53 protein-coding genes (1 of these 53 running past the window's edge) are annotated in these 57,671 nt (G+C 43.5%); 24 read left to right on the top strand and 29 right to left on the bottom strand.

From position 1 onward, the window contains the following. Positions 1-278: 278 nt before the first annotated feature. From LEP1GSC194_RS06855 to LEP1GSC194_RS06835, 5 genes are all read left to right on the top strand, one after another. Positions 279-1,091 carry a hypothetical protein gene (locus LEP1GSC194_RS06855; RefSeq protein WP_017809914.1) on the top strand — a complete coding sequence of 271 codons (813 nt, stop codon included), beginning with the start codon at positions 279-281 and terminating at the stop codon, positions 1,089-1,091. A 221-nt stretch (positions 1,092-1,312) separates the two neighbouring features. After that, positions 1,313-2,413 carry a recombinase RecA gene (recA, locus tag LEP1GSC194_RS06850; protein ID WP_020772841.1) on the top strand — a complete coding sequence of 367 codons (1,101 nt, stop codon included), beginning with the start codon at positions 1,313-1,315 and terminating at the stop codon, positions 2,411-2,413. Positions 2,414-2,623: 210 nt separating this feature from the next. Beyond that, positions 2,624-3,640, top strand: a complete 1,017-nt coding sequence (argC, locus tag LEP1GSC194_RS06845; RefSeq protein WP_020772747.1) for an N-acetyl-gamma-glutamyl-phosphate reductase — start codon at positions 2,624-2,626, stop codon at positions 3,638-3,640. A gap of 11 nt (positions 3,641-3,651) precedes the next feature. Continuing rightward, positions 3,652-5,589: a long-chain fatty acid--CoA ligase gene (locus tag LEP1GSC194_RS06840; protein ID WP_020772913.1), complete on the top strand. Its 1,938-nt coding sequence runs from the start codon at positions 3,652-3,654 to the stop codon at positions 5,587-5,589. Next, complete coding sequence (locus LEP1GSC194_RS06835) at positions 5,579-6,217, top strand: nucleoside phosphorylase-I family protein (protein WP_020772870.1); 639 nt, start codon at positions 5,579-5,581, stop codon at positions 6,215-6,217. Before LEP1GSC194_RS06840 ends, LEP1GSC194_RS06835 begins: the two co-directional genes overlap by 11 nt. On the opposite strand, the gene LEP1GSC194_RS06830 is transcribed toward LEP1GSC194_RS06835, so the two are convergent. Continuing rightward, positions 6,200-7,972 (bottom strand): patatin-like phospholipase family protein, encoded by a 1,773-nt coding sequence (locus tag LEP1GSC194_RS06830; RefSeq protein ID WP_020772920.1) that lies wholly within the window; start codon positions 7,970-7,972, stop codon positions 6,200-6,202. The genes LEP1GSC194_RS06835 and LEP1GSC194_RS06830 overlap by 18 nt on opposite strands. Positions 7,973-8,098: 126 nt before the next feature. Here LEP1GSC194_RS06830 and LEP1GSC194_RS06825 point away from each other — a divergent pair, with 126 nt between their 5' ends. After that, positions 8,099-8,701 (top strand): DUF4254 domain-containing protein, encoded by a 603-nt coding sequence (locus tag LEP1GSC194_RS06825; RefSeq protein ID WP_020772840.1) that lies wholly within the window; start codon positions 8,099-8,101, stop codon positions 8,699-8,701. Continuing rightward, on the top strand, positions 8,698-9,759 hold the full coding sequence (locus tag LEP1GSC194_RS06820; protein WP_086005159.1) for a glycosyltransferase family 9 protein: 1,062 nt from the start codon (positions 8,698-8,700) through the stop codon (positions 9,757-9,759). The genes LEP1GSC194_RS06825 and LEP1GSC194_RS06820 overlap by 4 nt, the downstream gene beginning before the upstream one ends. 181 nt (positions 9,760-9,940) lie before the next feature. Here LEP1GSC194_RS06820 and LEP1GSC194_RS06815 read toward each other — a convergent pair whose 3' ends face one another. Next, positions 9,941-11,251, bottom strand: a complete 1,311-nt coding sequence (locus LEP1GSC194_RS06815) for a glycosyltransferase (RefSeq protein ID WP_020772781.1) — start codon at positions 11,249-11,251, stop codon at positions 9,941-9,943. A 61-nt stretch (positions 11,252-11,312) separates the two neighbouring features. Further along, positions 11,313-11,519, bottom strand: a complete 207-nt coding sequence (locus LEP1GSC194_RS23400) for a hypothetical protein (protein WP_331272586.1) — start codon at positions 11,517-11,519, stop codon at positions 11,313-11,315. Between LEP1GSC194_RS23400 and LEP1GSC194_RS06810 the strand changes: the two genes are divergently transcribed. Continuing rightward, entirely contained in the window at positions 11,419-12,675 is a 1,257-nt protein-coding gene (locus LEP1GSC194_RS06810; protein WP_331272587.1) for an O-antigen ligase family protein, read from the top strand. The genes LEP1GSC194_RS23400 and LEP1GSC194_RS06810 overlap by 101 nt on opposite strands. A 60-nt stretch (positions 12,676-12,735) precedes the next feature. Here the strand turns inward: LEP1GSC194_RS06810 and LEP1GSC194_RS06805 are convergent, their stop codons facing one another. From LEP1GSC194_RS06805 to rpmB, 8 genes are all read right to left on the bottom strand, one after another. Beyond that, a complete protein-coding gene (locus tag LEP1GSC194_RS06805) occupies positions 12,736-14,547 on the bottom strand; it encodes a phospholipase D-like domain-containing protein (protein WP_020772805.1) in 1,812 nt (603 codons plus the stop codon). Further along, positions 14,544-15,980, bottom strand: coding sequence for an LA_2168 family protein (locus LEP1GSC194_RS06800; protein WP_020772857.1), 1,437 nt, complete (start codon positions 15,978-15,980; stop codon positions 14,544-14,546). The genes LEP1GSC194_RS06805 and LEP1GSC194_RS06800 overlap by 4 nt, the downstream gene beginning before the upstream one ends. After that, complete coding sequence (locus LEP1GSC194_RS06795) at positions 15,977-19,006, bottom strand: LIC11755 family lipoprotein (RefSeq protein WP_173644586.1); 3,030 nt, start codon at positions 19,004-19,006, stop codon at positions 15,977-15,979. The genes LEP1GSC194_RS06800 and LEP1GSC194_RS06795 overlap by 4 nt, the downstream gene beginning before the upstream one ends. A gap of 50 nt (positions 19,007-19,056) precedes the next feature. Then, the gene (gene uvrC / locus LEP1GSC194_RS06790) at positions 19,057-20,886 is read right to left on the bottom strand and encodes an excinuclease ABC subunit UvrC (RefSeq protein ID WP_020772813.1); all 1,830 of its coding nucleotides are present in this window, start codon (positions 20,884-20,886) and stop codon (positions 19,057-19,059) included. A gap of 149 nt (positions 20,887-21,035) precedes the next feature. Then, a complete protein-coding gene (locus LEP1GSC194_RS06785) occupies positions 21,036-21,485 on the bottom strand; it encodes a peptide chain release factor family protein (RefSeq protein WP_020772904.1) in 450 nt (149 codons plus the stop codon). Between the two features lie 5 nt (positions 21,486-21,490). Further along, positions 21,491-21,913 carry an acyl-CoA thioesterase gene (locus LEP1GSC194_RS06780; protein ID WP_020772855.1) on the bottom strand — a complete coding sequence of 141 codons (423 nt, stop codon included), beginning with the start codon at positions 21,911-21,913 and terminating at the stop codon, positions 21,491-21,493. Between the two features lie 6 nt (positions 21,914-21,919). Then, the gene (locus LEP1GSC194_RS06775; protein ID WP_036041608.1) at positions 21,920-22,618 is read right to left on the bottom strand and encodes an endonuclease III domain-containing protein; all 699 of its coding nucleotides are present in this window, start codon (positions 22,616-22,618) and stop codon (positions 21,920-21,922) included. Further along, positions 22,566-22,850 (bottom strand): 50S ribosomal protein L28, encoded by a 285-nt coding sequence (gene rpmB / locus LEP1GSC194_RS06770; protein WP_017809470.1) that lies wholly within the window; start codon positions 22,848-22,850, stop codon positions 22,566-22,568. The genes LEP1GSC194_RS06775 and rpmB overlap by 53 nt, the downstream gene beginning before the upstream one ends. A 126-nt stretch (positions 22,851-22,976) precedes the next feature. Here rpmB and LEP1GSC194_RS06765 point away from each other — a divergent pair, with 126 nt between their 5' ends. Further along, on the top strand, positions 22,977-24,020 hold the full coding sequence (locus LEP1GSC194_RS06765) for a hypothetical protein (RefSeq protein ID WP_020772734.1): 1,044 nt from the start codon (positions 22,977-22,979) through the stop codon (positions 24,018-24,020). Between the two features lie 134 nt (positions 24,021-24,154). Here LEP1GSC194_RS06765 and LEP1GSC194_RS06760 read toward each other — a convergent pair whose 3' ends face one another. Continuing rightward, positions 24,155-25,270 carry a pyridoxal phosphate-dependent aminotransferase gene (locus LEP1GSC194_RS06760; RefSeq protein ID WP_020772802.1) on the bottom strand — a complete coding sequence of 372 codons (1,116 nt, stop codon included), beginning with the start codon at positions 25,268-25,270 and terminating at the stop codon, positions 24,155-24,157. Then, positions 25,270-25,635, bottom strand: a complete 366-nt coding sequence (locus LEP1GSC194_RS06755) for a hypothetical protein (RefSeq protein WP_020772862.1) — start codon at positions 25,633-25,635, stop codon at positions 25,270-25,272. The genes LEP1GSC194_RS06760 and LEP1GSC194_RS06755 overlap by 1 nt, the downstream gene beginning before the upstream one ends. A 92-nt stretch (positions 25,636-25,727) precedes the next feature. On the opposite strand from LEP1GSC194_RS06755, the gene LEP1GSC194_RS06750 reads away from it, so the two are divergent. The 4 genes from LEP1GSC194_RS06750 to LEP1GSC194_RS06735 are packed head-to-tail and all read left to right on the top strand — an operon-like array spanning position 25,728 to position 30,225. Further along, the gene (locus tag LEP1GSC194_RS06750; RefSeq protein ID WP_036041651.1) at positions 25,728-27,491 is read left to right on the top strand and encodes a phospho-sugar mutase; all 1,764 of its coding nucleotides are present in this window, start codon (positions 25,728-25,730) and stop codon (positions 27,489-27,491) included. Beyond that, the gene (locus LEP1GSC194_RS06745) at positions 27,488-28,708 is read left to right on the top strand and encodes an aspartate aminotransferase family protein (protein WP_020772788.1); all 1,221 of its coding nucleotides are present in this window, start codon (positions 27,488-27,490) and stop codon (positions 28,706-28,708) included. The genes LEP1GSC194_RS06750 and LEP1GSC194_RS06745 overlap by 4 nt, the downstream gene beginning before the upstream one ends. A gap of 16 nt (positions 28,709-28,724) precedes the next feature. Further along, positions 28,725-29,801 carry a 3-isopropylmalate dehydrogenase gene (leuB, locus tag LEP1GSC194_RS06740; protein ID WP_017808702.1) on the top strand — a complete coding sequence of 359 codons (1,077 nt, stop codon included), beginning with the start codon at positions 28,725-28,727 and terminating at the stop codon, positions 29,799-29,801. Between the two features lie 16 nt (positions 29,802-29,817). After that, positions 29,818-30,225, top strand: coding sequence for a response regulator (locus LEP1GSC194_RS06735; RefSeq protein ID WP_017808703.1), 408 nt, complete (start codon positions 29,818-29,820; stop codon positions 30,223-30,225). Here the strand turns inward: LEP1GSC194_RS06735 and LEP1GSC194_RS06730 are convergent. Beyond that, positions 30,222-30,923: a polyphenol oxidase family protein gene (locus LEP1GSC194_RS06730; RefSeq protein WP_020772844.1), complete on the bottom strand. Its 702-nt coding sequence runs from the start codon at positions 30,921-30,923 to the stop codon at positions 30,222-30,224. The two genes, LEP1GSC194_RS06735 and LEP1GSC194_RS06730, sit on opposite strands and share 4 nt — an antisense overlap. A 102-nt stretch (positions 30,924-31,025) precedes the next feature. On the opposite strand from LEP1GSC194_RS06730, the gene LEP1GSC194_RS06725 reads away from it, so the two are divergent. Together LEP1GSC194_RS06725 and mutS are read left to right on the top strand one after the other, a co-directional pair. After that, positions 31,026-31,676 (top strand): phosphoribosylanthranilate isomerase, encoded by a 651-nt coding sequence (locus LEP1GSC194_RS06725; protein ID WP_020772744.1) that lies wholly within the window; start codon positions 31,026-31,028, stop codon positions 31,674-31,676. Next, positions 31,673-34,219 (top strand): DNA mismatch repair protein MutS, encoded by a 2,547-nt coding sequence (gene mutS, locus LEP1GSC194_RS06720; RefSeq protein ID WP_020772767.1) that lies wholly within the window; start codon positions 31,673-31,675, stop codon positions 34,217-34,219. Before LEP1GSC194_RS06725 ends, mutS begins: the two co-directional genes overlap by 4 nt. Here the strand turns inward: mutS and serB are convergent. From serB to LEP1GSC194_RS06675, 9 genes are all read right to left on the bottom strand, one after another. Then, positions 34,202-35,083: a phosphoserine phosphatase SerB gene (gene serB / locus LEP1GSC194_RS06715; RefSeq protein ID WP_020772902.1), complete on the bottom strand. Its 882-nt coding sequence runs from the start codon at positions 35,081-35,083 to the stop codon at positions 34,202-34,204. The genes mutS and serB overlap by 18 nt on opposite strands. A 10-nt stretch (positions 35,084-35,093) precedes the next feature. After that, positions 35,094-35,840: a GDSL-type esterase/lipase family protein gene (locus tag LEP1GSC194_RS06710; RefSeq protein WP_020772749.1), complete on the bottom strand. Its 747-nt coding sequence runs from the start codon at positions 35,838-35,840 to the stop codon at positions 35,094-35,096. A gap of 7 nt (positions 35,841-35,847) precedes the next feature. Next, entirely contained in the window at positions 35,848-36,024 is a 177-nt protein-coding gene (locus tag LEP1GSC194_RS22560) for a hypothetical protein (protein WP_000875511.1), read from the bottom strand. A gap of 394 nt (positions 36,025-36,418) precedes the next feature. Beyond that, the gene (bioB, locus tag LEP1GSC194_RS06700; protein ID WP_020772905.1) at positions 36,419-37,483 is read right to left on the bottom strand and encodes a biotin synthase BioB; all 1,065 of its coding nucleotides are present in this window, start codon (positions 37,481-37,483) and stop codon (positions 36,419-36,421) included. Positions 37,484-37,523: 40 nt separating this feature from the next. Next, a complete protein-coding gene (gene bioA, locus LEP1GSC194_RS06695; RefSeq protein ID WP_036041649.1) occupies positions 37,524-38,825 on the bottom strand; it encodes an adenosylmethionine--8-amino-7-oxononanoate transaminase in 1,302 nt (433 codons plus the stop codon). Then, positions 38,822-39,487, bottom strand: a complete 666-nt coding sequence (gene bioD / locus LEP1GSC194_RS06690) for a dethiobiotin synthase (protein WP_020772847.1) — start codon at positions 39,485-39,487, stop codon at positions 38,822-38,824. The genes bioA and bioD overlap by 4 nt, the downstream gene beginning before the upstream one ends. After that, on the bottom strand, positions 39,487-40,617 hold the full coding sequence (locus LEP1GSC194_RS06685; protein WP_017807739.1) for an aminotransferase class I/II-fold pyridoxal phosphate-dependent enzyme: 1,131 nt from the start codon (positions 40,615-40,617) through the stop codon (positions 39,487-39,489). The genes bioD and LEP1GSC194_RS06685 overlap by 1 nt, the downstream gene beginning before the upstream one ends. Before the next feature lie 18 nt (positions 40,618-40,635). Continuing rightward, a complete protein-coding gene (locus LEP1GSC194_RS06680) occupies positions 40,636-41,616 on the bottom strand; it encodes a malate dehydrogenase (protein ID WP_020772761.1) in 981 nt (326 codons plus the stop codon). 27 nt (positions 41,617-41,643) lie between these two features. Next, on the bottom strand, positions 41,644-42,690 hold the full coding sequence (locus tag LEP1GSC194_RS06675) for a DsbA family protein (protein ID WP_020772877.1): 1,047 nt from the start codon (positions 42,688-42,690) through the stop codon (positions 41,644-41,646). 280 nt (positions 42,691-42,970) lie between these two features. Here LEP1GSC194_RS06675 and LEP1GSC194_RS22180 point away from each other — a divergent pair, with 280 nt between their 5' ends. Beyond that, a complete protein-coding gene (locus tag LEP1GSC194_RS22180) occupies positions 42,971-43,270 on the top strand; it encodes a hypothetical protein (RefSeq protein ID WP_017808039.1) in 300 nt (99 codons plus the stop codon). A 9-nt stretch (positions 43,271-43,279) separates the two neighbouring features. After that, positions 43,280-43,927, top strand: coding sequence for a hypothetical protein (locus LEP1GSC194_RS06665; RefSeq protein WP_020772801.1), 648 nt, complete (start codon positions 43,280-43,282; stop codon positions 43,925-43,927). A 1-nt stretch (position 43,928) separates the two neighbouring features. On the opposite strand, the gene thrB is transcribed toward LEP1GSC194_RS06665, so the two are convergent. Further along, positions 43,929-44,894, bottom strand: coding sequence for a homoserine kinase (gene thrB, locus LEP1GSC194_RS06660; RefSeq protein ID WP_017809271.1), 966 nt, complete (start codon positions 44,892-44,894; stop codon positions 43,929-43,931). Positions 44,895-45,197: 303 nt separating this feature from the next. Here thrB and LEP1GSC194_RS06655 point away from each other — a divergent pair, with 303 nt between their 5' ends. Continuing rightward, positions 45,198-46,676 carry a sodium:solute symporter family transporter gene (locus tag LEP1GSC194_RS06655; RefSeq protein ID WP_020772888.1) on the top strand — a complete coding sequence of 493 codons (1,479 nt, stop codon included), beginning with the start codon at positions 45,198-45,200 and terminating at the stop codon, positions 46,674-46,676. Here LEP1GSC194_RS06655 and LEP1GSC194_RS06650 read toward each other — a convergent pair. The 5 genes from LEP1GSC194_RS06650 to LEP1GSC194_RS06630 all read right to left on the bottom strand — a co-directional run bounded on the left by LEP1GSC194_RS06650 (position 46,633) and on the right by LEP1GSC194_RS06630 (position 52,483). Continuing rightward, complete coding sequence (locus tag LEP1GSC194_RS06650) at positions 46,633-47,463, bottom strand: alpha/beta fold hydrolase (RefSeq protein ID WP_017809269.1); 831 nt, start codon at positions 47,461-47,463, stop codon at positions 46,633-46,635. The two genes, LEP1GSC194_RS06655 and LEP1GSC194_RS06650, sit on opposite strands and share 44 nt — an antisense overlap. Continuing rightward, positions 47,451-48,380 (bottom strand): hypothetical protein, encoded by a 930-nt coding sequence (locus LEP1GSC194_RS06645; protein WP_020772836.1) that lies wholly within the window; start codon positions 48,378-48,380, stop codon positions 47,451-47,453. Before LEP1GSC194_RS06645 ends, LEP1GSC194_RS06650 begins: the two co-directional genes overlap by 13 nt. Before the next feature lie 3 nt (positions 48,381-48,383). Further along, positions 48,384-49,601: a pyridoxal phosphate-dependent aminotransferase gene (locus tag LEP1GSC194_RS06640; protein WP_020772765.1), complete on the bottom strand. Its 1,218-nt coding sequence runs from the start codon at positions 49,599-49,601 to the stop codon at positions 48,384-48,386. A 67-nt stretch (positions 49,602-49,668) separates the two neighbouring features. Then, entirely contained in the window at positions 49,669-51,378 is a 1,710-nt protein-coding gene (locus LEP1GSC194_RS06635; protein ID WP_020772934.1) for a DNA repair helicase XPB, read from the bottom strand. Between the two features lie 199 nt (positions 51,379-51,577). Beyond that, positions 51,578-52,483 (bottom strand): aldose 1-epimerase, encoded by a 906-nt coding sequence (locus LEP1GSC194_RS06630; RefSeq protein ID WP_017808959.1) that lies wholly within the window; start codon positions 52,481-52,483, stop codon positions 51,578-51,580. 318 nt (positions 52,484-52,801) lie between these two features. Here LEP1GSC194_RS06630 and sppA point away from each other — a divergent pair, with 318 nt between their 5' ends. The 6 genes from sppA to LEP1GSC194_RS06600 form a co-directional block, all read left to right on the top strand. Continuing rightward, a complete protein-coding gene (gene sppA / locus LEP1GSC194_RS06625; RefSeq protein ID WP_020772897.1) occupies positions 52,802-53,791 on the top strand; it encodes a signal peptide peptidase SppA in 990 nt (329 codons plus the stop codon). Between the two features lie 39 nt (positions 53,792-53,830). Then, positions 53,831-55,246, top strand: a complete 1,416-nt coding sequence (locus LEP1GSC194_RS06620) for an MBOAT family O-acyltransferase (RefSeq protein WP_020772926.1) — start codon at positions 53,831-53,833, stop codon at positions 55,244-55,246. Positions 55,247-55,334: 88 nt separating this feature from the next. Further along, positions 55,335-55,913 carry a hypothetical protein gene (locus tag LEP1GSC194_RS06615; RefSeq protein ID WP_086005163.1) on the top strand — a complete coding sequence of 193 codons (579 nt, stop codon included), beginning with the start codon at positions 55,335-55,337 and terminating at the stop codon, positions 55,911-55,913. Beyond that, positions 55,910-56,890, top strand: coding sequence for a PP2C family protein-serine/threonine phosphatase (locus LEP1GSC194_RS06610; protein WP_020772810.1), 981 nt, complete (start codon positions 55,910-55,912; stop codon positions 56,888-56,890). The genes LEP1GSC194_RS06615 and LEP1GSC194_RS06610 overlap by 4 nt, the downstream gene beginning before the upstream one ends. Before the next feature lies 1 nt (position 56,891). Next, complete coding sequence (locus tag LEP1GSC194_RS06605; RefSeq protein ID WP_017807709.1) at positions 56,892-57,185, top strand: hypothetical protein; 294 nt, start codon at positions 56,892-56,894, stop codon at positions 57,183-57,185. A gap of 82 nt (positions 57,186-57,267) precedes the next feature. Continuing rightward, a protein-coding gene (locus LEP1GSC194_RS06600) for a hypothetical protein (protein WP_020772778.1) crosses the window boundary here: on the top strand, positions 57,268-57,671 show its 5' end (the start). The gene runs 892 nt beyond the window's last position; only the first 404 of its 1,296 coding nucleotides appear in the window; it begins with the start codon at positions 57,268-57,270; its stop codon lies off the right edge, out of view.

Genomic DNA, 57,671 nt, shown 5'->3' with positions numbered 1-57,671 from the left:
GTGGGAACTCCTACGTTTTTAAACGATGATAAGCTGGATCTCTTCCGGGCCGTTATGGATAAAATCGAAAAAATTTTAACCCTGACATCTGATCCCTAATCGCTGACATCTAATACGTGGGAACTCCAGCAAATTTCCTTCGAGGTTTTGGGACAATCTCTTGAAACAAAGCTTTAATGGTCGGCAATATAAACCTATCGAAATCGTTTTAATACAAACGGGAATTTTCGGTTTCGAGCTTTTAGATAATAATTAAACTTATGTAATATGAGGACTTTATGAAACGTCTTTTTTTCGTCTTCGCTCTTCTTTTATTTTGGAATCAATCCGTAGTCGCGGAAACGACGACTCTTGCGGACGGACTCGCAGTTATAAAAAGATTTTTAGGAGATCCGGCAACCGTGGAAAAATCCTGGCTTGTCGAGTCGATCCCCGTTTGGAAAAAAGAGGAAGAATCCAGACTGGAAGCCTATTTGAAAAAAATCCTATCTTCCCGACTTAAAAATTCTTCTTTTCCGTCGAAAGACGTTCTTAAAAAAGAACTGGAAAAAATTCCGAACTTAGGCGGAATCCGAATCCGAAATCAAAAGTCCACACTGTTTCATCGGGTATCAACCGGAAATGAATTTCCGAATCTTTCTCAGATTCGAAGTTTTACAATCAAAGACTATTATGTTGATTTTTATCTCGGAAGACAAACCGGAATCGCATCCGTTGAATTCCTAAAAACCGGATTAGCGGCTGCATTTTATTATTTTTCCGAGGATGAAACCCTTCTCTACTCTCAAGAAACTTCCGAATGGAAAATCGCCGTAGGAGAACTGAATTCCTTTTTTAAAACGCGAAATACAAATTGCCAAGGTTGTGAAAAGATTCGATTGAACGACGGCACGTTGTTTTTCTTTCCTTCTCAATCGGGGATTTCCTTTTGGCTCCGTCTCACAATCAGCGTCCTTCTTTTCGTCTGCGCTCTGGTTCTTACGATTTTTTTCTTTCGAAGTTTTTGGATTCGAAACAGAGAAACCCTTCGAAAAGCGATTCAAGCTCAGAAGACTTTGGATCAGGAAAAAAAATCGATTCTTTCTCAATAATACTCAAATTTTTGCTATACAAATACTTACATATATTTTAAATTTGCTCCCAGAAAACCGGGTGACATAAACCCGAGTTTTTGAAAAAAATCGAAACTGATTCGTTTTTTAGGTCCGCAAATCCTATTTTTGTCCGGATTGGGAATTATACTTAAAAAAGGGTTGCCGCTGATGCGACACGGATCTCCTTCCGGGAACCGTAAAGGAAGGAGGCAAAAAACATGGGAGAAGGTATCATGAAGAAAAGTAAAGAGGAAGCTCAGAACGTAGACGATTCCAAAAAGTTAGCGATCGAGCAAGCGATGAGCCAAATTGAAAAACAATTTGGAAAAGGTGCGATCATGAAATTGGGGTCGGACGCTGCGAAACAGGCGGTTCAGGTCATTCCTTCCGGTTCTCTGGATTTGGACGTCGCGCTTGGCATTGGCGGTTACCCGATTGGAAGAATTGTGGAAATCTACGGACCTGAATCTTCGGGAAAAACAACCCTTACTCTTTCGGCGATCGCGGAAGCTCAGAAAAGAGGCGGTGTGGCGGCTTTTATCGACGCAGAACATGCGTTGGATCCTTCCTACGCGAAAAAACTCGGCGTCAATATCGATGAGCTTTTGGTTTCTCAACCGGATAATGGGGAAGAAGCCTTAGAAATCTGCGAATCCTTGGTACGAAGCAATGCAATCGATATGATCGTGATCGACTCCGTGGCCGCGCTTGTTCCCAAGGCCGAAATCGAAGGGGATATGGGAGATTCTCACATGGGTTTACAAGCAAGACTCATGTCCCAGGCTCTTAGAAAACTCACCGGAACGATTGCAAAATCCAAAACCGTTGTCGTTTTTATCAATCAGATCCGGATGAAAATCGGTGTAATGTTCGGTTCTCCGGAAACGACCACAGGCGGAAACGCTCTGAAATTCTACTGCTCGGTTCGTCTGGACATCCGAAAGATCGAAACGATTAAGGAAAAGGAAGAATCGATTGGAAATAGAGTGCGAGTCAAAGTCGTTAAAAATAAGTGTGCGCCTCCGTTTAAACAGGCGGAATTTGATATAATCTTCAACGCGGGAATCAGTAGAGAGGGTTCTCTGGTTGACCTCGGTGTAAAGCATGATATCATTCATAAGGCCGGAGCCTGGTATTCTTACAATACGGAGAAAATCGGGCAGGGAAAAGACGCGGCTAAGGAATATCTCAAAAACAACCCGGAAATCGCCTTTACCGTTGAAAATATGATCAGAGATCTAAACGGCCTCCCTTTGTTACAAGCGCAGGAAAATAAAAAACCGCGCAAAGAGGAAAAATTAGAACAGGCCGCCGGCTAAACAAACTGGCTTTCTTTTTAGGAACCCTTGACCGCCGAATGAGAAATCATTCGGCGTTTTTTTTTAGTTACAGTATCTTCCCCAAATTAAAATCTTTCTTAAGAAACCAAGAGCTTGTCCCAAATTCTCCAAGAACCTGTGGGAGTTCCCACATTTTTCGGAAGAGCTAGGACCTTTTAGGACAGGTTTCCAAAAAAAAGTTGGAATTTAATGGCAGAGATCAGCATTTTAGGAGCCGGCGGTTTAACCGGTAAAGAACTACTTTCTCTTCTTTCCCGCCAAAAAGAACACGACGTGGTTCATATCACGAGCGATAAACTTGCGGGTAAAACAATCGCCGAAGTTTTTCCCGAAATCCCTTTTCCAAAAAATCTCACCTTTTGCAAACACGAAGACCAAGTTCCGAAAAGATCCTTAGTCGTCCTCGCCGTACCGAACGAAGTATCGATCGAAGCGGCTCCTAAATTTTTGGACGCAGGTCATAAGGTTATCGATCTTTCCGGGGTTTATAGACTTCACAATCAAGAAATATTAGAAAAATATTATAAACTAAAACACACCCGTTTTTCCTACGTCGATAAGGCGGTCTTCGGAATCCCTGAAATTTTTAGGGATAAACTGAAAGGTGCGGACTTTGTTTCCAATCCGGGTTGTTTTTCCACTTCCGTAATTCTTCCCGTATTTTTGTTAGGCGAACTTAAGAAAAATCTAAGGCCTCGGATCGTAGCCGATTCCAAGTCTGGCGTTTCCGGCGCGGGCGGTAGAACGGAAGACGCGGGTTATTCCTTTACGGGAGTGTATGAAAATTTTCGAGCCTATAAGATTCTCTCTCACCAACACGAACCCGAAATACAGGAATACATTTACGCTCAATCGGGACTTCCCGAGCCGGAAGTCGTTTTTACTCCGCATTTGCTTCCGGTTTTTAGAGGAATTCTTTCGACAATCGTACTGGAGTTCAATTCGGAATCCTCCGTCGATCCGATTTCCGTCTTGCAAAATTCCTCCAAAGACGAACCCTTCATCCGAATCCTAAAAACGCCGGAAGAGGTCGAACTGAGAAAAATACAACACACGAACTTTTTGGACATCGCACTTCGTAGAAGAGGAAACACGTTAGTCATCGTTGCAGCTCTGGACAACCTCTTAAAAGGAGCGGCGGGTCAGGCACTGCAAAACATCAATCTGATGACCGGAGTCAGGGAAACACTGGGCTTACTCCCTTAAAAAAAAATCGTATGGAAAAAACGAGCCTTTATCATCTACTCAGGGACGTAACCGCCGTTTACGCGGATCGTCCGATGTATTGGATTCGGGAGGAATCGGGCGATTTCCGAGGAATCTCTTATCGGGATTGGTATGAAAATCTTAAGAACCTTTCCACGTTTCTAATCGATCTGGGGATGCAGAGAGGAAACACGGCGGCGCTTATATGCGATAATCGTTATGAATGGTCCCTTTGTTCTCTTTCCTTGGTCACGATCGGTTGTGTGGACGTTCCCCGCGGTTGTGACGCTACACTCGACGACCTGAAATACATTCTTGAACATTCCGAAGCCGGGATTCTTTTTTTGGAAAACGAAAAAGTCCTAAAGAAATTATTGGAAAATACATCCAGCCTTGCAAACGTAAAAACGATTCTACTGATCGACCCTCCTTCCAAATGGAAGGACTTGGAATCCGCGCGTTCACAACTTTCCGGCGCAAAATTCTTCTTTTTAGAAGACGCGCTTTTAGAAGGAGAAAAATCCAGAACCAAAAAGGGCGACAAACCCTACGATCAAAGAGGAGAAAGTTTAGTCGGTAAAGATCTTGCGACCATCATCTATACTTCCGGAACCACGGGCGCGCCGAAAGGTGTGATGTTGAATCACAGAAGTTTTACTTGGGGAATTCACCAACTTCAGGAATTCGTTCCGGCTTCCTCCAACGATAGGACCATCGTCTTTCTTCCTCCTTGGCATATCGCCGAAAGACTTTTGGAAACGACTCTCATTTCCTGGGGCGCCTCCATGGCCTGTTCTTCGGTTCCCACAATTCCTGCGGATATGCAAAAGGTAAAACCCACCGTGCTCGTTTCGGTTCCCAGACTTTGGGAGGGGCTTTATAAAAGAATTCACGATACGGTTCGTAAAAGTCCTCCTCTCAGACAAAAACTTTTTCATTTTGCGGTAAAAATGGCCGCGATTACTAAGAGTCTTCAAGATACGATGCGAGATTCTTATGCGAGTACGGAGACCGAAAACCCGAATCAAAAAACGATCGATCGTTTTGTAGCGAGCGTGTTTCTTCTTTTTCTATTTCCCGTTAAAATTCTTTCCTATAAAATTTTGCAAAGAGTGAGAGATTTATTCGGAGGAAGAATCCGTTTCGCGTTATGCGGCGCGGGCGCTATGCCCCCGCACATTCAATTTTTCTTTCGAAGCGCGGGAATTCCGATCATCGAAACATACGGTATGACGGAAACGACCGGGATCGGTGCGATCGGAGAATTTCCTCTTCCGAAAAACGGTGCGATCGGCGCTCCGTTACCCGGAACCGCAATCAAACTCGTAGGAGAAGACGGAAAAATCGTAAGTCTTCCCGGAGAAAAAGGAGTCGCTTGGCACAAGGGACCGCACGTAACCGTCGGTTATTATAAGGAGCCCGAAAAAACCGCCAAATCTCTGCAAGACGGATGGCTCGATTCGGGAGACATTTTGACCTGGACTCATACGGGAGAATTGAAATTCGCGGGAAGGGCCAAAGATACGATCGTTCTCTCAGGCGGAGAAAACTTGGAACCCGCTCCGATCGAAGCGAAACTCACCGAATCCGAATTCATCAATCAAGTGATCGTCGTTGGACAGGACAGAAAGAATCTGGGTGTTTTGATCGTCCCCTTCTTTGATCGCGTCCAAGAAGAATTTCAATCGCAAGAGAAAAAAATTCCGAAAGACCCTACCCAGTGGAATTCTTCCAAAGAAGTAAGCGCGTTCTTTAAGAATATCGTAAAGGATAAAATCTCCACAAAGGCCGGTTTTAAATCTTTCGAAAAAATCGCGCACGTCCACATTCTTCCTAAAGAATTTGAAAAAGGAAAGGAAATGACCGAAACGATGAAGCTCAAACGAAACGTAATCTTTTCTTTGTATCACGAAGTCATTCAATCATTGTATGAAAACGATGAAGATTGAACATTCAAAAACATTAATTTGTTCCGCGATCGAAGAAGAATCGGATCTGATTTCGAAGGACGGAAAATTTGCCGTTTCCGTTTGTGGAATCGGAAATTTACAAGCGGGTTTACGGCTTCAAAGTTTTTTATTAAATCGCATAAGTAAAGATCTGACACTCCCCTCCAATATTTTATTTATAGGTTCTGCCGGAGTGTATCCTTGGATGCATCCTAGTTTTTGGAAAAATCGATTCGGGTTCTCGTTTCAGTTTGAAAATCAAGAACTCGGAAAAATCGAAAGAAGAATCCGAGTTCCGGAGATCGTTCCCGACTCGTTTGTGTTCCCTCATTCTTTCGAGTTCGAATCCGTAGAAGAAATTCTGGTTTCAAAAACGAACGCTACCGGTTCGATTACGATTGAAAACGTTTCCGGAAAAGCTCTGGAATATCTAAGAGATCACGACCTGGGCTTTGAGAATATGGAATGTTTCGGACTCGCAAAAGTTTGTCATGATTTTCAGATCCCTCTTTATTCGTTCTTTGCTCTTACGAACACGGTAGGACCTTCCGGAAGCGAGGAATGGAGATCCAATTACAAAAAGGAATCCGCAAGGCTTCAGGAGTTTCTTCTATCTTTTTTTCTTTGAGAATTTTTTCCCCGGATAAAAAAGATCGTAGATTTCTTCGAGATGCGTCTTCGCTTCTTCCTCTCCCTTTTGAATGATCTCTCCGAACTTGTTGAAATCGAAAAAGGAAAATTCCTCTATATGAAGATTGATAAATAGATCCATCTTGTCCTTTCTGAGTTTCGTGATTTCCCTTCCTTCCAATGTGATGGCCCTTCCCATAATTTTGAGGATCGGAGGATACTTCAAATCCTCCCAGAAATTTTTGAAAAAGGATTTTCCGGTTATCTTTCGGTCTTCCAAAAGTCTTACGATCGCCTCGTCTCTGAGAGGAGAAACGTTCGCCGACAAAATGATATCGGCGCCTTTTTGTCGAATTAAATTTTCGGGAACGTTATTGATCACACCTCCGTCCACGAGAAGATGATCTCCGTGAAAAATGGGAGGAAACATTCCGGGAAGACTCATCGCAGCCGCTAAGGCTTCCCAGACGGGCCCGCGATCCATCACGTATTCTTCCCCGCTGTGAAGATCCACCGCCGAAGTCACAAAAGGAATTTTTAGGTCTTCGATGAGCGCGGAACCGAATGCATCCTTCAGCATTCGATTCATTTTTTTACCTTTGAAAAAGGAAACGAGAGGAATGGTGGGATCGAAAGGTTTGTCCATTCCCCCGAAAAATTTATGAATCATCTTGTGGATCGTATCCGTGTTTTCCCCGCGCGCATACAAGGCCGCGATCACCGCTCCGAACGAAGCTCCCGAAACCACGTCCACTTTTATATTCTCTTTTTCTAATACTTTTAAAAGCCCGACGTGGGCTAGTGCCCGCGCGCCGCCGCCTCCCAGAGCCAAACCTCTCGTTCTAGATACGAGGTATCTGGAGAACGTTTCTTCCTTATGAAAGATTTTCTGATGTTTTACGCTATCTTCGGGTCGTATCGAATTGACGGAATCCACATAACGAATCGTCCTTCCGGCGAAATTTCGAATTCGGGATCGGAAATACGTGATGATTTCCGTTTTTTTCTTTTGATTCCGTTCCGGATTGTCCTCCCAAAAAACGATTTGATCCGCTTGTAAGAGAAGTTTGTCGAGCTCCGGTTTTAAACCGGATTGTTGAAAATACAAATGAATGACCGGGAACTGATTTCTAAGTAAGGATAACCTTCGGATCGCGTCCTGTATGCTGACCTTTTCGAAAGATTCCATCGGGACCAAAGTCATCTTTCCTTCGTGGGAATAACCTCCGATCTTTACGATGGCGTCTAACTTCTCCTTATAACCTTGCACTTCTTCCAAAGGAACGTGACAGATCATCCTTCTAGGAAGAGAAGTGATTCCGCTTTCCGGTTCGAGATGTTCCCTGAATCGATTGCTCATCAACCGTATCAAATTGCTTGAAAGAATCGGTTCTTTCTCCGCAAGTTTGAGAAAAAAATGTCCGTCGAGTACATAAAGCAAAGTGTCCATCACTGCGATCGCTGAACCGGCGTGTTGCGTTCGGGTCATGAGGCTATTCTCCGCAAAAAAATCCGCCTCACCGAGATATTTGACCGACTTTCCGGATTCTCCGAAAGTAAGCATCACCTCTCCGTGTCGAACTATAAAAAGTTTATCCGAAATATCTCCCCGATAATAGATTACGTCGTGATTATATACGTTTCTTTCCTCGATGTTTTGATAAATGCGAGTCAGGACAGCCGGAGATAATTTGTGAAACAAGGATATCCCGGAAAGAAATTTCAGAATTTCTGGATGAATTTTTCGTGCCATAAAACGTTGGTGACTCTATTTAATAGGACGATAAAGTAAAGAATTTCTCAATGCCTCATCTTTGAATCGCGTTTCTTTCCGTGCTTTTCTCTTGATTTTCTGGCTTATCGCACAATGTTATACACAATGACTTTGAAAGCGAACTCCGTCGTAACCGTTTTTAGACAATCCGTGGTTGACTGGCATAAAAAAGAGACTGCTTCCCCGAATCCGTTTCCTCCCGACAGCGTCGAGTCAATCCTCTACAGTAAAAATCAAATCGATACGATTCAATGGCACGTAGAAGACGAAATCCGCAGACCGGATCTGCCGGATAAGGAACTGGTCAATTTCAAAAGACAAATCGACAAACTGAACCAAGAACGCACCGATCTCGTCGAAATCTTGGACGACCGTATTTCCTCCGAATTTCAAAACGTCCCTAAAAAATCGGGGGCGAGAATGAATTCGGAAACTCCCGCCTGGCTTATCGATCGTATGAGCATTCTCGAACTCAAAATCTATCACATGGAAGAACAAACTCAAAGAAAGGACGCGGATGAAAATCATATTCGTACTTGTAAACACAAACTCGACGTTCTTCTGGAACAAAGAATCGATCTCTCCCGATGTTTGGACGAACTGCTGGAAGATTTAAAAAACGGAGACAAATTCTACAAAGTATATCGTCAGATGAAGATGTACAACGATCAAAATCTGAACCCTTCTCTTTATTCTAAAAAATCATGAATTTATTGGTCATGAGATTCTCGGCCATGGGAGACGTCGCTCTTATGGCGCCTGCGCTCATAGCGATCGCGGCAAAATATACGAACATCCAACTTACGATTGTTACACGGGGAAACTACGCACCTTTCTTTTATAATATTCCGAACGTCAACGTGGTCGGCTTTAATCTAAAACGGTACCGTGGAATCGTGGGCCTTTATAGACTTTTTAAGGAGATTGACAAATTGGGCCCGTACGAAAAAGTGATCGACCTTCATTCTTCCGTTCGTTCGAGGTTGATCAGTCTTCTTTTTTCCATTCGCGGAATCGGAGTGTTCCGAATCGTAAAGGGAAGAAAGGAAAAACTGAGACAGATCCGTCAAAAGAAAAAGATTCTCACTCCCCTTCCGCATACCGTGGATCGTTATCTCAAAGTTTTCGAAAACGCGGGTTATCCCGCTTCGGCCAGAAAAGGTCCTTGGATCAACGTGGACCCCGAATCCAAAATGTTCGCGAAAGAATTTTTCGAATCTCAGAATATTCAAAAAAAGGAAAGTCTTTGGATCGGTTTTGCTCCGTTTGCCGGACACGCTCTGAAAGAATGGCCTCGAGAAAAAAGCAGAACCCTTCTGAAACTTCTTCTGGAAGAATTTCCGGACGTTAAAATTTTCCTCTTCGGCTCCAAGGAAGAATCCAAAATTCTCGCGGAGTGGAACCGGGGCTTCGAGGAATCTTTGAAGATCGTCTCCGGCGGTAAGTTCGGAATTCGAGGCGAACTCGGGATCATGGAAAGGATGGACGTCATGATCGGTATGGATTCCTCCAACGTACACATCGCCGCACTTTTAAAAAGACCGGTGATCGGAATCTACGGAACAACACATCCTTATTCCGGTTTCGCTCCGTTCGGCCAGGAAGACTCGGGGGTATTACAAATCGATAATTTACCTTGTAGGCCCTGTAGTATCTACGGAAACAGGACTTGTTATCGTAAGGATTTCGCTTGTATGGAATGGATTCAACCCGAAGACGTGATCAAAAGGATTCGGGTCGTTTACAACATCAATACTCTGTTTTAATTGACAGAAGCTTTTTGAAAGATCCGTCTTTGTCCGTTTGTTTATCATAAAAACCGAATATTCATTTTTCGCGTTTAGAGTTGAAAATTTTCCAAAACCTTTAGAAGTCGTCTAAAAAACGGTTTCTAATGTTGTAATATGTCTTGCGTGAACCTCAAGTGGAAAGTTTTGAGGCGGGCTTCTATTCAAAAAACCTTAAGAACTGATCCAACGGATCGGGCAGGGAAAAAAGCATGTTGATGAGTGTGTTTCTTTTTTTCTTATTCTTAACGCTTGCAACCGTCTTATAAACCTCCTCCATTTTATCCACGCAGGCCGTCATTTCGTGCCCCTTGGAAATCTTGATGGATTCTTTCGAAAACTTTTCGTAAAGAAGCGGGTCCTTCAAAATCGCAACCGCTTTTTCCGCGATTCCTTTTACGTCGAAAGGTTTGGCGATAAATCCGTTTTTTCCGTCGTGGATGAGTTCAGGAATCGCAAAGGAATCCACTCCGACGGCGGGAAGTCCGCAGGCAACGGATTCCAAAATCACAAGTCCTTGGGTTTCCATTGTGGAAGCGGTTAAAAACAGATCGTATTTCGGATACTCTTCCGGAAGTTGTTCTCTCTTGATAAACCCGGTGAAAGTCACCGCGTTTTCCACGCCTAAATTTTGAGCCTGAACTCTCAAGGAAGAAAGCGCCGGACCGTCCCCGATAATCGTAAGAGTGGAATCCGGAATTTCGTCGTGGATCAGTTTGAATGCGTTTAAAATCACGTCGCAATTTTTCTCGTAGGAAATTCTCCCTACGTGTAAAAGTTTCGGAGCGGAAGGCAGTTGTTTGATGGTTCCTTTAAAACTCGTAAGATCGAGTCCGTTCGATATGACCGCAATTTTAGTTTTTAATCCGAATTCACGGAGTTGTTTTTCGATCAGATGAGACGGCGAAATGATTAGATCGCAACGTTCGTAGATGTTGTTTGAAATTTTAAGTATGATCTTTTTGCGGATATTGAACTTATCGAATTTTTCGATCTTACTCAGATCCTTCATCTTCAATTTCTTATCCGACTTACTCGCTTTCAAAAAAAGTTTGTCCAGTTTGAGAAGTCTGTAAAAGGAAAGATACATGTCCTGCTCGGACATCAAAGTATGATAGGTTCCGATCGTAGGAATTCCGTATTTTTCGGTCGCGTTGATCCCGTAAAGACCGAGCAGACCGGGAGTATGAATGTGAACCAGATCCGGTTCGAATTCTTTGATGATTCTTTTGATCTTGGTCGGCGAAGGAAGAACGACCTTGATATCCGGATAACTCGGAAGATATCCGCTTCTGAATCTTTCGATGTGAATTCCATCTCCTATGGAATCAAAATCTCCCTCCCCGTATTTAGGACAACAGATCGCAAACGTATGACCTCTTTTGGCAAGAAGATCCGCGAAATTTTTCATGGAAATCGCGACACCGTCCACCTTCGGAAGAAAGGTATCAGAAAAATAAAGAATTCTCATCTAGGATCTCCTCACTTACGGACTTATCGAAATCCAATGTGACTGAAAGAAAATATCGAATTTACAATTCCCAGGTCGTGCAGAATCTGGGCTTCAATCGATTAGAGAAGATGCCCGAACGTCTTAGAAAAATCACTCTTTTTTTATTCTGTGCAAGTATTGTAACCATCGGTCTATCCGTATCTCTTAGCCAAGGATTTTTAATTCTTGCCTTCCTAACCTCGTTATTCTCTTCTAAAACTTCCGGATTTTGGAAAGAGCCCGCGATCCTTATCGGAGTTTTGTTTTTCGGATGGTATTTGAACGACTTCGCAGTTCATTCTTTTCGGGAAGAAAGTTTTCGAACTTACTTTAAGACTGCGTTTAGCGCGGAACTCAAAGATATTTTTCTTTTCATCGGACTTATCCTCGCTTGGAACTTAAAAAAGGAAGAATTTCCTACGGTTCTCAAAGCTCTCAACGTCCTCTTTTGGATCCTACTCGTTACCGGTTTCATTTCCAGTTTCTCGCCCGTTCGTCTTTCCAGACTCGTAAGCGATTTGTATCGGGAATCTTCCAGTTGGAAGTTCACTCATCCCATGGGTCATGTCGGAGGATTGTCTCTTTATCTTCCGATCGGTTTGATGAATACGCATCTAACCTTCGGAGGGCTTTTACAATTTTTCTTTCCCGTGCCCGTGTTTCTTTTTTTGAAATCCTTCTTCGATAAAAATTTCAAAAAGGCGGGAATTCAAGGAATCATACTTTTATTTTTTCTCTACGTAGTCTTTTTGAACAACGCCAGGTCCTCTATGTTGGGCGCGATTTTTTCCTCGATCACCGCTTTTCTCATACTGGGAATCGTCCGTAAAGAATTACCCACCGCAAAAATTTTACTCTTTGCGAGCGGTGTTCTTGTATTTCTGCTTCTCGTGGGAATCGCGCTTTCCTTTACCGAGGCGGGTCAAAAGATCATCGATCCTCTTTTTGGAAAGGAAAAACATACGGATTCCGGAAGAACGATTATTTGGGATTCCACATTTCCTTTGATCCAAGAAAACCCGCTCATCGGAGTCGGACCGGGAAACTACAACCGAGAGATTGAAAAATCCAGAATGGAACATTCCGAAAAGTACAGGGAACTCTACTACTTTTACGAAACGACTCAAAGGGGACACGCGCACAACGATTACTTTCATCTTTTTGCGGTTTTCGGTTTTCCGGCGGTTTTCCTTTTTCTTTCTTTGGGAACCGTATTGTATCGGAAGTTGACTACGACAAAACTTCCGTATGAACGTTCCTTATATTTTTTCGGATTGTCCGGTTTTTTCTTTTCCGGACTCTTTCAGTGTTATTTTCAAGACGACGAAGTCGTGATTTTATTTTGGATTCTTTACGGTCTTTTTTTAAGATTTTCCAAAGAAGAATCCTTCGCTCCAGTTTAAGTCGTCTATCAGTCGGTCGTTTAGATATTTGTTTCTTTGATCATCCGAAACGATGTCCGTTTAATATCGATAACAATAGGTTTCGAATTTTCTCATGTTGTCGATTGGAACCGTTTCGGCCTGAAAATTAACCTTAGGCGAGAGAATATCCTCCCGGTAGGAAAAAATCTCCCGGATCAATTCCGTATATTCCATTCCTTTTTTTGAATATTCCTGAAAACAAAATGCAAAAAAGAACGACTCGTATTCCAAAAAAATCATTCCCTCTGTCGAATGAGGAACCACCGAAAGATTATTTCCCGATGTGCTCCAAGGGATTGTAGACGGTCCGTTTCCTCGTTGATAGAATAAAACGGAGATCGGACTTTTCAATTCGGTCAGTTTCTGCGGAAAAAACAAATTTCCCGATTGAATGGAATAAAACTCGGGCATAAATAAATATACGGGTTTGTGTTCAAAACCCGTTTGAGAGTCGTTCGTTTCCGATGCAAACAAAACTTTCCCGTCTTTTGTCCTCAGGACCCCGTTCTCTCTAAAATGTTTCGTTTTGACCGGATGATTGGTTCTTTTTCCCGTAAAACCGCTGCTAGACGATGTAAAATCCGAAACGTCTTTGCAGGACTGCGTCGGAGGAAAAGTATATTCTAAGATCGAAGTCAAAAACGTTATCCCCGATTCTAAGTAGAAAGATTCTTCCTTCGTCGTATCGGTTCTGCAGATCGTTTGTTCGACTCCGACCGGAATCGAATTTTCGGAATAACCGAAGTAAACGTTAGACGAAATCTCTTCCGCCGAGAACGGAATCGGCCTGTAGGAAATCGCCGTATCGCGAACTCGTTCCCATTCTTTTGTGTAAGCGTCGATCAAATACGGATCGCTCGTCTTAAAGAGAATCTCCCGATTACTGTCTCTCGCACTGATCGAAAAATTATACGAACCGGAAATCAAGGTTTTGCCGTCCACGATCATCGTTTTATGATGCAAAAGCCCGCCCTTACCGAAAGAATCCGTTGCAATTACCTCTTCATTTCCATCGCCCATGATCTGGGAGTTTGGATTTCTAAATGCGTCCGCAAGATACTTTCCTTCCTTATCCACGGGAGAATCGTAAATACCGTTCACATTCACGCCCCGACGATCCGCCAAAGCGAACCTGGAAGTCAGAACGGAATCGAAATGATCGAAGATCAAATATCGAACGTCGTTTTGAGCGCGATCGACTTCTCTCAAAATCAGATTTTGAATCAATCGTCCCTTTTCGGGAGAAATGTAAAATTGAAACGGAGAAATGTTAAGCGAAGTGATACCCCTATCCTCCTCCAAAAAGGAATAGAAGTCTTTTATTTCGGAATCGAAAAGATCGAAGGAAACGTAACCGTTCAGATCGTTTTCGAGACCGTACCAAGTGAAATTTCCGGATCCCAAAAAAACTTTCTTACGATCCACAATGAGTATTTTAGAATGTTGTAAACCGGATCTTTCCCATCTTCGAAACATGCCGAGATTTTTCAACTCGTCCGGATAATCCTTTTCGGGATCGGCCGTCATTCGAATCGTAACCCCTCTTGCATTCGCTTTTTTCAAAACGTCTAGGATCTCCGGATCTTCGAAAGAATAAATCCAAAGATCGATCGAAAATTCCGCGTTTTCTATGAGCCCTAAAATCTTATCTCGTACATTCCTTTTTTTGAAAGTAGGAACGTAACGTCCCGGATACGAAAAGTTAGTTTCCACTTTACGCGTTCTTCCCCATTCCAACCAAAAAAATTCGGATTTTCGCATAGGAGAACAAGTCGTCAAAAATAAAATAGACGGGAGAAGAAAGCAGATACACGGAAGAAGGAAGCCGAAATCGTTTGAGGTTTTTCTCATAAAACGACTCCCGAAACGATTTGAAAAAAGTATTCCTTTTTTGCGTTATCCGAATCGCTCCAAGAACCCCCCAAAGAAACTTTACAATAGGAAAAATCAAACTTCGTATTTTCGGAAGGAAAATACATCAACGCTTGGATCAGGGTTTCCTTGAGATAACCCTTTTGAAAACTATCCCTGGAAATCGTAAGCGCGCCAGAATTCCCTTGTGTGTCGGAAAGAAAAAAATAGGAGGCTGCATACAAACGAAATCGAATGAGAGATTCATGATATTCTAAATTGATTCCGGTCCACGCGGATTGTCGTTTTCCGCCCTGAATTCCGAATTGTTTTTCCAAACCCCGGTCCGTAATCCAAGCGGAAGGATAAAAATCCAAACTCTGATTCGTACTGAAGACGGGAGAAGGAGAAGAGCCCATTCCGATAAAACCGAGTTCCAAAACCTCCCCATTTTCGCTTCTTCGATCTCGATCGGGAAGAAAACCGAAGGCGTCGAACTTCCAAGAATTTCGAACGGCCCCGACGGAAATCAAAACGGCTTCTCCCGTGACGGGAATCGCGCTTGCGTTTCGCACTCGATTCCAGCCGGTCTTGTCCTGGCCTCTCGCCAAAATCCCCGAAAAAAAACAGTGAAACCAAAAAAACTTCAGCTTCAGTTCCAGCGTAGAATGAGTAAGATAATCCCGATCCCCTGAAGAAACGTTTTCCGTCTCCGAAATCAAATCGTTTGTATATCTTCCCCAGTTTTGAAGATTGAGATATTGAAAACGAAACCCGGTTTCCAAATAAGGAAGATCGTAACGATAACTCACTCCGCCTCGATAACGATTTTTGAATATATCCGATGTTGCAACTTCTACTTTTTCAGAATCGACATAGGCGGACCCTTTCTCGGAATCGAATTTGCCCTTTTTCGTGTTTAAAATCGTATTCTTCAATCCGTTCTTTTCAAAGAGGGAATAACCCGAATAAAAATCAAAAAGATCGAAACGAACGTGTCCGAGCTCGCCGAGATTTGATTTGATCGTAATCCCATCCGTTCCATCCATCCAATCCGTAAACGCGGACGTTTTCATTTCTTCCCCGACCCTGCCGACGATCAGAGAAACATTCTCCTTTTTAAATTCTAAAAATAAATTTCTACCCGCAAAGAAGGCAAGTTTGGACTCGCCGGAAACGATCCAATCCGCCTGTAACCTTAGGTTCACACGAGAAGTTTCGAGACCTCGATCGATTCCCGCGTGGAACAAGGAGGAATTGATTCGTAACTCCTTGAGAGTCCTATCCTCTTTCGATTGCGAAAGACCGGAAGTTTTTTGACTTCCCGCCAACCCCCAACCCATCCAGGAAACTTGAGTCCAACCGTTATTTTTTTCGGAGGCTGAAGCCGGAAAAAACATTATAAAAAAAGAATATACGAAAAGTTTCTTCATAGACTTCCCTTCTTTTCAACCTCATAGTCGGAGGAAGAGTCGCCGGAACGATTCGGTTTGAGAAGGATCAGATCGTCCGTATCCGCGTCGATCTGGAACGGAAACGGAGAGAATTGATTTCCATAACTGTGAATGTGAACGAAGCCGCCTTGAATTTCCTGAAAGAGATCCAATCCTTCGTTCTTGCCGATTCCGTTTCCGATCGTAGTCGTCTTATCGATGGTAAAAACTTTTCGAAACGTAGCGGAATAAAACGGAACGGATTCGTTTTTAAAATTCGGAGAAAGAACGTAACCGCATTCTCCCGGATTTAAAAAACGATCCGCAAAGGACCAAACATTCGGATTGTAATTCGTCCAGCCAACCGGAAGATTGGCCCCAAAACGAAAGGAATATTCCACCAAACGATCGGAAGCGGAACTGTCCCGAATCTCCAAACTGCGAACGTCCACAGGCTCCGAACCTCGATTGCAGATCGTAAACCATTCGTTAGTCGACACGGAGGGATTGGGATAAACGGCTGAAATCAAAACCCCGGAAGAACCGGGAATCCCGACAAGTTCCTCGCCCCCAACGGGAACGAGATAGTTCAAAACCTCTTTTTTAATATTCAATAATTCTAAAATTGTGTGCTTAAGATCGCTCCATAAATTTAAAAACGGGGAAGTTGAAAGTCGAACGGAACCGTTCGGTTGGAACGTAAAGACATCGATCGAGTTGGTGTTCGTATTCCTTCGATCAAAGTTGAAACTGATCCATGGATTCAAAGTAGAATTTAAGTTTTCTGAATATTCTTTCTGAAAAAAAGGGAGACTGGAATTTTCAAGTTCCGGGCTTGCTTGTGTTCCGGTACAACTTGTTTTTCGGGAGGAAGGATCTGAAAACGCACTGTTTTTCCAAACACTCGCACCGGACAAGGTTCGGATTCTGACGGCGGATCTTCGTAACTTTTGTGAAACGGAATTGATTCCCATCCTGCCTTGGGAATCCCAAAGTATCCAATCGTTTTCCGCATTTCCATCCGCGGACAGAATTCTAATTTTTCCCGTACTTCCCAAACTCAACTCGGGAACGATCCAAGTCTCGACCTTGGGAAAACAAACCAACTTGCCGATTGAGAGCACATTCTTTCCCGGTTTCAAAGGTAGAATGAATCGATAGCTTTTATTTCCGGAGAAAACTTCCAGAATCTTAGAAGTTACGGAAGCGGAATCGATTTCGATAAAACGATCCGCACTCACAGACACGGTTCCGTCATAAGAACCCATCCAAGAAATTTCGGAAATCTCCGCAAAACCTTTTCGATAAGAATCCGCAAGATCCGTTTTTCTTCCCGGATTCATAAAATGAGAATTTTGAATTTCCGGTAGAAGAGTTTGCGAAAAGGATATCGGGTGTGCAACCCAGGTATTTTCCCTCAACAAGAGAGAAACGACGGAACCTTCCGTTCTTTTCAAAACCGGGGTTTCTAAAAAATCACTCGAAAGAGTTCTGATTTTTTTTACGGCTCGATCCTTCAGAAGAAGGGATTTTCCGAATTCAAAATCCGTTAATGAGGATAAGGAGACCGCGATATTTTCCGGCAAAAAATCCTTTTTTCCCAACGTAAGAATGTCTCCGGGTTTTAAAGATCGGGATTCCAACCAAACCGGAATTTCCTTTCCGTCGTTTTCCAAGGATAGGGAATTCGGATTGCAGATTTGATTTCCGGAATATTCAAAATCGATAAACTTTTGTTTGGAATCGATTTTTCCGTCCAGATACAAGCCGGTAAAATTCGCTTCCTCGATTTGAAACGAATCGGCGTTACAAAAAGGCAAAACGTTTTGAGCGTTCTCCCTTGAAGTCGGAGTTGCAACTTGATTTCGAACCGCAAAGCCGGGGTTCATACAAAAACGTTCTAGACTCTTCGAAAGAAAAAAGTCGGAGCAGATGGAATAAAAATTATCCTCTGAAGAATAATATCTTCCACCCTCCGAGAAAGTTTTCTCGGAGTTTTCGTAAACGCGCTCCAAGTCCTTGGACTTAAGGACCCAATTTCCTTTTTTCTTCAAGTCCGACCAAGAAAAGGCAACGGACTCGAGGCCGGGAAGAACGCTCCCCGTTTCCACTTTGAGAATCGATTCACCCGGAATCAAAAATTGAACTCCTGTGAAAAGAGAATGAGTTCCCGAAGCGGTCCTTAGCTCTAAATCTTGAAAACAAATCGGATCTTTTCCGGGATTATTAAACTCCAAAAACCTTCCGATCGAAGATTCGGTTCCTCCGAAAACTTCGCTCAAAACCGGAAGATCGGATTGGCAAAGGCTCGTAATCCTAAGATTTTGTTTTTGAATTTCCGAAAAAAACTCGGAAAGAATCGACGCGTCACCCGGAATCTCTACGACAAGAGTGTTTTTAGAAGAAAGAAAATCTCCCGAAGAAAACAGAATTCGGATCCTTCCGCTCGTCGCCAGAATGCTAAAACCGATGAACGCGTTTGTGGAATGGGGTCTTACGATCGAGTTCTCGGAAAAAACGCTGACCCAGTTTTCTTCCGGAAACTTTTCCTTTTTGAGCATCCGATCCAATTCTTTCGAACCGGAAAGAACGAACCAATCCTCGTTTATATCTTCGAGAAGATCCGGGTTTTGCCGGATTTCTACGCTCGCCTGTCCGTTATTCGAAAAATCGAAAAAAGTAGGATCCGTCCTGGATTCAAAATGAGTATTCCAGAATTTTAGAATATTTTGGATTTCTAATTCAATATTTCCTTGGCGATCGGGAAAACAAACGGAAATCCCGAATACGGAAACGGTCCCGCCGAATAAACAGACGATTCCGGGAGCCGTTCGGATTTTAACACTCGGGTCCTTCCATTCTTCGAAAATTTCACTTTCCGAAACGACCGTGTTCATCGGTTCGTAAAAAAGTTTGAATTCTCCCGCGTTTGTGATCGGAAAAAGAAAGGCCGAATTTCCTTTCCCGCGACAGGAATCGAGCCCGAAAAGAAGAAGCGTAATAGCGAAAACGGATTTGAGTTTCATGTTTCCCTCCGCCCGATACGGTTCCGGAAACATGCAGAACGTTTTGAATTTTATTCTTTTTTTTGAAGTTGTTTTAGAATTTTTTCGGCGAGATTTTCCCCGATTCCGGAAATCGCAAGGAGTTCTTTCTTCGTCGCGTCTTCGATTTTCTTTTCCCCCGAAAAATGTCGGAGCAACAGTTTACTTCTTTTGAATCCGATGTCCGGAACTTCTTGGATGAGCGCGCGCATCGTTTCCTTGTTTCTGCGGCTTCTATGATGAGTGACTCCGAATCGATGGGCCTCGTCCCTGAGATGACGCAAAAGTTTCATTCCGGGAGAATTCATATCGAAGATGAAAGGTTCGTTGTCTCCGGGAAAATAAATTTCTTCTCTTTTCTTAGCAAGACCGACCATCGGAATTCCTTCGGCTCCCGCTTCCACCGCGGCCTCGCAAGCCTTAGCCAACTGCGTCGGTCCTCCGTCGATTACGATAAGATCCGGGAAAACTCCTTCCTCGTTGATGATTCTTTGCAGACGTCTGGAGATCACTTCGTGGATCATTCCGGGATCGTTGATTCCCTCGTAGCCGCGCATATTATACTTTCTATATCCTTGTTTGAAAGGTTTTCCTTCCACAAACATCACTCCGCTCGCGACCGGTTGCGAACCTTGAAAATGACTGATATCGTAACATTCAATGATATGCGGAGGACGTTCCAAAGAAAACATTTCCTGGATTTCTTTCAAAGAAGCGGTTTGATCCCTGTAATGAGTCGCGAGCATTCTTTCGGTAAGACCCAGCTCCGCGTTCTTCTCAGCGATTTTTAAAAGAGAACGTTTATCTCCCCCGCGAGGAGATTTGAGTTTGGGTCTGAAGCCGGTTTTCTCCTGAAGCACATCCAGGACAGCGGAAATTTCTTCCTGAATATCGGTCGGCACAAAAATCGTAGGGGGAACCAAAGCCGCGTTTAAATAATAATCCCTAAAAAAAGCTCCGAGGATTTCCGAATCTTCCGCGTCCTGCACCCCTTGAATCGGAAACGATTTTTTCGTTTCCAATCTTCCGTCCCGCACTTCGAGGAGAACAACCTGACCTTCGTCTTGTTTTCTCGCAAAACCGATCACGTCTTCGTCTCCGCCTTCCGTGCTGACCACGGTTTGTTTTTCACGGAAGTTTTGAATTCTCTGGAGCATATCCCTATAACGGGCCGCTTTTTCAAAATCCATCCGATCGGAAGCGCCGGACATCTTGATACTCAGGTCGCTTGCGAGGGATTCTTTTTTACCTTCCAAAAATTGAACGACCTGGTCTATTACAACTTTATAATCTTCGACGGGGATCGTTCCCTGGCAAGGACCGAGGCAACGCCCCATGTCGAAGTTCAAACAAGGTCTTCTGGGTTTCGGTAACGGAAGGACCTGTCTCGTTTTACGAACCGGAAAAATTCTTAAAATGATGTCTAACGTTTCTCTCGTGGACTTAACGTCCGAATAAGGACCGAAATAACGGTCTCCGTTGTCCTTGAGTTTTCTTGTGATATAAACCATCGGAAAAGCTTCCGATAAAGAGACGCAGATATACGGATATTTTTTGTCGTCCTTGAGACGGACGTTAAAACGAGGATTGTGTTTTTTGATGAGGGTCGCTTCTAAGATCAGGGCTTCTTTTTCGGTTCCGGTAGCGATCCAGTCGAGGTCGAAAATTTCCCTTTGCAACACTCTGGTTTTTACGTCCGGATGATTTTCTTTGAGATAACTGCGGACTCGTTTGTCTAGATTTTTAGCCTTGCCTACGTACAAAACCTCGCCTTTTTTGGACTTCCAAAGATAACAACCGGGCAAGGCGCCTAGGTTTCTGATCTTTTCCAGAATCAAAGTATGATTGAAAATTTCAGGCATAGGTATTAGGAATCGGATGTCATTGGATAGTGGTTAGGTTCTAACATCGCGTATCGTTCTTTAGACGCCCGATGTTTGCCATAATCGATTCACAAGGCACTTGAATCTTAAATAAACTTGTCGGAGTTCCGACTTTGATTCAAAGACATTCATTCTTCGTTTAAACTTTCGGAATTTTCCGATTCAACTTCAAAACTTTCCTCCGGTTCCAAAAGAACGGAGGAAGAATCCCGGCTTTTTCTGGAATACTTTTCCTTCTTTCGTTTTGCGTCCTTTTGTTTGTTACGAATCGACTTCTTTTGATCGTCGCTTATAACACCTTGCGTCTTATGATTCCATTCCTGAATTTTTTCACAAAGAATCGCTCTCGCTTTATAACGATTCAGACCTTGGGTTCTATAAAGGGAACATTTGACTTCGATTCCCGTGGGTTTGTGTTTGAGATGAACGGCTGTGGAAACCTTGTTAACGTTTTGTCCGCCTCTTCCCCCGCTTCTCGTAAAACTTTCCTCGAGTTCTTCCTCCTTCACTTTAAGAACCTCCATGAGTTCCAAAAGTTTGTATTCTTTTTCGACCGAAACGGGAAAACGAGAAGCCATAAAAATTACTTCAGATCCTGAAGTTCGAAATGATCCCGAAAATAAGGAAACGGCTTCCCTTTTTCATCCAGACAAACATAAGTAATCTTGCAATCGATGATTTCTTTGAGCTCTTTTCTACTTTGACTTTTGCCGATGGAAGTGTTTCGAATCGTGATCGAACTGTTTCCGACCCGATCGATTTTGGAAAAGATCTGGATGATATCTCCCAGAAGTCCGGGGCTTTTAAACACGACGTCGGCCATACTCACGGTGACAATGTTCGAATAGCGGATTTTTTCCATCACATACATGGCGCAACCCTCGTCGATCCAAGCGAGCATCTGGCCTCCGAAAAGAAAACCGTGTTGATTGAGATCCCTGGACATCACGATATGCTGAGTCGCGAGTTCCATTCCTTCCAACTTTTGATCGATAAACACTTCCATAATATTCTAAACTCCTTTGGCGACCGAGGACGATGGACAATCCTTTTTTAATATACATTCTTCGCAAAATCTTCGATGTGCCTTACAACTTTTTCTTCCCAAAAAGATCAGATACAAGGAAATATCTCTCCAATATTTTTCGGGAAGAAGCGCCATCAGGTCTTTTTCCACTCGGACGGGATCGCTCTTTGTAGTCAGCCCGAGAACTTTCGAAATACGATTGACGTGCGTGTCGACTACGATTCCTTCCACGAGTCCGTGAACCTCGGACAAAACGACGTTTGCGGTTTTACGGCCGAATCCGGGAAGTGTAATAAGCTCCGCAATTGTCTTGGGGATTTTACCGTCAAAGTCGTTTATCAATTTTTTAGCAAAACCCTGAATGGACTTTGCCTTATTGCGGTAGAAACCCGTGGAAAAGATTAATTTTTCGAGCTCGAAAATATCCGCGTTCGCAAACGATTTTAAGGAAGGAAAGGTTTTAAAAAGCGCCGGAGTGACTTGATTGACTCGCTCGTCGGTACATTGCGCGCTTAGAATTACCGCAATCGCGAGCTCATAGTCTTGTCGGAAATGAAGAGGAGTGACGACCTCCCCGAACTCTTTTCCTAAAAGAGAAAAGATTCGGGAAAACCACTTTAGAAACGCAGGATCAGGCTTTTTTAGGGACCTGTTTTGCAATTCCCGCGTATTTTTTCGGAGCAAGAACGCCCAAGGATCCGCCGTTATCTTTGATGGCGGCCTTAATTCCTTTTTTTCTCAGAGTACGAAGAGCTCTGGTAGAAAGACGAACCGTAACCCAGCGGTTTTCATCTTCCAGAAAGATTCTTTTTTTGATAAGATTTATCTTCCAGGTTCTTCTTGTTTTAATGTGGGAATGGGAAACGTTATTCCCAGAGACGGTGCCTTTCCCGGTTACTTCACATCTTCTCGCCATAGTAAGGACAGAATCGATCGATCCTTTTCGCTGTCAACCTTTCCGCCGATTTTCTGGCGTTTAAGTAGAATTTTGTATGGAAAATCTTGCGACTCGTAAAAAGACTGCCAATCAAACCTTTCCCCGATGTTCAGACCCGCCTTCACAAACTTTCAATTCTGGCTGGATCGTATCTGGAAGGTGAATGTTCTACCTTTCTTTCAAAGTAGAAAAATCCGAATCGAACGTCGACTTCTCCCCATCGTCCATCCGGAATTTACCAAAGAACAAGTCGTAGATCCTAGAGACGTTCAGCATCTTCTCTATGAAACCAAACTTCCTTTGGAAAACGGAATCCCTCCTATCTTTGGTTCGGATTCGGAAGTGGATATGACCGCGTTTGCAGGCGGAAAGAAAAAGGTTCGGATCAGACAAAAACTTCATTCCGGATTCCCGGAACAGACAAAGTACCGGATTTGGAAGCTATTACATAAATCCTTACATACCTTAAATGAGAAACCTTGGAAAAAACTTTTTTCTAAAAAGAAATTCGATTCGGTTCCGATCGAAACTTTTCCCGACTTCATAAGCGCGGCCTCCCCGAATCCGTATCGATTGTATCTTCATTCTATGATTCTTTGGGAAGAATTCTTTCCTTGGGAAGAATGGAAATCGTCACTTCCGCTTTCTTGGATTCCGTTCGGCGGTTCCAAAAAAATCAAACTCCGTTTTATCTCTGCAAGAGCGGCCTCCTTTTCCAAACAGGAATTTTATGAAGAGTCCTATTCCCCAGAACTTGCGTTTTGCGATCTTTACGCACAAGGTTATCTCAGAGAAACATCCGATAAGAGCGTGGACTTGGAAAAACCGGAGTCGTATTATTTGGGTACATTCTTTCCTTCTAAATTAGAAAGAAAGAATCTACCCCTTTGGTTACAAGAGCGAAATTTATTTCCAAACGAATTTCAGTGGAAGAGTTCTTCGAAGGAACAGGTTTTTAAGATTTTAAATAAGGAGATTCGATTCCAAATCGACAGCGAAATCGAAGATTCTTTCGATTCCGAATTCATTCAAGTCGGAGGAAAACGTTTCCTTCTGAAAAGCGAATTTTTAAAAGGAGAGTTTTTTCAAAGGGCGGTTTTTACGATCCATCCTATGCTTTTTGCAAAACGAATTTTGAAAGGACTTTAGTTTGATTTGTTAGGAACCGCGACCAAACAAGAATAAGATCTCGTCAAAATAGAAACGAACTTTTAAACGCGCCCTTTGTCGAAATCAAGTCCAGTTCCGCGGGAGAGGAGATTCTCTTCCGGATGAATCATTCGTCAAAGACTCAAATTTTTCCATCGTTCCAAACCCGACCGAAACCTCTCCGGACTTTCTCCAAAACCGATCCGAATCCAACCCTCACATTCGAAATCCCGTCCCGGAAGTACGAACACACCACAACGCTCGATCAAAACGTCCGCGTATCGGGAGGAAAGAATCCCTTCCTTGAGTTTTAGAAAGGAAACCACTCCTCCGCCCGGCCTCGTAAAACCGGCGATCCCCGGAAGATCCTTCCATATAGTTTCGAAAAATTGAATATTCTCTAAAATGGATGTTTTGATCGGAAAAATCAAACGTTCTCGGTTTTGTAAAATTTTCAAGGTGAGAAATTCAGAAATCGGAGAAACCGTATGCGTTAGATAGTCTTTGAACGACCTCGCCTTTTCAATCAGTTTTTTCGGCCCCGTCATCCAACCGATTCTAAGCCCCATGACTCCGAAACATTTCGTGATCGAACCGGTACTCACCGTACGTTCGGTAAGACCGGCTCCGGTCCAACTCAAGTCGTTTTGAAAATCCAAAAACCGATAGTGTTCGTCAAAAAGAATCCATCCCGTGTGTTCCTCGGCAAATTCGCGGATCTTTTTAATTTCATCCTGCCTCAAAGAAAGTCCGGTCGGATTTTGAGGGTGATTGAAAATAACCAGGTTTTTTCCGCGAGCGAACAACTCCCAAACGCAAAATTCCGGAAGATAGGAACTCGAACTCTGATCCATATATTCCAAAAGTGGAATGGGCTCCAAAACGGCGCCGATCATCTTCGGTATTTCGTATAACGCTTGAAAGGCGGGATGTAAATAAGAAACGACCGAACCTCTTTTACAAAGCAGATGAAATAAAATGTAAAGCGCCTCTCCGGTTCCGGTTGTGATCAAAATCCGATCCGCGTCGAGGCCGGGATAAAGTTTAGCGATTTCTTCTCTTAAGACGAGACTCCCTCGGTTGGGCGCGTCTTCCAGGGAAATCGAAGTCAAAACATCCGGAGAAAGATTCAAGCTCGAAAGCAGTTCACCCAAAGTGATATTTCGAACCCCGCTTTCTCCGAGATTGCAGGGCGCGATCTTTCTATACTTCTCGAGTCGTTCTTCGATCCAAAATTCTCCGGGTTCCATCAAGAAACAAGGGTAAGGACGGCCCCTCCCAAAAGAAATAGAATTGCAAAGAATCCGAAAGAAATCTGAATCCAAAAATGAATTCGTAAACTACGAAGACCGATTCTTAAAAAATCCAAATCCTCTCCTTTGGTATCGGTGATTCTTTGAAAAGAAATTGCGGCGCTATAACTCCAAATCCCCGCGAGCAAAAACAAAATTCCGGGCGCAAGAAACAAAACGAGTTTGCTCGTATCCTTGGAAACGAATGCGGAAAAGAATGACGCACCGGAAAGGCAGAAAAAAGAGAATGACGCAAGTTTCAATACTCGGCTCAACCTCAGAAATTCCCTGTTTTCGTCCTGATTGAATTCGTAAGATTCCATACTTTATGAATCGGCTAAAATTAGGGTTGAACCTCAAAAGAAAGCCGATTTTTATGAATTTAATCCTCTTAAAAAAATTGAATCGGAATCCTATGAATCATCCCGAATCCTTTATCCATTCTTGGACGCGAGATCCTTTCCCCAGTGGAGTTCGTGACGAAGCCAAACGTGCTCTTGAAAAATTTTCCAACGGAGAATCCGGTCCCGACGTGGAAGCCTTTTCGGTTCCTCTCGAATTCGGAACCGGAGGAATGCGCGGCAAACTCGGAAACGGAATCGGTAGAATGAACGAGTTCACCGTTGGCCGCGCCGCTCTTGGATTCGTAAGTTATCTTTCCAAAAAAAACAAAAAGGCTTCGATCGTAATCGCATACGATTCCAGAAGGAGATCCAAGGAATTTGCGGAAGTTACCGCGGGAATCGCGGCGTCCTTAGGAGTGAAAGTGATCCTTTTCAGCGAGGTGACTCCCACACCTCTTCTCTCTTATGCGATCCGTTATTACAAAGCGTCCGGAGGAGTTGTCATCACGGCTTCCCACAATCCTCCCGATTACAACGGATTCAAAGCGTATCTTTCCGACGGCGGTCAACTCGTTCCCCCGGACGATCAAAAAATTATTTCTAAAATCGAGTCCATCACGGATTGGAATCGGATCATCATCCTTTCTCCCAAAGATCCGCTTTACAAAAAGATGGTAAAACCCGCTGGAAAGGATTGTTTTGTTTCTTACAAAAAAGAATTGGCCAAGGCGGGAATTCTTTCCACTTCCTTAAAATCGAAAGACAGGGCCGCGATGAAGATCGTTTATTCACCGTTACACGGAACCGGCGCCAAAACGATGAAGGAACTTTTAAACGGTTTCGGATATAAAAACGTATTTTTAGTTCCGGAACAAAAAGATCCGGACGGAGAATTCCCTACCGTCAAGTATCCGAATCCGGAAGAACCGGAGGCCATGGAACTTTCCAAAAAATTTGCGATCGCCAAAGGGGCGGACGCTTTTATCGCAACCGATCCGGACGCGGACAGACTCGGAATCGGCGTAAAGAACGGAAACGGCGACTACGTTTTATTAAACGGAAATCAAATCGGTTCCATCATGGCGGCTTATCTCTGCGAAGCTTATGCGGCGAGTAAAAAAAAGAAAAAGGCCGTTTTGATCAAAACGATCGTGACCACCGATCTTCAAGAAATCATCGCAAAACGCAATCATGTAAAATACAAGAACGTTCTCACCGGATTTAAGTTCATCGCTCAGGTGATGGCAAAGATAGACAAAAGTAAAACGGACTTCTTTCTATTCGGCGGAGAAGAATCCTTCGGTTATCTTCCCGTATCTTTTGTGAGAGACAAGGATTCTCTTTCTTCCGCGTTGCTCCTTCTCGAAATTCTCACCGAAAAAAAAGATCTTTTACACTATATGGACGAGATCTATCTCAAATACGGTTTGTTTCAAGAAAGTCTCAAATCCCTCACCTTGGAAGGAAGCGCGGGCAAGGAAAAGATACGAAAATCCTTGGAATCTTTAAGGACCGTGGATCTTTTGGGAAAACAGATTCATCGGAGAAAAATCATCGGGATTCTAGACTACAAAACCCGAACCGTAAAAGGAAGCGCTTCCAAAACTGCGTTTGCGGGTTGTCCGTCCTCGGACGTGATCCAAGTGATTCTGGAAGGAAACGCAAAACTCACGATCCGGCCTTCCGGCACGGAGCCCAAAATCAAAATCTATTCTTCCTTTCAGAGTTTAAAAACTCCGACGTCCAAAGAAGAAATTCGAAATCTTACCGAAGATCTTCTCTCGGAGATCAAGGCATCCGAAGAAATATTTTTAACATTGGCAGGACTCTCATGAACGACACGGAAATACACAAGGAACTTTTTCAACACACGAAGGAACTCGCCGAGCACTATCTACTCAATACATATTCCAGATACGACGTAGCGTTTCGTTACGGGGTCAACGAACTTCTATTCGATTTTGATAATAAACAATACATCGATTTTCACTGCGGAGTCGCGGTCACAAACCTAGGACACGCGGACCCGGATATCATCGAAGCGATTCGTACTCAAGCGGACAAACTCTTTCACACTTCCAATCTATTCTACTCCGAGGAAGCGGCAAAACTAGCGGAACTTCTTATCCTCAATTCTTTTCCGGGAAAGGTGTTCCTGACCAACTCCGGAACCGAAGCGATCGAAGGAGCGTTTAAACTCGCGAGAAAGTATGCGGATTTAAGAAACATCGAGGACCCGATCATTCTTTCCCTGGAAAAAAGTTTTCACGGAAGGTCCGTTTCCGGAATGAGCCTTACGGGTCAGGAAAAAATCAGAAAGGGCTACGGAGAACTTCTGAAAGGAATCGAGTTCATAGAACCGAACAACGACGAAGCTCTCGTATCCGCCTTTGAAAGATATCAGGGAAAAATCGTCGCGTTGATCGAAGAACCGATCTTAGGCGAAAGCGGAATCATTCCTTTGTCGAACAGTTTTCTCACTCTTTCCAGAGAATTGACCGCAGAGAACGAAGCGCTCCTGATCTTTGACGAAATCCAGACCGGAATGGGAAGAACGGGAACGTTATTCGCCTTTGAAACGATGAGTTTCAGTCCGGATGCGATGACCCTGGCAAAAGGACTGGGTTCGGGATTTCCGATCGGCGCTTTGATAGTTGCTGAAAAATATCAGGACCTTTTTACACAAGGATCTCACGGCTCCACGTTCGGAGGAAATCACCTGGCCGCGGCGATCGCCTATGAGACAATCCGAATCATTCAGACAAGGGAAATCCTGAACAACGTAAACGTTTGTTCGGATATCGCGTTCACAAGACTAAAAGAGATGCAGGAAAAATATCCGGTGATCTCCGAGGTTAGAGGAAAAGGGCTTCATATCGGAGTGGAGTTGAAAATTCCTTCCAGACCGATCGCGGAAACTTGTTTGGAAGCGGGGCTCGTGGTCAACGCAACGGCGGATAACGTGATTCGGATCATGCCTCCTCTTACGATCTCGACCGACTTTTTAAATCAAGGTCTGGATATCTTAGAATCCGTACTCAAACAAAACTAAAAGGATCCAAAAAAGAATGAAAAACGTAGCAGTACTTTCCGGGGACGGAATCGGACCGGAAGTCATGGAGGTAGCCCTCTCCGTTTTGAAAAAGGCTCTCGGAGCAAAGGCTTCCGAGTTTAATTTTAAAGAAGGACTCGTAGGTGGAATCGCAATCGATAAAACCGGACATCCGCTTCCGTCGGAAACTCTAAAACTCTGCGAAGATTCCTCCGCGATTCTTTTCGGAAGCGTAGGCGGGCCTAAATGGGAAAACCTTCCTCCCGAAAAACAACCGGAAAGAGGAGCGCTTCTTCCTCTAAGAAAACACTTTGATTTATTCGCAAATCTAAGACCGGCTATCATTTATCCCGAATTGAAAAACGCTTCGCCGGTGCGTTCGGACATCATCGGAGACGGACTGGACATTCTGATCTTAAGGGAATTGACCGGAGGAATCTACTTCGGACAACCCAAAGGCAGAGAAGGATCGGGACAGGAAGAATTCGCATATGACACGATGAAGTATTCGAGAAGGGAAATCGAAAGAATTACCAGGGTCGCATTTCAGGCGGCGAGAAAAAGAAATAATAAAGTGACAAGCATCGACAAGGCAAACGTCTTGACGACTTCCGTTTTTTGGAAGGAAGTTGTAATCGATCTGCATAAGAAAGAATTTTCGGACGTCCAATTGAATCATCTTTATGTGGACAATGCGGCGATGCAGCTCATCGTAAATCCGAAACAATTCGACGTGATTCTTTGTGAAAATATGTTCGGGGATATCCTTTCCGACGAGGCTTCGATCATTACCGGTTCGATCGGAATGCTTCCCTCGGCTTCCCTTTCCGAATCGGGATTCGGTTTGTACGAACCTTCCGGCGGTTCTGCTCCGGACATAGCCGGAAAAGGCGTAGCCAATCCGATCGCGCAAGTTCTCAGCGCCGCACTTATGTTACGTTATTCTTTCTCCATGGAAGAAGAAGCGAGCAAGATAGAAACCGCAGTTCGAAAAACGATCGCCTCCGGAAAAAGAACCAGAGACATCGCGGAAACGGGATCGACTGTGGTCGGAACCAAAGAAATCGGTCAGTTAATCGAATCCTTTCTCTAAAAAGAGGTAAAAAAAAATGAAAGCAGGTGTAGCTCCCAACGGAAGGCCGTATCAAGTATTGATCGCCGAGAATTCCAGATTTCAAGCCAAACAGCTGGCGCAAATTTTGGAATCGGAAGGTTATCAAGTGATCGGATTTGCGGAAAACGGAAAGGAACTCGTCAAACTCTACGACGAACACAGACTCGTGGATTTGATCACACTCGATCTCAATCTGCCGGTGATGGACGGATATGCAACTTTCTTTGAAATCAAGGACAAAGGAGTGCTTCCTAGAATCGTGATCGTTTCCGAAGAAAATACTCCTGCGGTTTTAAAAAATCTGATCGACGAAGGCGCGATGGATTACGTTCCAAAACCGGTAAAACGCGAGAAGGTATTGGAAAAGATCAACGCAGCGATGAAAAAAATTCCCAAAGTTTAATCCTCTTTCCAAATCAGATTCAGATTTCTTCCGACTTCTTTTTTACGATGGCTGAAGAAATCTGAACTCTCCTCTAGCGTACAGATCCCTGCCGATCGGAACAATACCTGAATTCCATTTTTTTCCAAACGGTACTTCAAAAAGGATTCCAGATCGAGTAAGGTTTTACCAACCTCGTTTTGTTTCAGACAATCCGGAAATTCTTTTCGAAACTGGGATGCGACGTCTTCTCCGACTTCGTATTTGCATCCGCTCGCACAGGGTCCTAGATAACCCAAAAGAGATCCGCTTTTCAAAACCGAATCCGTAAACGCAAGTTTCAAAGTTTTTTCCGCGATTCCGGCTAACGTTCCTTTCCAACCGGAATGGATAGCCGCGAACTCGGAATCTTGTAGGGACCAAAAGAATAAAGGCATACAATCCGCGGTTTTGATACAGAGAATTTTACCGGACTCATTCCCGAAAAAAGCGTCTCCTTCCGGAAAAGAAAAGGATTCCATCCTTGAAAGATCGACGACTCCGTCTCCGTGAATCTGATTTAAAATATAAACCTTCGATTCGGATATTCCGGTAAATTTTGAAATTTCCTTTCTTTGAGTTTGGACGTCCAAGGACTCGGAAGGAAGTTCCTTCTTTCCCGCAATGAGAATCTTGATTTTTTTACCTTGGGAAATCGGAAACGAATGAAACAAGGCCATGAAATCCGAAAATACATTCCGTGCGAAAATTGACCAGTGTTAAAGAATGTTAAAGTGCGTGATCTAAAAAAACCCTCCCTAAAGACTGGAAAAACTTCCCTCATGAAAACGAATTCTTCCGAAAAAACAAAGGTTAAGATCTGCGGAATTCGAGACTTAGAAATCGCAAAAATCTGCAAGGACGAGGGCGCGGATTATATCGGTCTGAATTTTGCGGCTTCCAGCCCGAGGAAAATCTCGTTTTCCGACGCTCAAAGAGTCGTAGAATACTACAGAGCAGAAAAGAATTCTCCCGAAATCGTCTTGTTATTCTATCAAAATTCCCCCGAAGAAGTTGAGTCCGTCATTTCTGCCTTAGATCACGATCTCGTCCAGTGGGTTTGGGGCGATCCGGAACTTGCTTCCGCGGATCGGAGACAATTACTCGGTAAACGCCAGATTTGCTCTTATCGAGTGCAAGCCCCGGTGTATAACGAAAATCTAAAAGACATTCCCGGAGAATTTTTGATCCTCGATAGTTATTCCAAAAGTGCGGGTGGAGGTACGGGAGAAACTTTCAATTGGGAATTCATTTCAGAAATCGAAAGAAAGTTTTTTTTAGCCGGAGGACTCACGCCGACTAACGTCGCCAATGCGATTCAAAGCGTAAAACCCTTCGGAGTCGACGTCGCAAGCGGAGTCGAATCCTCTCCCGGAATCAAAGACGCTCAAAAAGTGATTCAATTCATCAGGAACGCAAAATCGGCCTTATGAGTTTGGAAACCACGGGAACATCCGCCGAGTACTGGAGCGATCTCGCAGACGCGCTCAACACGCCGATGATGAAACAATTCCTCGCGATCAAAAAGGATTTTCCGGATACGATCCTATTTTTTCGAATGGGCGATTTTTATGAAATGTTCTTGGAGGACGCTAAAGTAGCCTCTTCCATTTTGGACATCGCGCTCACCAAAAGACAAAATGCGGTTCCGATGTGCGGGATTCCCTATCATTCCAAGGACAACTATATCTCCCGACTTTTGAATGCGGGAAAAAAGATTGCGATCTGCGAACAATCCAAATCGGAAGATCCCGGTTCTAAACTGATGACGAGAGACGTGGTCAGGATCATCACGCCCGGAACCGTGATCGAGGAAAATCTACTTTCCGGTTTTCAAAACAACTACCTCGCCGTTCTCCATCTTAAAAAAAGCCTGATCTACTTCGCGATGGCCGACTTTTCCACCGGCGAAGTGTTCTACTCCTCCGCATCGATCACCGGGCTCGAAAGACTGATCGCGGAACTGGAAAAATTTAGACCTTCCGAAATCTGCGTTCCTAAATCGGAGATTTCCTTCTTTAAAGATTTGGAATATTTCAAAAATCGAGAATTTACGGTTTTAAAAGATCGACAAGAAACTTCGGATAAGGATCCGTTCCAAATTCTTTCTCAATATTTGAACGAATACATACGCGAAACGTATCGGGACAACAAACTCGTTTTACGAGAGCCCCGAATTTTGAGCTCCGGAAAGTTTTTGGAAATGGATCGGGAAACGATTCTCAATCTGGAGCTCGTAGAAAACGAAAAGGAAAAAAATCACACACTCTATTCTATATTCAATTTTTGCAATACTGCAAAAGGCAAACGACTTCTCAAACAGAGAATTCTGTTTCCGGAATGTGATCCGTTGATTTTATATTCGCGTTGGGAAAAACAAGATATTCTTTTAAAAACGATTCTCGCTCCGTTCGTGAGCGCGCTCAGGGACGTGGCGGACTTGGAAAGAATTCTCACGCGTTTCCGTGGAAACAACGCCTATCCGAGGGATTTTCGTTCTATCTTAAATTCGATTTCCACCGGAATCAAACTCAAAGTGGAATTGGAAACGCTTTCCTATCCGTTTTTGATTCCTTCGGAAGAATTAAAAACTCTCTCCAATTTCATCGAGGAACGTCTGCATCCGAACGAGGACCTTCCGGTAATTTTAGGAAACGGTCCGTTTTTAAAAAACGGATTCTCCGTAAAGTTAGATAAGGCCAGAGAAGCCGGATTCAAAGGAAAGGATTGGATTTTAGAACTCGAAACGGAAGAGAAAAAAAGAACCGGCTTAAACACATTAAAGATTCGTTATAATAAAATCGTTGGATACTTCATCGAAATTTCCAGGATTCAAGCGGAACAGGCTCCGAAAGATTATCTCAAAAAACAAACTCTCGTAGGAAGCGAACGTTTTACGACTCCTAAGTTGGAGGAGATCGAACGAACCATTCTGGAAGCGGACGAAATCATTCAAGAAATCGAAAGAACCGAATTCAATCGAATGGTCGAAGAAGTCCTCAAGTATTCTTCGGGTTTACTTTCCTTTTCGGAAGAGATCGGAGATTTGGATTTTCAAATTTCCGTTTTAACCGCCAAGGACAAATTCGGCTGGATTCGCCCCGAACTTTCCGAAGATCGTTCTCTGGATTTGGGAGATTCCAGACATCCGGTCGTGGAAGCGACCCTTCCTCCCGGTCAGGAATTTATTCCGAACTCCGTCTATTTGGATACGCAGGATAAGGCCATCGCCGTTCTAACTGGGCCCAACATGGCCGGTAAATCCACGTTCATGCGACAAATCGCTCTCAATCAGATTCTTTTTCAGATGGGAGCCTTTGTGCCCGCAAAGTCGGCGAAACTTCCGATCGTGGATAAACTATTCACTCGGATCGGCGCAGGAGACAATCTCACCGCGGGAGAATCCACATTCTATGTTGAGATGAAGGAAACCGCAAATATTCTGAACCACTACACCGAAGATTCCCTGATTCTTTTTGACGAAGTGGGAAGAGGAACGTCCACCTACGACGGGATGAGCATCGCCTGGGCAATCCTAGAATATCTTTCTTCTTTGCCCGTAAAACCAAAAACCATCTTTGCAACACACTATCACGAGTTGACGGAACTTTCTCGTCTGAGCGGAATTTTCAATCTTTATCTGGAAACACTTGAAAAAGAAGACAAGGTCCTATTCTTACGAAAGGTGAAAATCGGTAAGGCAAAAAAATCCTTCGGGATCTATGTGGCAAAGATTGCGGGAGTTCCGGAGCCGATCGTAAAAAGGGCCGCCGAACTTCTGACCGATCTGGAATCCAAAAAGAAAGAGATTCGAATTCAAGAAGCGCAACCTTCTCTCTTTTCCGAACCGGAACCAAAGAACCTTCCTTCGGAAACGGAAGAATCGATTCTAAAACTGAAACTGGAAGAGATGACTCCGATCGAAGCCTTAAAGGCCTTGGAAGACTTGCAAAAGAAATTAAGAAAACAAAAATAAAAGAACGTCCATCGGAGCGAAGTCCACCCAATTGACGATGAGTTTTTTCAAACCTTCTTTTGCGTGAAATCCGATTCCAATCCCTGCTTCGTTTAACATCAGAGAATCGTTCGCACCGTCGCCGACCGCAACAACTTGAGAGGGATGAACACCTTCCCGATCTCGAATTTTTTTCAGATATTCGAGTTTCTTATTTTTATCAACGATGTCTCCTACTACGTTTCCCGAAAGTTGTCCGTTGTCTCTTTCTAAAACATTCGCATGAACCTCGTCTATCCCGTATTCTCTTTGAAAAATTTCCAGAATATCCGTAAAACCTCCGGAAAAAACAGCGGTTTGACTATTCCTTTCTTTCAATCCTCGGAGAAGTTTTTCGACTCCTTGATTCAGCTCCAGTTTCTGATAGAGCTCCGTAAAAATAGAAGCGGAAAGACCTTTTAAATGAGTACATCTTTTTTTGAGGGCTTCCTGAAAGTCCAGATTTCCTTCCATCGCTTCTTTGGTGACCGAAGCGACTTCCTCATAAACTCCGGCAAGTCCCGCCAATTCGTCTATGACTTCTTGACGGATCAAAGTGGAGTCCATATCGAATGCGAAAAAACTTTTTTTCTTCGGATCAAGCAATTTCTCCACTTGCAGAAGATCCGCATTTTTCTTTGCGAATATTTCTCTGATTTGAATCAGTTCAAGACGATCCAGCTTTCTCGAAATCTTCCACTCGATACAACTCCATAATCCTTGTGTGCGGATCGGAGCCGAGGAAAGCAAAAACGCCTCCTCCGGTTTGAGAGATACAAAACCTCCCATTCCTAATAAGAGTTCTTTACGAATCTCTTCGGGGTTTTGCGTGAGAATTAAGAGCAAGATTTTCCTTTTAGAGATAAGGCAAAAGAATCGGTTTTAATTTTTCGACCCAGACCTTGTATGCGTTTTCATTCAAGTGGATTTTATCTTTTTCAAGCCAGAATTCCTGACGAAGAATCGGCCTATCCTTTTCTCTGAGCCATTGCCAGTTGTCCAAAAAAACGACGTTTTTATAAGACTGAATGATTGAGACCCAAGCCAGATTGATCACGGGAGAAACTCGGTTCAAATTCTGAGTTCGGACTGGAGGGATTCCCAGGATCACTATTTTTGCGTTGGGAAGCGATTGAGTAAGCTTGTCCAAAATTTTGACCAAGTTATTTTCAATCAAATGGAGACATTTTCCTTGGATGAGATCGTTTCCCCCAATTTCCAAAACGATCGCCTTTGGATTTAAGGAAACCACGTCCTCGTCCAATCTTTCCAAGAGTAGTTCCGTTATATCCCCGCCGATTCCTCGGTTGACCGCACCCGGAAATTCCTTCGTTAGAATTTCATTTGGAAACAACTGAATCAAAGAGTTCCCTACAAAAACCACGCTTGCGGTTTTAATTCTTTGATTCTCTTCGCGATAGATATTTCTCATTTTGAGCCAAAGATTTCGGTACTGTTCGAACGTTTCCGCGGAACGGTATCCCGCCCCGGACCAGCATTCGAAGTCGGGACTTGAGTAATCATCTATGTACGATTTTTTAAGCAGGGAGGAACAGGAGATAAAAAGAAAAAGCAAAGAAACAATGGAAAAATGCTTTGCCAAAAATCTACTACTGTTCCTGAGGTTCTTTCATATGAAAACGTTTGTGCCAATCCGCAATCTGAGCTTGCAGATAATCCTCCGAATCACAGATTCTGAACTCGATAGGATTATTGGAGGCAGTATCAATCAGTTTCGCTTCTATATAACCGTTTTTTAGCTTATTGATTTCTATTTTATATTTCATCCATTAAACTCCAGTAATGTCAGATTTTTAGATCAATTCAGTCTTTCAATCGATTCTAAAAAAACGAACGACTCTTTTTCAGACTCGAAAAAAACATTCTCGCTCCGACATTTCCAAATTGTTTTTCAAATTTTTTTACTTCAAAATCCAAATAACAAGACACATAACGCGGCTCCTATTTGAAAATCAAACTTTTCACTTTTTGTCGAAGTTTCGTTTTTAAACCGAACTCCGCTTTTTTTTTAAACTCCGATCCGAACGTTCGTAACGCAAATCGGCGTATAACAACCTACATTGTTCTAAGACTCAATTTAATAAAAAAAAGTTGCCGGGAAAGCTTAAAAAATACCAAAATCAGCTTTTTTTGAAGGTTCTAACCGTCGTTTTTAAACGTTCAAGGTTTCTTAAATTTATAAAGTTCCGGGAAGTTCTTCTCCGAATACAACCCTTCCGTCTCGGAATCTTCCGGAAGAACTCCTCCATCCGCGAGTTCGGGGACAAAACCGGCGTCACGAATCATCGCAACCGTCTCGGCGATCTCAGAACCCTTTACGTTCAGGTAACCGGAGGAGAATATTGAATTGGCCGCAAACAAGGCCGTTGCGGAAAGACTTCTGAGATGCCCTTCTCTTCCCGCTGCGATTCGAATCTCCGAATCCGGATTCACCAAACGAAAAAGGCATAGAATTCTCACACAGAGTTCCGGAGTTAAAACACTCGGATTTTTGATCGCGTGTCCTTTGACGGGAATAAAAAAGTTCACCGGAATCGAAATGACTCGAAAAGACTTGAGTTCAAAAGCGACATCCACGATATCTCGAAGGGTTTCTCCCATTCCTACGATGACGCCGCTGCACATTCCGATTCCCGCCTTAGAAACGGAACCCAAGGTTTCCGCTCTTTGCAGATACGTATGAGTGTCACAGATTTCCGAATAATGGTTTTCGGAAGTATTGAGGTTATGATTGTAACGATCCAAACCCGCGGCTTTTAAAAGCTGAGCCTTTTCCTCGTCCAAAAGCCCGGCGGACAAACAAACCTTCATACCGAGTTCGTCCGTGATCCGTCGAATCGTAGAAGCAAGTTTTTCGGTGGTCGGCCGATTCGGACCCGTTCCGGAAGTCACCATACAAAAACGATACGCCCCGTTCTTTTTCGCCTGAACCGCGTCCTCATAAATCTCCGCTTCGGACTTCATCGGGTATTCCCTGACTCCGGAGTTTGCGTTTTTTCTTTGAGCGCAATAACCGCAGTCTTCCGGACAATAACCGTTTTTGATATTATCCAAGATATGAATTCTAACCTTATCGTAGAAGTATCGACTTCTTTCTTGAAACGCCTTGTCCAAACAGGTCGTCAACGGAACGGAACCGCTTAGAATTTCCAAACCTTCTTCTTTGGTGATCACGCTTGGAATTTCGGAAAATATTTTTTCAGCTGCTTTGAGTGTTGTGGACATTCTTCAGACAGATTCAAGCGAGGGAGTTTTCTTGAAAAGTCTAATTCCCAAGGGAAATTTCCGAGAGTGTTTCCCGAATCGCCCAAAACACTTTTTCCAAGGAAGAATCTTGGATACTGTACGGGGGAGTAAGATAAATCACGTTTCCCAAAGGACGAAGTAACACTTTCTTTTCCAAAAACTTTTTCTTGAGAATTTTGTTTCCCGGATAACTATAACCGCTTTCGTTTCCTACTTCCAATTCCAAAACGCCGACGGCTCCTAAAACCCGGCAATCCCGAACCGCTTTCGGAAATTCTTCCGCTATTTTTTTTAAACCGACCTTGAGTTTGGATTCCAATCCTGCGATTTGATGCAGACGATTCTCCGCAAAAAAAAGTTCTATGGAAGCAAGAGCGGCAGAACAAGCAATCGGATTTCCGGTCATCGTATGTCCGTGATAAAATCCTTTTTCCGGTTCGGGAGTCACAAACGCGGAATGAATTCGATCCGTTGCCAAAGTTACAGCGATAGCGGCCGCACCAGCGCTCAAACCCTTTGCCATTGCAACCAAATCGGGCTTAATCCCGGCCTTTTGATACGCGAAAAGGGAACCGGTTCTTCCAAATCCCGTAAAAACCTCGTCCACTAAAAGTAAGGCTCCGTATTTTTTAGCGACGGTTTCGAGTCTTTGAAGAACTTCTTCCTTATAAAAGACCATTCCCCCCGAACCTAAAATCAAAGGTTCGATAACGATCCCGGCGACGGTTTGAGGATTCTTTTGAAAAAACTCTTCTATGGAGTCTACGCATTCCACGTTACAAGAATCCGGCTTTTTTCCCACAGGACAAAAACTGCAGTTAGGACTTGCAAATTCTTCCGTAGGAAACATCAGTTCTTGAAATACCCGGTTGAAAACGGAGTTTCCTCCGACGCTCATGGCGCCTATCGTATCTCCGTGATAAGAAGCATTAAATTTTACGAATATTCTTCGACTCGATTCTCCCGTATTTTGAAAATATTGATATGCGAGTTTGATCATGATCTCCACAGCCGTAGATCCGTTATCGGAATAGAGAACCCAATGAAACAAACCCTCCGTAATTTTTAAGAGTTCACTCGCGAGTTTTTCGGCTGGGTCGTGTGTGAACCCTGCCAGCAAAACGTGATCGAGTTTATCCAACTGATCCTTAACGGCTTGAATGATTTTAGGATGGTTGTGCCCGTGAATACTCACCCACCAGGAAGAGATCGCGTCTATATAGGAATTTCCCTGCTCGTCATACAAAAATTCTCCCTTGGCGCTTTTTATCTTTAAGGGTAAATCGAGTTCGAACTGGGGAGTGAACGGATACCAAATCATAGGAGTATTTTTTTTACGCATTCTTCAGAATCGAATTGAGGAAGATATTCGTTTTGAAAACGTTCGCGGCTTATTTTTTCTTTAGAATTCAAAAAGAAATTTCCAAGACAAACCGTCCCGCTCAATTCCGTGATCGTTCGAATGTTATCGTTCGTGGTTCTGTCGGGAATTCCTATAAAATAAATTCCTTTCAGGTCGATATTTCGATTTCGGGCCGCTTCGATTGAAAGGAGAGTTTGATTGATCGCACCTAAGGAAACGGGAGCTACCAAAATCAACGGAATCTCCGACTGACGAATCACTTCCAATGTGAGAGTCTTCCGAGTCAAGGGAACGAGAAGTCCGCCTGCACCTTCCACGATGATTTTTTCGTCTCGAATGCTGTAAAGATGCCTGGATAGTTCGTCCGAATCGATTTCCACACCCTCCAACTCCGATGAATAATGAGGAGACCCGGCAAAGGCCAAGGAATAATAGTTCTTTAGAAAGTAACTTTCGTGAAGACCGGTAAGTTGCATCATGGTAACACGATCGCTATCGTTCCCGGTCTGAACGGGTTTGAAATACTTGAGTCCCAAGGACTTGCCGTATTTTCCCAAGATGAGGGAACTGAAGAGGGTTTTACCCACATCCGTTCCCGTAGCTCCGATAAATACCGCCATCAAAACTCCGGTAAAAGAGAAATCAATTTCTCTAATGTAGATTGCGTCGTATCGGAATGAATACTGATTCGAAGTCTGGGGACGTTCACGGTCGGAGGACGGATCGCTTTGACGTGAAGCCCGTTATTTCTACAAATCTCAGCGGTTTCCAATACCGTTTTTTCGGACGGAAACAAGACCGGTACAATCTGTGATTCGGAACCGGTTTTCGGATAATTTTTGGTTTCCAGCGAATTACGAAAACGACTCGCTCGTTTTAAAAGATTTTCTCTTTCTATTTCCATCGATTTTACGATCGAAACGGCGGTAGGAACCGCGTATGCGATTGCGGGCATCGGAGCCGTGGAATAGATAAAAGTTCTCATCTTGTTGACCAGAAACTCTTTTCCGGTCTGGGAAGTTCCGATCCAAGCACCTTCCAGACCTAAAGCCTTTCCACTCGTATAAGTGATAAAGTCCACTTCTCCCATTTTATCGGGACCTAAAATCTGCGCAACTCTCCCTTCTCCCTTCGGTCCAAAAACTCCGATTCCATGAGCGTCGTCCAAAATCAAAACCGCATCGTATTTTTTTTTGAGATAGAGAAGATCTGAAATCGGCGCAAAATCTCCGTCCATGCTGAATACGGTTTCGGAAACGATGACCTTTTCTTTTCTTTTGGACTTTTGAAGAAGTTCTTCGAGATGATACAAGTTTAGATGTTTATAATATGTTTTCTCGGCGCCCGATAGACGAATTCCGTCCAAAATCGAAGCGTGATTGAGTCGGTCCGTAAAGATTTCCGACTTTGCGTTTGCGATACAAGAGATAAGTCCCAGATTAGCCGCGTAACCGTTCGCAACCCAAAGAGACGTTTCCGTTCCAGTCCATTCCGAACAAGCTTGCTCTGCGGTTTCAAAAGAATCCCTGTGCCCGCTCACCAAACGAGAGGCGCCGGAACCGGCTCCGTAAAGATCCAGACCTTCTTTCAGACTTTGGATGAGTTTTGGATGGCGAGTAAGTCCGAGATAATCGTTGGAAGATAAATCGACCCCGGAAGGAACTTCCAGGGATCTAAATAGGAAATCCTTTTTTAAGGATTCCAAAACGAAAGAGGTTTTTTGGAAAAACGTAGACGGATTCAGGTTCAAAAAACCTCTCTTTCGAATTTAAAGCATTTCCTTTACTTCGTTTCTTTCGGAAACGAGTTCGTCGTGAGTGATCTTGAATTTCTCTTTTGCAAAATCGTTCAAAGGAAGTCCTTGGATGATTTCCACTTTCTTTCCGTCGGACTTCAAAGGAAATCCGAAGATCAGTCCTTTTTCAGCTCCGTACGATCCGTCGGAAACGATCGCTGCAGAAAAAGCGTCTCCAGATGCGGTCGGGGTGAGAATACCACGAACCGTATCCACGACTCCGTTTGCTGCGCTCGCCGCAGAAGAGGCCCCCCTTGCTTTGATGATTTCGGCTCCTCTTTGCTGAACGTTTTTAATGAAATCTCCCTTTAACCAATCGTGATCGGAGATTACGTCGGTTGCCGGTTTTCCGGAAATCTTTGCGTTGTAAAAATCGGGATATTGCGTGGAGGAATGGTTTCCCCAAATCCCCAAATGAGTGACTTCTTTTACGGGAACTCCCGCCTTGGAAGCGAGTTGCGACTTGGCTCTGTTTTCATCCAATTTAGTCATCGCAAACCAACGATCTCCGGGGATTCCTTTTGCGTTGTTCATAGCGATCAGACAATTGGTATTACAAGGATTCCCAACCACGAGAATTCTCACATCGGAAGCCGCGTTCTTTTCGATCGCCTTTCCCTGATTTACGAAAATTCCTCCGTTGATTTTGAGAAGATCGCCTCTTTCCATTCCCGCTTTTCTAGGAACGGAACCGACTAACAGCGCCCAGTTGATATCCTTGAAGGCGGTGTCTAAATCGGAAGATACGGTCACTTTTTGAAGAAGAGGAAACGCGCAGTCCTCCAATTCCATGATTACACCTTTTGCCGCCGGAATCGCAGCTTCCAATTCAAGCATCTGAATTTCCACCGCAGTATCGGCCCCGAACATTTGTCCGGAAGCAATTCTAAAAAGTAGAGAATACCCAATTTGCCCAGCGGCGCCTGTAACAGCGACTTTCACCGTCTTACTCATATCTGGCTGACTCCTATTTTTCTGATTTTAATTTTTAAGTTCCTGATCGATCACTTTGGTAAACGCTTCCATCGGTTGCGCACCTTCTACCATAATCCCATTGATAAAAAAAGCGGGAGTTCCGCTGACTCCGTATTTTTCGCCTTCGGCCATATCCGCTTCCACTTCCTTACGGACCTCGGCATCGTTCACACACTGGCTGAACGTTTTCATATCCAGGCCCGCTCCTCTTGCTAAATCCAATACTCTTTCCTTTGGAAGATTACCGGAATTATCAAAAAGCACTTTGAAGAATTCCCAGTATTTTCCCTGAGGAGCGGAGCAGTTCGCGGCGATATGAGCGAACATCGCGTTCGGGTGAAAAGAAAGAGGATAGTCTCTAAACACCCAGCGGATTTGATCCTTGTACTTCGCTCTCAACTGAACGTTTACATCCTGACTTCTTTTGCAAAAAGGGCATTCAAAATCGGAGAATTCGATAATGGTAACTTTCGCTTTTTCAGGTCCGACGGAAGGATTGTTTCCTGCGAGAATCGTATCGTCTCTGAGAGGAGGAAGTTCTTTAACTTTTACGGAAATATTGTATTGATTGCGAAGTTGGCCGAAGAGAGAATTTCTCGCTTCTTCTTTTTTTTGGGAAACGAGATGATTTTCGATTTCGGACTTAACCTGATCGAAAGATTTACCCTTAAGAGCCGGTGAATTTTTGTATTGCTCGTAGATAGCGCGCATTTCTTCGACACTCGGAGCGGAACCTGCAGGTTCTAAAAGTTCTTTTTCGGAAACGTTACGCTCCTTTGCGGCGAGTGAGACCACTTTTTTACTCGCGAATTCGGAGAGAACACGATACAGACGATCGTTGGTTTCCGCATAAAATTTACGGGCAACCCGAGGATTCTCGTTTTCAACGTCTTTGATGGTATAATTTTTACCGTTAATTTGAACCACTCCTTCCGGAGAAAAATAAGAAACGAGCGGAAGAATCGTAAAAGCGATATAGATCAAAAAAACGGCCGAGAGTATGAGTAAAGGCCTGGATTCCTTTGCTTTTAATTTTTCGATTATGTCTTGCATGGAAATATTTCCTCCGATGGTTAGAAAAACGGCAACTTAAGTTTCCCTACTGCCAATTTAGAAATCTGAGGTAGACTGGCAAACGATAAATTCAAACTCTCTTTCCTGCACTTTTTAGAAATCATCCGCTTCCCGGTTTAAAAGTTCCGGTGAAAAATATCGCTTGAGGAGTAAAAAAAACCGAAAAAAAACTAAAGTAAATCCTCTATTACCGATAGTTTTAATAGAGAAACTTTCGGATCCAAACGATCCGATTCGTATTTCAAGGAGGTTTGGGTTTATGAATGTAACAGGACTTACGATCCAACCTTTTTCGTTGTTCCAATTCCGTAAAGAAGCGGAACCGATATCGACAGAGACAAACTCCCAAGCGAAGGTCGTAAAAATTTCAGAATCGAAGACAAAATCCGAAAATGAAATCAAACCGGAAAAACTTGTCATGAAACCTTCCCCTGTGTCCTTTGAAGAAAGAATGAATCAAGTAATCAGTCCCGAACAAATGAAGAATCTTCTTTCCATGATGATACGCTCCAGAATGAGCGAAAACTCGACCGATCACAAAATCGATGTAAGACGATAAAGAGGAAGTTTGTTTTTTACTCTCGGTCTTATTTATACGGTCGGTCTGGACGTTTTTTTGATCTTTGCGGGTTTGGCGGCGTTTACTGGTCTAATCTTTTTGTTTTTCGGAGAAGTCATTTATCCGGCGATCAAAAAAGGAAGCGCCGGAATCGGCACCCCACCCGAAGAAGGGGACAGATTTTTACTCGTGGTTTCCGAAAGTCAGAGGAACATTCGATTTAGCGTGGGACAGACTTCCGGAAACATTCGAACGTATTGCAACGCAATCTCCGACAATCATCTGATATTTAATCTTAAAAAAGCGAAAGACTCGGAAGATTACGAAATTCAAATATTACGAAATTCTCCCGTATTGTTCAAACCCCCGGGAATGCCCACGTTCTCCAAAATGGAATCTGCTGAAAAACTGGACAGCTACGAAGTGATCGGTAAAAATGCGGACTTTCGGATTTCGGACAAGGTAGTCAAAGAAAGAATGACCCAGTATTTCGAAATCAGTCTTTCCTCCGAATTTTTTGTAAACAACTTCGGAAAGGAAAGAATGCGATTCATTTTTACGATCACGAAAATTCATCCGGGACTCAACCGCAAAACTCCGATTAAAAAAGGACTCTACGCATTCGGTAAAGAGGAAAAGGAAGAATCGGAGGAATAAATTAGCGAATTTGAATGTCTTTTGAGAACTCTAAAATTCCGCTCTCTTCCACTTTTAAGGAAAGAATCTGACAGTTGAAATGAGTTTTTTGGACAAACTCCGCCATCTTTTCTTTGAGAATCTTTTCGACTCGAATCGCCTTGTTGCGCTCCGAAAATAAAAGTACGGAAGGTCCGCTTCCGGAAAGCGAATATCCGATTAAGTTCTGCCTTATTTCGATCAAAAGAGGATTCAGTTCGAACTCAGAGTGCATCCGATACGGAGTGTGAAGTCGATCCTCCAGCGCGAGTTTCAAAAGAGAAACTTTCCCCGAATCCAGAAATTCCATCCACGTAGCGACACGACTCATGTTGAAGATCACATCTTCGGTGGAATAAGAACTCGGAAGTATTTTCCTGGATTGATGTGTGGAAGTTTCCAAGTTAGGCACGATCAAAAAACAACGCACCCTCTTTGGAAATTTCTTTTTGACATACTCCAAACGTTCTCCGTTGAAATATGCAAACACAAAACCTCCCAAATAAGCGGGAATCGTATTATCCGGATGCCCTTCGATCTGACCGAGGTGAAATAAAAATTCGTTTTCTTTGGGAAGAGGAATTTTGGGATAAAAATTCTTATGTGCAAATCTTGCGGCACAAACTCCGGCGACGGCCGCGCTCGCGCTGGAACCGAGCCCGCCTTTTATAGGAAGTTTTAGATCCATGAGCACAGAATAGGCAACGGGCTCTTTGCCGGGCAAAAATTTCCGAAAGTAGGAACGATACGAAGAAATCACGAAATCCTCGTCGGGGCCGAAAGGAAGGATCTCCTTCCCCTTTACGGAAATTTTGAATTCTTCTCCCGGATGAAATTGAAATTGGAAATCGTTATAAATTTTAAACGCAAGACCGAATAGATCGAAGCCGGGACCTAAATTGGCGGAGGTTCCGGGAACACAAATGGAATACTGTCGAATCGAAGGCATAAAAAGTGGAAACCGATCGTTAAACGATCGTAAAAGTTAGGACCACGATTTCTCTCCGAATCAAATCGTCATTTGATTTTCGGTTTCCGAAATCCGGATTTTCAAATCGACCGATTGCGGAGATCAAACGAAAGGAAGTGAAATCGTTCGAACCGATTTTTATAAAATGTTGGAACTGCTGCGAAATGCGAGCGTCCGCTTATAAAAGCGTGCATGAATCGAATCCGGTTCCTAAATTTTAAGAAACGGTAGTTAAAGGAAAAAGAGTTTTCCGGCTCGTACTGGAGTGAATTCTGCCTGATTATGCACTTTTCATTTTTAGATCTGATCGTTTTACTTTTATATGTCGCTCTGGTTCTTTTTTCAGGATGGTTTACTTCTAGAAAAAAAGACAAGGATTCTTCCTCCTACTTTCTCGCCGGAAGAGAACTTTCCTGGGTTCCCCTGAGTTTTTCGATCGTCGCCACGGAAACTTCAACTCTAACCTTTTTGAACGTTCCGGGACTCAGTTATTCCGGCAATCTCACCTTTCTAGGACTCGGTTTGGGATTTGTTTTAGGAAGGATCATCGTAGCCGAACTTTTCATTCCCATGTATTACAAGTCGGGTTTTATTTCCGTTTACGAATGGGTGGGAATTCGTTATGGAAAAGTTTCGCAAAAGACGGTCACCTTTCTTTTTAAGCTCACACGAATTTTAGGAGACGGAGTGAGAATGTACGCGTCCGCGATTCCGGTCGCGATATTACTCGAAGTGTTTTTAAAACAATACGGCTCTTTCAAAACGTCTACGTTGCAGATTGAAATTCTGAGTCTGCTTTTGATTTCGGGAATTACGATTTTGTATACGGTTCAAGGAGGGTTTCGTTCCGTCGTTTGGGTGGATTCCATTCAATTTTTGATCTACATAATCGGAGGGATTTTCGCTTTTTTTTTCCTGGGTTATCTACTTTTGGAAAGAGGTTTCGACGTTTCCGGTCTGATCCAAAATGCAAATCAGGCGAACAAGTTAAGAATTTTTGAATGGAGTGATTTTTCTTCCGCGTATTTTATACCGACCGCCATCATCGGAGGGATTCTTTTGACATTGGGAACACACGGAGTCGATCAGATGTTCGTTCAAAGAGTCCTCGCTTGCCGATCCGAATCGGACGCCAAAAAGGCGATGATCTTCTCGGGAGTTTTCGTTTTCTTTCAATTCGTATTGTTCTTAAGCATCGGAATTCTATTATATTTTTATTATGAAGGTTCCGTTCTTCACAAAGACAAGGTATTTTCCAAGTTTATTTTGGAGGAAGTGCCTTCTCCGATCACGGGGTTTTTGTTGGCCGCGATTTTGGCTTCCGCGATGTCCACCTTGTCCAGTTCGATCAATTCGCTTTCCTTAACAACCAAAGTGGATTTGGGAATTTCAAAGTTCGGTCCGGGGGTTTTGAGTTTATTCTGGGGAATGATTCTTCTTTTGAGTTCCCTACTTCCGCTTTTTTTAACGGCCGGAAGAAAAACCGGTCTTGTGGAGTTGGGTTTGTCGATCTCTTCTTATACGGTAGGTCCGATCGTCGCGATTTTCTTGAGCGGAAGAATACGATATTTTTCTTATATGCAAAATTTAAAAGATTCCTTCGCTTCTTTGGCGATCGGAACCACTCCGATTTTTACGCTCCTTTTCGGAAAATTGACCGGCTCCGGTTTTACGCTCCTCGTTCCGTTCGGAATCGGAACCTGTTTTCTGCTCGGATTCAGTTTATTACAAATTCAGAATCGTCTGACTTCTCAAAAATAGATTCTACGATTTTTCGAAACTCGGAAGCCTTAGTGAAATGGATATAATGATCTCCGCCTGGAATTCCGTAGAACTTGGAATTGGGAAATAAATTTCGAGCGACCTCGATGTCTTCTTTGAGAAAGTATTTCGAATTTTGACCCGTGATAAAATACGTCTTTCCCGAATAAGGACTTTTTTCGTATTTGCTGAAAAAATCCTGTAACAACCTCGGAGAACTTGCAATTCCTTCCACGTTGAGTTTCCAATAGTAACCTCCGTTTTCGAGACGTTCCAGATTCATCTCTAAAAAGTTTCGGATAAACGGATCGGGAAGAATTTTTGTCAGAACCGAATCGATTTCCTGTCTGGACTTAAAAACGGAAACGTCGGTTCTAAAACAGGCGAGTTCGCTTTCGTAATGAAACGGGTAGTCCTTGGGAGCGATATCCTCCACGAATAATAAAGAAGGAATATTCGGATTCTTTAATGCAAAACCCATCGCCACGAGTCCTCCCATGGAATGTCCGAGGATCGCCGGTTTTTCTATTTTCCGTTTTGTGATCCAGGTTTCCATATCCTCCACCATGGAAGCGAGAGAATGTTGGGAAGAATGCGGAGAGTCTCCGTGATTTCGGAGGTCCATCAGATACACGTCCGCGTATCGGCTTAAGAAATTACCCACGCTCAACCAATTTTTAGATGAACCGAAAAGTCCGTGTAAAACGAGAATCGGACCGCAGACCGGAGAAAGAAATTTCTCGTTTTGAAAATCGATCTTACGAAAACTCAAATCTACGGAAGGCATTCTTTTTGGATGATCTTTAGAAAATTATGATATTTTTTTCCGTATCGATACGGAAGCGACTGAAGATCCTTGCGGAAAGATTCGTAGATTTCCTTTTTGGATCCTACCTGACCGCATTGAATCGTCTCGGGATCTTTCGTCAATATTTCGAGTCTTTTGGAAATCTGACCGGCAAATACGTTCGCGTAGTTTCCGTTCGGATTGAGCTGCAGATAACGGATCCTTCTTTTTTTCTCGTCGTTTAAAAAACAAAAAACGTCCCTTTTACAATTCGTCTCCGGGGTGTGTTTGACTCCGAGAAACGCTGCAAAATCTCCCGGACCTTTATCTCTGAACTCTTCCCCGATTTTCCAGAACGCTTCCGGATTGACTTTGGCCGGTTTTCCCTTTTCTCCGGGAACGATTTCTTCCGGGTTTTTGGAAAGATAATCGAGCAACTTGGATTCCCTGCGTTTATTTTCTCCTTCTTGCAAGATTTCTAATATTCTGACCAAGACGATCGTTCTTCTGATTTTCAGATAAATATATTCTTCTCCGTGATAAATCTCGTTTTCTTCCAAGGCGCTTAAATACTGAAAAACGGATTCGAGTTCGGTAAGACCCGTATTCGCGGAATACAACATCCGATCGATGGAACGTACGATCACCTTATAACTCCCTCTTTCTTTCATATCGAAGAGAACTTGAGTTTCGGCCCAACCGCTGAGTCCTGAGGAATCGGATACAAACCGAAAGTTGCGATCGTTTTGTTTTTCGTTTTTACTTTGAACGACTTCCCCGAAACCGAGACGGCGAAGAATTTCCGATTTTTTATCGGGGAATAGATAGAGAGGGGAATTCGGTTTAAGAACCAACCGATCTCCCCAGGCATAAGGAACAGCCGTAAAAAAGATTAGGATCAGAACGATCCGTCTCATCGCCTACTTGCTCAGGTCCCGTATCATTTCGCCGATTCTTTCCACGCCGCGTTTAATATCCGCTTCTCCCATCGCGTAGGAAAGTCTGAGAGCTTTGTCTTCCCCGAAAGCGATTCCCGGAACGGCGGCTACTTTATATTTTTCTAATAAAACGCCGCAAAAGATTTTACTCAGAGAAGTTTCGGAAGTTTCTTTTTTCAGTTTTTCAAAACCGGGAGTCTTGTAAACGTCCGTCAAATACGGAAACACGTAAAACGCACCCTGAGGGTTATTGCACTTCACTCCCGGAATCGCGTTTAACAGAGAAACGACGAGGTTTCTTCTGGCTTCGAACGCCTTCCTCATCTCTTCCACACAAGACTGATCTCCTGCGATCGCGGCTTGCGCCGCCGCCTGGGAAATCGAAGACGGGTTGGAAGTGGACTGACTTTGGATCGTCTCCATGTTTTTAACGACACTGATATCTCCGGCTCCGTAACCGATTCTCCAACCGGTCATCGCATAGGTTTTAGAAACGCCGTTGATCACAAAGGTTTGTTTTTTGAGTTCGGGGGACAACATCGCGAGATTGTAAAATACGAATCCGTCGTAGACGATCTTTTCGTAGATATCGTCGCTCATGACTTGTATCCCGGAAGAAAGCACGATTTCTCCGAGAGCCTCCAGATCTTTTTTAGAATACCCGGCTCCCGTAGGATTGGATGGAGAATTTAAGATCAGACATTTGGTCTTAGGAGTGATGGCCTTCTTCAATTGTTCCGGAGTGATTTGAAAGTTACTTTCCGGAGTAGTCGTAACGATTACGGGTAACCCTTCCGCCAAACGAACGATATCTGCATAACTCACCCAATACGGGGCCGGAATGATTACCTCGTCTCCCGCGTTTAAAGTCGCCAGAAAGTAATTGTAGATGACTTGTTTTCCGCCGGTTCCTGCGATGACTTGACTCTTATCATAATCGAGTCCGTTGTCTCTTTTGAATTTATGGACGATCGCCTCTTTCAGTTCAACCGTTCCGGAAACAGCCGTATAACGCGTCATGCCCTTATCGATCGCTTTTTTTGCGGCGTCTCTGATATGGGACGGAGTTTCGAAATCCGGTTCTCCGGCTCCGAAACTGACAATATCCTCTCCCTTTTTTTTCAACTCGTTCGCCTTTGCGGTAATTACGAGTGTGGGAGAAGGTTCGATGACGTTCAGCCTTTTTGCGCTGAGATCCATTCTATTCCCCTTTTTGGTTTTAACTTTGATCCGTTCTCGATTTGATCGTTTTCCGCGCGGAAAACAATCAAACGTTATTGAGCTGCAACTGAGCCAATTCTTCCTGAGCTTCCCGGAATTGATCCAGAGTATAAATTTCGTATTCGTATCCCTGCTCCGTAAGAAACAACTGGCGATTCTGACCGAAACGTTCTTCGTTCGTATCTCTCGAAATGAGAGAATAGAAAACCGCCGTGTTATCGTGTCCCTTCGGCCGGAGGATTCGACCCAATCTCTGCGCTTCTTCCTGTCTGGAACCGAATGTTCCCGAAACCTGAATGGCGATGTTCGCATCCGGAAGGTCGATCGAAAAGTTCGCAACCTTACTCACTACGAGAGATTTGATTTGTCCGGAACGGAAAGCATCGTACAAAGTCTGCCTTTCCGGAAGAGGGGTTTTACCCGTAATCAGAGGAACATTAAACTTCTTTGATATTTCTTCCAGCTGATTGATGTATTGTCCGATCACGAGCAAATGCGACTCCGAATGTTTTTTCATGATGAGATCGATCGCCTTCATCTTTTCCGGATTTTCGGAAGCGAGCCTGAATTTTTCCCGGTCGTCCGCGATGGAATACTTAAGACGCAGATCGTCCTCCATGTTGACTCGGATTTCCTTACATTTCGCCTCTGCAATCCAAGACTTACTCTCGAGCTCCTTCCAGGGAACGTCGTATTTTTTCGGTCCGATGAGCGAGAACACGTCTTCTTCCAAACCGTCCTCTCTTACTAGGGTCGCGGTCAATCCGAGTCTTCTTTTTGCCTGTAGTTCCGACGTCATCCGAAAGACCGGAGCGGGAAGTAAGTGGACTTCGTCGTAAACGATCAGTCCCCAATTGTTCGCACTGAATAAATGAAAGTGGGTAAAGTCCCCGCCTTTCTTCTTTCTATGCGTAAGAATGTTGTAGGTAGCGATCGTGATCGGACGAATTTCTTTGACTTCACCGGAATATTCCCCGATGTCTTCGGGTGGAATATCGGTTTTATCCAGAATTTCGTTTCTCCACTGACGGATAGAAAGTGTGTTTGTGACGAGAATCAGGGTTTCCGCGCCCACGATCTGCATCACTCCGATGCCTACGATGGTTTTCCCCGCACCACAAGGAAGGACCACAACTCCGGAACCGCCCTCGTTACCGCCGCCCGCGTGAAATACTTCCACACAAGCTCTTTGATAATCCCGCATTCCGAACTTTTTACCGCTGATACTTTCCGGTCTTAAGTTAAATCCGTATTTATTTCCCTCGTCGTAACCGGCGAGATCTTCCACGGGAAAGCCGATTTTGATCAGAGCTTGTTTGATATGACCGCGGTATTCTTTCTTGATATAAATTTTATCGGGGAATGTGGATTCGATGAACGGTTGAACCGCCCTATGATTTCCGATTTCTTGAAGAAATCCCTTTTCGTTGGAGAGAATTGCGAGTTCTCCGGATTCTTCCTTGACGAGTTTTACTTTTCCGTAACGACTGATCTGTTCTCGGATTTCGTTTACGATGTTTTTCGGAACGGAGTATCTGGAAAACTTCTCCAAACATTCTACGATTTCGTCCGCCGTCATCTTAATCGATGCGGCGTTCCAAAGAGAAAGAGGAGAAATTCTATACGTGTGAAGGTATTCCGGACTTTTTTCTAATTCAGCAAATTTGGAAACGATACTCTGACAGGCTTCAAATTCGGGATTATCCACCTCCAAAAGCATAGTTCTATCACTCTGAACGATTAAGGGTTTACTCATTTGTGTCTGGTTTCCTGTTTGTTTAGACTGAAAATCGACCCCTTTCTGTCAAGAAGAATGCGAACATAAGATTCTTACACTTCGCTCCTTCCGATCGGGTACGATTTTATCAACGCGATCACATCTCTTTTGTTCTGCCGTAAGAAAAACGTAAACATTACAAAAAAGAAATTTCTTTCGCGAAAGTTTTCAAAAAGTCTCACAACGCGGAAAGCAGAATTTGAAAACATCCGCTCTTTTCTTCTTCAGGAAGAATGGTCGTCAAAGAAAAGTCGTTTGGAAATGCGTTTCCCGGCGCACTCATCGGTTCGATTGCGATGGAATTTCGATCCAAGTCCGTGTAAATTTGAAAGTACGAAAGTCGTATATCGTCCTCGCTCAAAATGTTCGATCGAATACGAACTTGATAAAAGTCATCCGGAACTTGTAAAAGAACCCACCCGTTCTCTCCAAAAAAAAGAGAATCCAAAGAGGGAATGTTGTCCAATGTAAATCGATCCGTTTCTCTTCCGCAGATCGGATACTCTGGAATCAAATCTTCTCGTAAAGGAATCTGTTTCGAAAGATTAGACCGAAGAACACAAGGAAATCGATCGGATTTCATTCGAAAATAAGGGTGATAACCATAACAAAATCGAAAAGGAAACGGGTTGCGGTTCAGAAAAGAGGTTTTGAGAGTGATCACTTCTTCGTCCAAAACTCTCCGAAGGGAATAAATTTCCCGAACGATCACCTTTCCTAAAAAAGAATCCAGTAATCCTTGTTCCGGACAAAGTTCAAATTCGATCGAGTCATCCGCCTTTTGAATGATCTTTCGTTTCCAAGAATAGGCAAGTCCGTGGGAAGGATATCCGTTCCTGTCCTTAGTTCCGATGGAAGAAAGTGAAATCCATTCTTCTCCGAGCAGAATTTTATCGTCGGTATGACGATTGACCCAGGGATACATCAGATAGGAACCGGAACCGAAGAAACGTTCCCTTTCGTTATACCCGGAGATTATTTCCAACTCCTTCCCACTCAAGGGATGTTTCCAATTCCAAGAAAGAATTTGTTCTCCGTTCTCGGTAAATTTCAATCGGGATCGTTCGCTAAAAATTTCAGACACGACCGCAAACTTTTGGGGAATTCAGAATCTTTTCCATCATTTTGTGGGAACTCCCGCGTTTTAGTTTTAATGACCAAAAGATTTAGTGTAACAGTGTATATTAAACTTGAGTTCAAATGCGAAAGCGTTGGCCCTTATCAAAAATAAGAAATAGCTCCTTAGAAAGTGCGACATTGAGTTGTTTCTTATTCGCCCAAACTTTCAACCGTTGAATTCACGTTATTTTAGTGTAAAATACGGGCATGTAGGAGTTCCCACAAAATAGATTTGAAAACTTACTTTGTCAGTGGAAACTGACGATTCCATAGGAGCATTTCTTTGAAACACTCGATTCTAACTTGGACCTATACCGTTTTTTTAAGCCTTTTTCTTTTCAATTGTTATATTCCGGTGAACGCCAATTTAGGCGGACCATCCTCTAAAGCGGAACTCAGGGAAAAACTTCTCTCCGGTAGAAACGAAGACAAAATTCTCATCATTCCCGTCGACGGGATCATCAGCGACGAAGGAGAGAAAACCTTTTTCGGCGGCCAAGAAGATTCGATTTTAGCGGGTGTCAAAAAACAACTCGAACTCGCCGAACTCGATCCGGAAATCAAAGCCGTAATTTTAAAGATCAATTCTCCCGGCGGCTCCGTAACCGCGAGCGACATTCTTTATAGAGAGATTCTTCAATTTAAAACCAAAAAGAAAATTCCAGTGGTTTCTCTTTTTATGGATACGGCGGCAAGCGGAGCCTATTATATTTCGATGGCTACAGACCTCGTCATCGCTCATCCGACATCGGTCACCGGTTCGATCGGGGTGATTCTTTCCGGAATGAACGTTAAGGAAGGTTTGGATAAACTCGGAATCAAGGATCAGTCGATCCGTTCCGGTGGAAACAAAACCATCGGTTCTCCTCTGGAAGATTTGTCTCCCGAACAAAGAAAATTGCTTCAATCCATCGTGGACGATCTTTTCGAAAAGTTCTTCGAAGTGGTAAAGAACGGAAGACCCGGAAAAAATCCGTCGGAACTTCGTAAGATCGCGGACGGTAGAATTTTCACCGCCTCTCAAGCGCTTCACCACGGTTTGATCGATAAGATCGGCTACTTTGACAACGCGGTACAAGAAACGATGGCTCTTCCGAGTTATAAAAAAACTCCGGGGAATACGAGCCCGAGGATCATTTATTATTCCCAGAGCGCCGACAAAAGAGCGAACTTCTATCAGGTTCAATCTCCCGAGTTAAGACCGGATTCGGCGATTTCAAAAATTCTCGGAACAGGAAGACAGGTTCGTTTTCTCTATCTCTGGTCTTACTAAAGTCCATTAGAAATTTAGAATCTATTTTCCGATATATCGATGTTATTCAATTCCTTACCCTTTCTATTCTTATTCCTAATCACTTATTTGATCTATTGGAACGTGGACGGACCTGCGAAAAAGAAGGTCCTCCTCGTTTCCTCCGTCGTATTCTACGGCTATTCCCATATCGCGTTTCTAATTCATTTTCTTATCGTGATCGGAATCAACTATTACTTTTCGATCAAACTCTGGGAAAACAAAGAAAAGGGAAAGTCGACGAGCGGACTTCTCAAATTTGCGATCGTATTGAACGCGATCAACCTCGCTTCATTCAAATATTATTATTTCTTAATGGATTCCCTAAGTTCGACGACCGGAATGGAACTCTGGCAAAAACTCGGAACCTCCGTGGAAATTCTTCTTCCGTTGGCGATCAGCTTTTACACGTTCCAGTTGATCGCGCTCCAAGTGGACATTCACAGAGATTTGATACCGAACAGAATCGGTTCGGGCGATTACTTTTTGTTTATATTATTTTTCCCTCAACTGATAGCGGGGCCGATCATGAGATCCGCCGACTTCTTACCGAAACTCGATCATCCTTCCATCGACAAACACGGAATGAAACAAGGGATCTTTCTCTTGATCTTCGGTCTGTTTAAAAAATCGGTCCTCGCGGATTCTATCGCCGGAATCATATCCCCTCTTTATGCAGAACCGGGTCTATACCACGCGGCTTCGATTTACATCGCGACGCTCGGTTTTATATGTCAGGTTTACTGCGACTTTTCCGGTTATACGGACATCGCGAGAGGCTCCGCATTTTTACTCGGATATGAGATTCCGGAAAATTTCCGGGGACCTTTTCTATCCTTCTCTTTTCGAGAATTTTGGGGGAGATGGCACGTAACGTTGTCCACTTGGCTTAGGGATTATATCTACATTCCTCTCGGGGGAAGCAGAAAAGGAGAATTCAGATCCCAGTGGAATCTATTCCTTACGATGTGTTTGGGAGGACTTTGGCACGGAGCCAATATCGCCTTCATTCTTTGGGGGGCGTACTTAGGTATCGTCCTCGCGGTAGAAAGAATTTTAGAACCGAAACATACGCCGAACGCAGCCCCGTCAAAAGCCGTTCGTTTTTTGAGAAATACGATCACTGTAAACTTATTCGCGTTTTCAGGCATTTTTTTTCGATCGGGTTCCGCAGGAAAAAACTCGCTTACGCTCATATTCGAGTTGATCGGCGGCTTTAAAAATTTATTTTCCGGAAAAATCCTTCCTCGTTGGGAAGAGCTTCTTCTGTTCATCTTCCTGACAATCGGTTTCAACGCGTTCCAGTATTTTCCTCAACTTATGGAAAAGATAGAAAAACGTTCCATGATCTTGATTCCTACATTGAGCGTTATTTTGCTTTTGCTCCTAGGAGTTTTTGGAGACGGCGGCGGTGAATTTATTTACTTCCAGTTTTAAAACCCTCCGTTAAAAAAGGAGGATCGGATCAGGAGGGACACATTTGGATCGCGGAAAATTCTCTTCTCTTTCAGGTCTAAAATCTCTTATCCTCGTTTGTTTTCTTTTTTTCAGCTGTTCTCCCGAATGGATTCGAAAGCTGCCTCCAAATTCCGTATTGGAAACGGATCCGGAAAAAATTCCGGGCGGGATGTATGTCCGAAACCGACCGGAAAGATCGCATCGGAACACGCTCTTTTACAAAAATACGGTTCAAGAAAAAATTTTTCTAAATCCGGAAAACCGTAGTTTCGAAAAATCCATGAGGCGGGAAGTGAAGGATGTAAACGAATATACGACGCATATCGTAAGCGGAAAAGGAAAATATTCGGTAGCCGGAAATTGGGTCTTACTCGAAACCAATCAGAAAGGAGAAACCCTCTTTCAAGGAAACGGGGAAGCGTTTCAAATCGAGTATCGTCCGTTTCATCATAAATTGTTGTATCACTACGATTCTTCCACAAAAACTCTCGTCCCATTATTGTATGAGTCGGGATATAAGGAAAAAACATACGGACTTTTGGACGGGGTAAACGAACCTTATTCGGAAGACCGGTATTTTCAAATAGCGCGGAAAAACTTTTTAAAGAAAGAATTTCAATTTCACGCCTATTTTTACAAACCATGAATTTATTGGAATATATCAAAAGCTACTTTCAAAGAGTCGGGTGGCTTTTATCCTGCGTCAACCTACTCAGTTTGACCATCGTGATCGGCTTTCTGCAAACGTCCTCGTTTTCCGCAAAAGAAAGAATCGTCCTTTATCTGACTGCGATCGGTTTTGTTTATTTAGTAAATTATGTTTCTTTTATATTATTTCTGACCAAAAAAATTCTGCCGGAAGAGGAAGCCCGCGGAAAAATGATGAAACGTTACCGCAAGGGCGACGACAGGATGCAGAGTTATCTTTTTCCCCTTCCTATCGACGACGAGAACTACGAAGTCTACGGAAGAACCCTTACCTACAATCCGATCGGAGGAGACTTCTATAATTTTTTGACCGATTCGCAAGGAAACTATTGGATCGGAATCGGGGATTCCGTCGGACACGGTTATCTAGCCGGAATTTTCAGCATGATGATCCTTCAGAGGATGTCCTTACTCATAAAACACGATTCAAATCCTTACGAGGTTATCGAGCGGATCAACGAAGATCTCCTCAAAAGAACGGAACAAAATCCAACAATCAATCCGAGTTTGTATGCGACCTTCCTTTTGATCAAGGCCGACAAAGAAGGAAATTTGGAACACTCGGGTCTTCATCCTAGTTTTGTGGTTTATAAAAAAAGAACCGGGCAAAACCGAATCATGGAAACCGACGGAAAATTCATATCCACCACTATGAATGCAGGTTTAAAAAACGTCCAGGGCCGGAACGGTTTTCAACTGGAATCCGGGGACATCGTATTTTGCTTTACAGACGGACTCTACGAACAGAAAAATAACGGAAACTTATATTTCGGAGAAAGTCTGTTTCGTTTTTTGGAAGAAGTTCCCAAAGACGATCTTGGGAAGATCGCCGACAATCTTTTTATCGAAATTCTAAAACATACGGGCGGAAGAATTCAAGACGACATGACCATCCTCATGATTCGCAAAAAGTAATATGTTAGAACTGAACGAACTTGAAATAAAAATTCTGAATCTGATCCCGCTGGACGAAAGGGACGTTCGTAAATTGGGAAGAATTCTTCACGATGTTACCTTAATGACCGGAATGACCGAGGATGAAATTATAGAATTCATTCCGTTCGGATTGGAGGATGAAATTCGCATTCTAAAAATTGAATATAATTTCGGCGATTTCAAAAAAGCGCTCGTGTCCAAACTTACCAAAAGGGATTATTCGTCTCCTGGACTTTCCGCTCCGATTCCGGAGGCGGTGCGCCAGTCGCTTTAAAAATCTTAGATCAAAAATAATTTTTTGCCAAAATACAGACGAGATTTTGGGAAGAAGATTTTATTAAGCGAGAACGAATACGATGCCTTTACAGGAAGGTTTAAACTACTTTTTTATACTGGCAAACTCAGACTCGGTCGTTCGGTTCCAATCAAAAGCGGACCCTTTTTACGATTTTCAGTCCGGAGAAATCGAAGAACTACCTTTTTTATTCGCATCTCCCGCGCTCGTCCCTCGATTTTTATATTCCTTGGAATGGAACCGAATTTCGTTTTCATCCCAATCCATCCGCTCCGGAGCTTACTTGAGTTTTGAAGAAGGAAAAATCTTTTCCAAGAGCGAACGTTTTCCGGAAGGATCCTTTGAAATCGTAAACGGTACGAAATATCCGATCCTGCAAAATCCGTATTCTCCGATCGGGTCGATTCCTTTTCGAATTTTCAGAGGAGAATCCGATCTTACTTCCTTAGGCACCGTAAGAACCGG

It is taken from the genome of Leptospira alstonii serovar Sichuan str. 79601 (assembly GCF_000347175.1).
Taxonomy (GTDB): Bacteria; Spirochaetota; Leptospiria; order Leptospirales; family Leptospiraceae; genus Leptospira; species Leptospira alstonii.
Note: the sequence above shows the minus strand (reverse complement) of the source record. Positions and strands in the feature narration are given on the sequence as shown.

Coding starts and splice junctions, on each gene's coding strand:
- LEP1GSC194_RS22180 (WP_017808039.1), top strand. CDS start 42,971: ATGAATGTAACAGGACTTACGATCCAACCTTTTTCGTTGTTCCAATTC.
- rpmB (WP_017809470.1), bottom strand. CDS start 22,850: ATGGCGAGAAGATGTGAAGTAACCGGGAAAGGCACCGTCTCTGGGAAT.
- LEP1GSC194_RS06840 (WP_020772913.1), top strand. CDS start 3,652: ATGGAAAAAACGAGCCTTTATCATCTACTCAGGGACGTAACCGCCGTT.
- LEP1GSC194_RS22560 (WP_000875511.1), bottom strand. CDS start 36,024: ATGAAATATAAAATAGAAATCAATAAGCTAAAAAACGGTTATATAGAA.
- LEP1GSC194_RS06680 (WP_020772761.1), bottom strand. CDS start 41,616: ATGAGTAAGACGGTGAAAGTCGCTGTTACAGGCGCCGCTGGGCAAATT.
- LEP1GSC194_RS06830 (WP_020772920.1), bottom strand. CDS start 7,972: ATGGCACGAAAAATTCATCCAGAAATTCTGAAATTTCTTTCCGGGATA.
- LEP1GSC194_RS06655 (WP_020772888.1), top strand. CDS start 45,198: ATGCACTTTTCATTTTTAGATCTGATCGTTTTACTTTTATATGTCGCT.
- argC (WP_020772747.1), top strand. CDS start 2,624: ATGGCAGAGATCAGCATTTTAGGAGCCGGCGGTTTAACCGGTAAAGAA.
- LEP1GSC194_RS06745 (WP_020772788.1), top strand. CDS start 27,488: ATGAACGACACGGAAATACACAAGGAACTTTTTCAACACACGAAGGAA.
- LEP1GSC194_RS06650 (WP_017809269.1), bottom strand. CDS start 47,463: ATGCCTTCCGTAGATTTGAGTTTTCGTAAGATCGATTTTCAAAACGAG.
- bioB (WP_020772905.1), bottom strand. CDS start 37,483: ATGTCCACAACACTCAAAGCAGCTGAAAAAATATTTTCCGAAATTCCA.
- LEP1GSC194_RS06825 (WP_020772840.1), top strand. CDS start 8,099: ATGACTTTGAAAGCGAACTCCGTCGTAACCGTTTTTAGACAATCCGTG.
- LEP1GSC194_RS06855 (WP_017809914.1), top strand. CDS start 279: ATGAAACGTCTTTTTTTCGTCTTCGCTCTTCTTTTATTTTGGAATCAA.
- LEP1GSC194_RS06755 (WP_020772862.1), bottom strand. CDS start 25,635: ATGGAATCTTACGAATTCAATCAGGACGAAAACAGGGAATTTCTGAGG.
- LEP1GSC194_RS06750 (WP_036041651.1), top strand. CDS start 25,728: ATGAATCATCCCGAATCCTTTATCCATTCTTGGACGCGAGATCCTTTC.
- LEP1GSC194_RS06635 (WP_020772934.1), bottom strand. CDS start 51,378: ATGAGTAAACCCTTAATCGTTCAGAGTGATAGAACTATGCTTTTGGAG.
- leuB (WP_017808702.1), top strand. CDS start 28,725: ATGAAAAACGTAGCAGTACTTTCCGGGGACGGAATCGGACCGGAAGTC.
- LEP1GSC194_RS06730 (WP_020772844.1), bottom strand. CDS start 30,923: ATGGCCTTGTTTCATTCGTTTCCGATTTCCCAAGGTAAAAAAATCAAG.
- LEP1GSC194_RS06645 (WP_020772836.1), bottom strand. CDS start 48,380: ATGAGACGGATCGTTCTGATCCTAATCTTTTTTACGGCTGTTCCTTAT.
- LEP1GSC194_RS06675 (WP_020772877.1), bottom strand. CDS start 42,690: ATGCAAGACATAATCGAAAAATTAAAAGCAAAGGAATCCAGGCCTTTA.
- LEP1GSC194_RS06640 (WP_020772765.1), bottom strand. CDS start 49,601: ATGGATCTCAGCGCAAAAAGGCTGAACGTCATCGAACCTTCTCCCACA.
- bioA (WP_036041649.1), bottom strand. CDS start 38,825: ATGATTTGGTATCCGTTCACTCCCCAGTTCGAACTCGATTTACCCTTA.
- thrB (WP_017809271.1), bottom strand. CDS start 44,894: ATGCCTTCGATTCGACAGTATTCCATTTGTGTTCCCGGAACCTCCGCC.
- LEP1GSC194_RS06765 (WP_020772734.1), top strand. CDS start 22,977: ATGTTCAGACCCGCCTTCACAAACTTTCAATTCTGGCTGGATCGTATC.
- LEP1GSC194_RS06785 (WP_020772904.1), bottom strand. CDS start 21,485: ATGGCTTCTCGTTTTCCCGTTTCGGTCGAAAAAGAATACAAACTTTTG.
- uvrC (WP_020772813.1), bottom strand. CDS start 20,886: ATGCCTGAAATTTTCAATCATACTTTGATTCTGGAAAAGATCAGAAAC.
- LEP1GSC194_RS06795 (WP_173644586.1), bottom strand. CDS start 19,006: ATGAAACTCAAATCCGTTTTCGCTATTACGCTTCTTCTTTTCGGGCTC.
- LEP1GSC194_RS06780 (WP_020772855.1), bottom strand. CDS start 21,913: ATGGAAGTGTTTATCGATCAAAAGTTGGAAGGAATGGAACTCGCGACT.
- LEP1GSC194_RS06800 (WP_020772857.1), bottom strand. CDS start 15,980: ATGAAGAAACTTTTCGTATATTCTTTTTTTATAATGTTTTTTCCGGCT.
- LEP1GSC194_RS06815 (WP_020772781.1), bottom strand. CDS start 11,251: ATGAGAATTCTTTATTTTTCTGATACCTTTCTTCCGAAGGTGGACGGT.
- LEP1GSC194_RS06820 (WP_086005159.1), top strand. CDS start 8,698: ATGAATTTATTGGTCATGAGATTCTCGGCCATGGGAGACGTCGCTCTT.
- LEP1GSC194_RS06805 (WP_020772805.1), bottom strand. CDS start 14,547: ATGAGAAAAACCTCAAACGATTTCGGCTTCCTTCTTCCGTGTATCTGC.
- LEP1GSC194_RS06620 (WP_020772926.1), top strand. CDS start 53,831: ATGTTATTCAATTCCTTACCCTTTCTATTCTTATTCCTAATCACTTAT.
- recA (WP_020772841.1), top strand. CDS start 1,313: ATGGGAGAAGGTATCATGAAGAAAAGTAAAGAGGAAGCTCAGAACGTA.
- mutS (WP_020772767.1), top strand. CDS start 31,673: ATGAGTTTGGAAACCACGGGAACATCCGCCGAGTACTGGAGCGATCTC.
- LEP1GSC194_RS06610 (WP_020772810.1), top strand. CDS start 55,910: ATGAATTTATTGGAATATATCAAAAGCTACTTTCAAAGAGTCGGGTGG.
- LEP1GSC194_RS06760 (WP_020772802.1), bottom strand. CDS start 25,270: ATGGAACCCGGAGAATTTTGGATCGAAGAACGACTCGAGAAGTATAGA.
- LEP1GSC194_RS06835 (WP_020772870.1), top strand. CDS start 5,579: ATGAAGATTGAACATTCAAAAACATTAATTTGTTCCGCGATCGAAGAA.
- bioD (WP_020772847.1), bottom strand. CDS start 39,487: ATGGCGGTATTTATCGGAGCTACGGGAACGGATGTGGGTAAAACCCTC.
- LEP1GSC194_RS06735 (WP_017808703.1), top strand. CDS start 29,818: ATGAAAGCAGGTGTAGCTCCCAACGGAAGGCCGTATCAAGTATTGATC.
- LEP1GSC194_RS06605 (WP_017807709.1), top strand. CDS start 56,892: ATGTTAGAACTGAACGAACTTGAAATAAAAATTCTGAATCTGATCCCG.
- LEP1GSC194_RS06725 (WP_020772744.1), top strand. CDS start 31,026: ATGAAAACGAATTCTTCCGAAAAAACAAAGGTTAAGATCTGCGGAATT.